This is a genomic window from Rhodococcus sp. SMB37 (assembly GCF_004345605.1).
Lineage (GTDB): Bacteria > Actinomycetota > Actinomycetes > Mycobacteriales > Mycobacteriaceae > Rhodococcus.
In genome coordinates, this window is record NZ_SLVY01000005.1 from 230687 (window position 1) to 286335 (window position 55649).

Sequence of the window (55649 nt, forward strand, 5' to 3'; positions counted from 1 at the left end):
TCGGTCTCGGCGGATCCACCGTGCCGGCTTCCGTTCCGCGCCGGCTGACCGATCTCGGTCTCGTCGTCACCCGCTCGTACGGGAGCACCGAACACCCCTCGATCACTGGATCGGCCATCACCGCACCGGAAGACAAGCGGCTTCTCACCGACGGTTGCCCACGACCGGGAGTCGAGATCCGTCTGACCGAGGACGGTGAGATCGTCAGCCGCGGCCCCGATCTGTGCCTCGGCTACACCGATACATCTCTGACCGCGCGCGCATTCGACGACGAGGGCTGGTACCACACCGGCGATGTCGGAACGCTCGACGACGACGGTTATCTGACCATCACCGACCGCATGTCCGACCTCATCATTCGCGGAGGCGAGAACATCGGCGCGGCAGCGGTCGAGGACACACTACTCACCATGGAACCGATCGCTGAGGCCATCGTCGTCGCCGCGCCGGACACCCGCCTCGGCGAGCGTGTGGCAGCGGTCCTGCGACTCAAGGACGGACAGTCGATGCCCACCCTCGACGAAGTCAAGGAGCACTTCGCGGCCGCCGGCGTGGCGCGGCAGAAGTGGCCGGAAGAACTGCACCAGGTGGACGACTTCCCACGCACCGCATCGGGAAAGGTCCAGAAGAACCGCATTCGGAAGCTGGTCGCGAACGCTGCACCACAAGATATACCGGAGACGACACATGCCTGAAGAACAGTACGTGGTCGAACTCGACCGTGAGATCTGCATGGGGTCGGGCGTCTGCGTGTCCTACGCCGCAGGCACCTTCGCAATGGGCAACGACGCCGCGGCCGAGGTGACGACCCCGATCGTGACGGATATATCGGATGTCGAGGTCGCCGCGTCCGGTTGCCCCACCGGCGCCATCACCGTCATGCGCCGCACGGTAGGAGCCGACAGCAATGACTGAGCAGGAAGCGAACGCCACGCCGCGTGCCTTCGACGGGGTCCGAGTGGTCGAACTCGCACAATGGGTGTTCGTGCCCGTCGCCGCAGCACTGCTCGCCGACTGGGGCGCCGACGTCGTCCGCATCGAGCCACCCGAGGGCGATCCCTACCGCGGCCTCGCGACCCAGGGCATCGGCGCCGATCGTGGTGGCCCCAACCTCTCGATGGCCCTGGCCAACCGTGGTAAACGCTCGATCGCCCTGGACGTCCGGAGCGACGAGGGCATCACTGTGCTGCACGAACTTCTCTCTTCGGCGGACGTATTCATCACCAGCCTCCGCCCAGGCGCTCTCGAGCGGCTCGGCTTGGACGCCGAGACGCTGCGCCTGCGCTATCCGCGCCTGATCTACGCGCGCGGGCACGGGTTCGGTGCCCGCGGCCCCGACTCCGACAAGCCCGGGTACGACAGCTCCGCATTCTGGGCGCGGGGTGGAGTCGGTCACACGCTCACTCCCACGGAACGTGACTACCCCATCAGCCAGCGTGGCGCGATGGGCGATCGCAACGGCGCGATGGCCCTGGCGTTCGGAATCTCGACCGCGCTGCACGAGCGGGAGAAGACCGGTGCGGGCACCGTCGTCGATGTGTCGCTGCTCGCCACGGCGATGTGGATGCTGTCGTCCGACCTGCTCGTCGCGCTCAACGGCGGGGACGTGACCACGGTGACAGGCCGTGGGCCGCAGGTCAATCCGCTCACGGGGACATACCGGACCCGCGATCTTCGGCACATCCAGCTGATGTTCCTCCAAGGAGATCGATACTGGCCGGCCTTCGCTCGCCTCATCGGGCGCGACGACCTCGTCGACGACCCCCGGTTCGTGGACATGGCCGCTCGTCGGGAGAACAGTGCTGCGTGCGTCGAGGAACTCGACGGAATCTTCGCGAAGCACACGCTGGACGAGTGGAAGCAGATACTCGGCGAGCTCGACGCGCCCTGGGCCCCGGTGCAGTCGGTGCACGATGTGATCGATGATCCGCAGATTGCGGCAAACGGGTACGTCGGCGACGTTCGTCTCGATGACGGGCACAGCTACAGGCTGCCCGCGGTGCCGGTCCAATTGGGTCAGGAGCCTCCCATTCTGCGACGGGCACCCGAGCACGGTGAGCACACCGAGGCCGTGCTGCTCGAACTCGGCTACGACTGGGAACGGATCGGGTCGCTCGCAGAAAAGGGCGTGATTCCGTGAGGACACACGAAGCGAAGACCCACCGCCCTCTGCCGGTGCCCGACTCGATCTCGGCTCCGTACTGGACCGCCGCGGCGGAACATCGACTCGAGTTGGCACGCTGCGAACACTGCAGGAACTTCGCCCACCCGCCCGACAGTGTGTGCCCGAACTGCGGATCCACCGATCCCGGTTTCGAATTCGTTCCGGTCAGTGGGCACGGCACCGTGAGGTCGTGGACGATCGTGCGCCAGTCGTTCCTACCTGGGTTCGACGATCTCCTCCCGTTTGTCCTGGTCGACGTCGAACTCGTCGAGCAGCCGGAACTCCGGTTGATCGGCCGGTTGCTCGATAGTCCCGACGCCGACTTCCGGATCGGGACACCGGTCGTCGCAGCGTTCGAGCAGTTGACATCCGAGGTGTTGGTGCCGGCCTTCGAGATCGCGTCATGAGCGGCTTCGCGCGCAACGAGGTCGCGATCGTCGGCTACGCGCAGAGCGACATTCGACGCACTGCCGGTCGCACGCTCGGTGCCCTCACCGTAGACGTCGCCCGCGCAGCCGTCGCAGATGCCGGACTCGAACTCGCACAAGTGGACGGCTATGTCAGTTCGAGTCTGATGCCGAGCGCGAGCGGCCGGGCCGTGGAGGACGGCGTCAGCACCGTGTCGTCCGCGTGGCTGGCCGGACGAATGGGCGGCACCCCGCGCTATGTCGCAGGATTCGACGGAATCGGCCAGCTGACCGGCTCGGTATCGATGGCCGTCAACGCGATCGCCAGTGGCGCCGCCGACTACGTCATCGTGCACCGCGCGCTGCACAATCCCACGGGGAGCTATCACGGCAATCCGATGCAGGAGGTACACGGCCCACAGCAGTGGACCGCGCCACAGGGTTTCTTCGGACCGCTGGCCATGATCGCCCTGCCGTACAACGAGTATCTGCAGCGATACGATGCCGAACCGGAGTCCATGGCCGCTGTGGTGACCGAGGCCCGCAAGAACGGTGCGCGGATCCCGTGGTCGTTCTGGCACGACCGTCCGCTCGACCGGGACGAATATCTTTCCGCGCCAACTCTGTTCGATCCAGTGTGCAGGTATGACTGCGACATCCCGGTCGACGGCGTCGCCGCATTTGTGCTCACGAGCGCCGAGCGCGCGAAAGACCTCCCCCACCCGCCGGTGTACATCGCCGGATACGCGAACGGGACACCGGCGCGACGGCGACTTCCCCTCCACTGGCCGCTCGACGACATCCTCGGCGCCGGCACCGAGTTGGTGCGCCGCCTCGAGGAGTCCTCGGGGATCGGCATGACAGAGATCGATCTACCTCAGGTCTATGACGGTTTCTCTCCGTTCGTGTGGTTCTGGCTCGAATCCCTGGGCCTGTGCCCACCGGGCGAGGCCCACCGATTCGTCGAGGAAGGCGGAATCGACAGCGACAGGCCCGGTGCGATTCCCGCCCTGTCCGGGGGCGGCGCGCTCGGCAACGGCCGAATGCACGGCGTCCCTCAGATGCTCGAGTGCTATCTCCAACTCTCCGGACGCGCAGGGGTTCGGGCGCTCGACGGTATGACAACCGCTGTCGCCTGCCATTCATCGCCGCACTACGGCGGTGCCGTGGTGTACTCCGCCGAACGCTTCTGACACATCATTTTTCAGCAAATCGCAATCTTGCTGTTGTCCTAACAAGAACTATGTTCTACTACTAACAGGGAAAAGGGGGACGACTTGAGTATCCTCACCGAACGTCGTACCTATGTGGCCGGTGAATGGGTCATCGGCGACCAGGTCATCGCAGTCGAGAATCCGGCCGACGAAACCCACGTCGCCGATGTCAGCGCGACACCCGTCGCCGAAGTCGAACGCGCTATCCTCGCCGCCCGGACCGCCTTCGACGACGGAGTGTGGGCGCAGCGCGCACCCCGCGACCGAGCCCAGGTGCTGCACACGCTGATCGACCACCTCGAGACGAACCACGAAACGCTGGTCGACACCCTGGTCGCCGAGGCCGGACAACCCGCGCAGTTCGCCGACCAAACCCAGTGCCGCACCGGCATATCCATCGCCCGACAGACGATCGACCTCTACCTGTCGATGCGACACGAAGAGGCCACCCCAGTCCCGGTCGACGATCTGACCCGCGGACGCGTCGCACTCAGCATCCTCCGGCACGAACCGGTCGGGGTGGTCACCGCGATCACTCCGTACAACGCAGCACTGATCATGGCCCTGCAGAAGCTGATTCCCGCACTCATGGCGGGCAACTCGGTGATCCTGCGACCGAGTCCGCTCACACCGCTCTCGTCGCTGATCTTCGGGCACGCAGCCGACGCCGCCGGACTGCCGGCCGGCGTGCTGAGCGTGGTTGCCGAGGAGGGCACCGAGGGCGCACAGCTGCTCACGACACATCCCGCGGTCGACATGGTCTCGTTCACCGGATCCACCGTGGCCGGACGCAACATCATCGCGCAGGCCGCCCCGACGGTGAAACGACTGTCTCTCGAACTCGGCGGCAAATCCGCACAGATCTACCTGCCCGACGCCCTCGCACGTGTCGGCATCGGCGCGATGGGCGTCGTGGCACGCACCGCAGGACAGGCATGCGTCGCCGCGACACGCATGCTCGTCCCGGAGGAGCACAAAGAGGAGGTACTCGAACGCGTTGCCGCCGCGTACAACTCGATCAAAGTGGGGTCCCCCACCGATCCGACCGCACTGATGGGTCCGGTGATCAGCGCGGCACAGCGCTCCAAGTGCGAGCGGTTCGTGCAACTCGCAGAGCAGCAGGGCGCCAAGGTCCGGGCCGGCGGCAAGCGACCGGAAGGCCTCGACCGGGGTTACTACTTCGAGCCGACCGTCCTCGATCTGCCGAACAATGCCAACCCGGCAGCGCAGGAGGAGATCTTCGGACCTGTTCTCGGGGTGATCGGCTACCGCGACGTCGACGATGCGGTGCGGATCGCCAACGACAGCGTCTACGGGCTGTCCGGTCAGGTCTACGGCGCCGATACCGCCGCCGCAGTCGCGGTCGCCCGGCGGATCCGTTCAGGTGCCGTCAACGTCAACACCACTGTGTTCAGCGCACTCGCACCCAGCGGGGGCTACAAGCAGAGCGGACTCGGACGCGAACGTGGCCCCGAGGGCATCCGCGAATTCCAGGAAGTCAAGCACATGTCGATTGGAGAGCTCGCACCATGACCGCATCGAACGGCACCACGAACCTCAACCTGGACTGGCTCGTCTCGGTCGACGACCACATCCTCGAACCGCCCAACCTGTGGGTCGATCGCGTCGCGAAGAAGGACCGCGATCGTGCACCCCACATGATCAAGGACGACAAGACCGGGATGGACGTCTGGGTCTACGACGGCAAGAAGTTCCCGAGCAGCGGGCTGAGCGCCGTCGCCGGCAAGTCCAAGGAGGAGTTCAGCCCCGAACCCCTCAACTACGACGAGATGCGTCCCGGCTGCTACGACCCACTCGCCCGGGTGGAGGACATGAACCAGGCGGGCATCCTCGCGTCACTGTCGTTCCCGACGGTCACTCGCTTCTGCGGCCAGATGTTCATGGAGGCCAGCGACCGCGAGTTCGGATTCACCTGTCTGCAGGCCTACAACGACTGGCATCTCGAAGAGTGGGCGGGCGCCGCTCCGGGTCGCTTCATTCCGCTGATCCTCATCCCACTGTGGGATCCCGCCCTCGCGGCGAAGGAGATGGAGCGCTGCGCAGCCAAGGGCGCCACGACCTTCGCCTTCTCGGAGAATCCCGAACCGCTGGGTCTGCCGACCATTCACGACAAGGATCGCTACTGGGATCCGGTCATGGCTGCAGCGAACGATCTCGAGATGGTGGTCTCGATGCACGTCGGCTCCTCGTCGACGGTGCCGCGGATCTCGAAGGATTCGCCGTTCCTGGCCAACTTGGCGTGGGGCGCGACACGGACGTCGGGTGCGATGCTGACGTGGCTGTTCAGCAGCATGTTCCAGCGCTACCCCAACCTCAAGATCGCCTTGTCCGAGGGTGAGATCGGCTGGGTTCCGTACTTCCTCGAGCGCGCCGAGCAGGTGCTCGACAAGCAGCGCTACTGGATCCAGCGCGGTGCGCAGTGGAGCGACCACGGCAACAACGACCTGGATCTCAATGAACTGGATGTTCGGGAAGTGTTCCGCAAGCACATCTTCGGTTGCTTCATCGAGGACCACCACGGGATCGCCAGCATCGACGAGATCGGCGAGGACAACATCATGTGCGAGACCGACTACCCGCACTCCGACTCGACCTGGCCCAACTGCATCTCGGTGGTCAAGAAGCAGATCGAGCACCTGACGCCCGAACAGCAGTACAAGATTCTGCGCGGCAACGCCGAGCGCCTGTACCGCTTCACTCCGGCACAGCCCCCGGTCCTGGCCGGTGTCTGACGTTGCTGCGGCCGAACAGGAATATGTCATGAAACGATTGCTCGAGAACAAGTCCGCCATCGTGACGGGCGCGGGCTCAGGAGTGGGCCGCGCGACCGCCCTGCGCCTCGCCGACGAAGGCGCACAGGTAGTGTGCGCCGACATAGATGTGGATCAGGCGAAGGAGACCGTCCGCCTCGTCGAGGCCGCCGGTGGCGCCGCGACGGCTGTCGCAACGGATGTGTCCGACGAAGACCAGGTCGAAGTGATGGTGACCGCGGCGGTCGAGCAGTACGGCCGCCTCGACATCCTCGTCAACAATGTCGGAGTCCCCACGCCACGATTGGGAGCAACCTTCGAAGAACACACCCGCGAGGACTTCGAACGACTCGTGTCGGTGAACCTGGGTGGCGTCTTCTTCGGGAGCAAGCATGCCGTCCTGCAGTTCAAGAAGCAGGGTTCGGGCGGTGCGATCGTCAATACCGGGTCGGTCGCCGGGCTCGTCGCGTGGGGCGGCTCGGTGTACGGCGCCACCAAGGGCGCCGTACACCAGTTGACGCGCGCGGTGGCGATCGAGGGCGCACCGCACGGCATCCGGGTCAACGCCATCGCCCCCGCGGGGATGCCGCTGACCGGGTTCATGACCGCGGGCGGGCTGGATCCGGAGATGGGTTCACGACCCGAGGTCACCGATCGCATCGCCACCCAGCATCCACTCGGGCGGTTCATCACCGCCGAGGACTGCGCGGAGGCGATCCTGTACCTGGCATCCGACATGTCGAAGAACGTGACCGGTGTCGTCTTGCCCGTCGATGGAGGATACGTCGCACGATGAAAACCACATCGCTCGACCGCGACCGGGTACGCGAGTTGTTCGACCTACAGGGTTCGTACAACGAGGCCACCGGCGGGAAATTCTCCGAGGATCCGTATCCGATCTGGCATCGGCTCCGCAGCGAGAAGCCGGTCCACCGAGGTACCGTCCACGAGCTCACCGGGATATCGGATCCACTGATGTTCCAGGGACTCCCGTTTCCCGACCGAGAGCACTTCTCGGTCTTCAGTTTCGAAGCCTGCAACGAAGCATTCCGGAATCCGAAGGTGTTCGCGTCCTCTCCCGAGGCCGTGGACGTCGATCCCGAGTCCGGTTCACTCCTGCACAAGAGCATGCTGTCGATGGGCGGGCGCCAGCACCGGCAGTATCGCAGTCTCGTCCAGCCGTCGTTCCTCCCGTCGAATGCCGAGTGGTGGATCCGGAACTGGATCGAGGAAGCGGTCCACCTGCTCATCGACGGCTTCGTCGACGATGGACACGCCGAGCTCAACGTCGATTTCTGTGCTGCCATACCGGTTCTCACCATCACGGGAAGCTTCGGTGTGCCGATCGAGCAGGCACTCGACATACGCGAGGCCTTGACCCGCGACCGGCAGCGGATCATCGACATCCTCGATCCGATCATCGCCGCCCGGCGGGCTGAACCTCAGGACGACCTGATCAGTGTTCTGGTCCAGGCCGAGCGCACCGACGAATCCGGTACCACACAACGTCTCTCGGACGAAGAGATCCACACTTTCTCGCAACTGCTGCTTGCGGCAGGCTCGGGCACCACGTGGAAGCAGATGGGCACCACGATCACGGCGCTGGTGCAACGTCCGGATGTGCTCGAGGCTGTGCGCGACGATCGTGGCCGGTTGCGCGCAGCGATCGAGGAGACCCTGCGGTGGATGCCCACCGACCCGATGTTCTCGCGGTGGGTTACCGAGGACATCGAGTTCTACGGGCAGGACATCCCGAAGGGCTCGGTCGTCCACCTGTGCGTCGGTGCCGCGAACCGCGACCCCGAGCGATGGGAAAGGCCGGACGAATACGACATCACCCGGCCGACGAGGTCGACGCTCGCGTTCGGTCAGGGCGCCCACATCTGCCTGGGAATGCACGTGGCCCGCGGGGAGATGACCGTGGGCATCAACGCCTTGCTCGACCGACTCCCCGGGCTACGGCTCGACCCGGGTGCCGAACCACCGCGACTCGTCGGGATGTACGAGCGCGGAGCCACCGCGATCCCCGTCCTCTTCGATACGAAGTGAGGTGACCATGGCAGAAACCGACTACACACAGACGGACATCAGCCTCCGAGGCGACGAGCACATCCGCGTCTATCGCGAAAGCGGCGGAAAGGAGGGATACATCTGGAACGGAGTACCGACGCTTCTCCTCACCGTGACGGGCCGGCGTTCGGGCGAGCCGAAGACGTCCGCGCTGATCTTCGCCCGGGACGGCGACGACTACCTCGTCGTCGCTTCGAAGGGCGGGGCACCGCAGCACCCCCTCTGGTACGTGAACCTGCAGGCCGATCCACACGCCGAGGTGCAGGTACAGGACAGGACGATGTCGGTGGTGGCGCGGACCGCCACCCCCGAGGAGAAGCCCCGACTCTGGAGGATCGTCACGGAAGCGTGGCCGAATTACGACCTCTACCAGTCCCGAACCGACCGGGATATCCCGGTCGTGGTCCTATCACCTACGTGACGACGTCTAGAATCAGACACCATGTCCCGGGCTGAGGAACGAGCGGTCGAACGATCGGTGGCCGTGCAACGGTCACGTTCGCGCGTCGAGAATCAGATCCGTGCGATTCTCGACGCGGCGCACCGCCTCGTCGAGGCGAAGGGCGACGCGTTCACCACCCAGGAACTCGCGAAGGAAGCCGGAGTGGCCCTCCAGACCTTCTATCGCTATTTCGCGAGCAAGGACGAGTTGCTCCTCGCTGTCATCAGCGACGGGCTCAGCGACGCATGCCGGCAGATGACCGCCGCTGCCGACGGTCTCACCGACCCACTGCAGAGACTGAGGTTCTTCATCACCGCTTCGTTGGGTGGCCGGTCGAGGGACCCGGAACGCCACACCCTGGCCCAGTTCATCGTGGCGACCCATTGGCGGTTGCATCGTGTCTTTCCGAAGGAGCTCGCCGAGGCCGACCGCCCCCTTGTCGACCTCATCCACACCGAGATCCGGGCAGCTGCGGATGCCGGTCTGGTGACGTCCACGGACACCGAGCAGGACGCCTGGTTCATCGTCGAGCTCACTCGCTCGGTGTACCACCACTATGCGTACGCGGCAGGCACCGTCGCGGAGGTCCAGGAGCAGATGTGGCATTTCTGCCTCCGTGCCCTCGGTGGCACGGTGCGCTGATTCGTCCCTCTCGACCTGCTCGACCGATAGAGCTGATACTCAAACGAATTCGATGCTTGCCACACCACCACAACCGTAGATATGGTGCAGGTCATTCCTCTACGGCGAGCAGCCCTCGACGTGGAACCTGACGGAAAGTTTCTTTGCCGTTCACGTTTCGGAGACAACCGCACTCGCTCGGACCGTCTCGTCGCGCACGCCCACAGCCGACTGCCGCGGCGTCGCGAGAATCATCGAGTATCGCTCGCCGAAATCTACCAACCACAACCTGATCGAGAGGTCGTCGATGATCCGCCGCAGACGAATACGAAAGCTACCGGCCGCATTACTGTCCCTCACGTTGTTCACGTTCGTCGCCGCGTGCGGCGGTACCGACTCCTCCGGCTCGGGTTCCTCCGCTGACGATGGCGAACCGGTCGCCGGCGGCTCCGCCACGATCCTGGAGATCGCAGAACCACCGACCCTCGATCCCGCAAAGCTGTCGAACACGTGGGCCCACATGGCGCCCTTGGGGAATGCACTCTACGGCACCCTCATGATCAACAGCACCGAAGACTTCGAGATCGAATACAAGATGGCCACCGATTTCTCCACCACGGACGGCGGGACCAATTTCGATCTGAAGCTGCAGCCCGGCCTGACCTTCACCGACGGCACACCCCTCGATGCCGCGGCCGTGAAGTACAACTGGGACCGCCTGAAGGATCCGGCGACCGGTTCCACCGCGATCCGCGTCGCCAGTTCGATCGCGAACACCGAGGTGGTCGACCCCGAGACGCTCCGCGTCACCCTGGCTGCACCGAACCTCCAATTCGCACAAGGTATCGCTGCGACGTCGCTGAACTGGATCGCCTCCCCCACCGCACTGGAGAAGGGCGCCACTGCATTCGACGAGGACCCGGCGGGGGCCGGACCGTTCAAGCTGGTGCGCTGGACGCGACAGGGTGAGATCGACATGGAGAAGAACCCCGACTACTGGGACGCACCCAAGCCCTATCTCGACACCCTCACCATCCGCACGGCGCACGAGGCCACCCAGCGTATGAACGCAATGATCACCGGCGCAGCGGATCTCGCGTCCGAGTCCAGCGCCAACAACATCATCGCCGCCGAATCGCAGGGACTGAACACCGAGGTTGTCCCCACCGGCGGAGGCCAGATCATCGCAATGAACAATCGTCGGGCGCCGTTCGACGACATCCGCGCCCGACAGGCCGTCCAGCTCGCGTTGGACACCGACAATCTGAACCTCATCGTCTACAACGGCGAGGGTGAGGTGCCGGAAACCCTGTTCGCCGAGGAATCCCCGTACTACCAGGACAAGCCCTTCCCCGACACGAACTCCGAGGAAGCGCAGAAGCTGTTCGACGAGCTCGCCGCCGAGGGCAAACCCTTGTCGTTCACGTTCATGTCCTATCCGTCCAGTGAGAGCAAGACACTCGCCGAAGCCGTCCAAGCGCAGCTCAGCGCCTACGACAACGTCGATGTGAAGGTCGAGATCCACGACATCGCCAACGCACATGCGCGCACCGCGGCACGCGACTTCGACATGTCGATCACGTCGGCGATCATTCAGGATCCCGACTACGGACTCTGGTCGGCCTTCCACTCCACCTCACCCGGCAACTTCATGGGCGTCGACGACCCGGCACTCGACGAGGCACTCGACCGCGGGCGCGAGTCCGCGTCACAGGACGAACGTATCGAAGCCTACAACGCAGTCGAGGATCGACTCGCGGATCTGACCGTCGGCGTCTTCTACACGAAGGCGACACCCGCGGTCATCTACGGCGAGAATGTCCACGGCGTCGAGCTCTACACTCTCGGTTCACCTCTGGTGGAAGAGATCTGGATCGGCTGACCCCGGAGTCACTCCGCGAGCCCATCCAGCACTGCGCGGCTCCCCGACAATCCGAGCCGCGTCGCGCCGGCTTCGAGCATCCGCACCGCGGCCTCCGCGGTGCGGATGCCGCCGCTCGCCTTGATCCCGAGCCTGCCACCGACGGTCTCCGCCATGATCCGCACCGCGTGCTCCGAGGCACCGCCGGCGGGATGAAACCCGGTGGAGGTCTTGACGAAGTTCGCGCCGGCCTTCTCCGCCACTCGGCACACCTCGACGATCGCCTCGTCCGACAGCGCAGCCGACTCGATGATCACCTTGAGTACCACGTCGAACCCGATCGCTTCGCGGACGGTGAGGATATCGGCGAGCACGGCGTTGTAATCGGCCGCGACCGCAGCTCCGACGTCGATGACCATGTCCACCTCGCGGGCACCCTGCTCGACGGCGAGGCGCGCCTCGGCCCCCTTGATGAGCGAATGATGCTTACCCGACGGGAAGCCCACCACCGTCGCGACGACCACGCCGTCCGCGCGCACCGGGAGCATCGACGGTGAGACACACACCGCGTACACACCGAGATCCCGGGCTTCGTCGACGAGGGCCTGCACATCCGCCGCGGACGCTTCGGGCTCGAGCAGGGTGTGGTCGATCATCGAGGCGACATGTGAGCGGGAGAACGTGGTATCCGGCATGCCGTCAGCTTTCCACATGTGAAATTCGTTTGCCGGGCCCGACGGTGCCGGCGCACACTGCGGGCGTGCTGATCCGCAGAGAACTCCCGTCCGACGCCGACACCATCGCGGCGATACACCACGACGCGTTCCGGGCGTCCACACCCGCGGGACACGAGCCTGTCGAGCCCGGCCTGGTCGCGGAACTGCGCGCCGATCCCGCCTGGATTCCACAGCTGTCGCTCGTCGCCGAAGACGCCGACGGAACCGTCATCGGGCACGTCTGTGTCACACGCGGGCACATCGGCGATGCCGCAGCGCTCGCGCTCGGCCCGATCGGGGTCCCCCCCCGACCAGCAGGGCGCCGGCGCCGGCGCCGCGTTGATGCACGCGGTTCTCGGCGCGGCCGATGCACTCGGCGAGAGCGTCGTGGTCCTGCTCGGCCACCTCGACTTCTACCCTCGATTCGGCTTCGTCCCGGCGGCCGAGCTGGGGATCATGCCCGATGTCGAGGCGTGGGCTACAACGCATTTCCAGGCCCGCACGCTGAGCTGCTACGACGCGGACACGAAGGGGATGTTCCGGTACGCCCCACCGTTCTACGAGCTCGGCTAGATTCACCGCATGGGCGACGATACGGCGGACACGGCCCGTACGTTCGACGACGCGAGCTACACCTTCGATCTCCTCACCGAGACGGTGTGGGGTCCTGCCGGGAGGGCGTTGGCGTTCCAGCTCGGGCTCGGCCCCGGTGACACGGTGCTGGACGCGTGCTGCGGCGCGGGTGCGTCCGCACTTCCGTCCGCGGCGGCGGTGGGCCCGTCCGGTCGCGTGCACGGCGTCGACATCTCCTCCGACCTCCTCGAGAAAGCGCGGCTGATCGCCGAAGCACGGGCACTACAGAACGTCGACTTCGTGTGTGCGGACGTGACGACGTGGGAGGCGCCGTCGGACATTCCCGCCGAGGGGTACGACGCGCTCGCGATCTCCTACGGCGTGTTCTTCCTTCCCGACATGCATCGCGCATTCGCACGTCTCGTCGGTCTCGTCCGCCACGGCGGCCGGGTGGGCGTGACGGTGTGGCGGGAGGGGGCCATGTCGGAGTACGCCCAGGTCGTGTTCGACGTCGCATCACGATTCAGCCCCGAGCTCGCCGAACGCGGGTCGCTGCGTGCACGGACTCCCCTCGGCGAGATCGACACTCCCCGCACGTTCGAGGCGTGGATGGCCGACGCCGGTACCCACTCCGTCGACGTGCGTGTCCTGTCGAACCTTCTGCCCGCTACCGACGAACTGTGCTGGAATCTGGTCACGGGCAGCGGGTATCGGGCGGCGCTGAACGGTCTCGACGACGAGGAGATCGCGGCGGTCCGCCGCGGCATCGCCGACGAGGTGACAGCGCGCGGGATCCACACGATCGACTTCACCACGCTCGTGGGCACCGCTACCGTGCGACGTCCCCCGACCGCCGCTTCGGCACACCTGACACAATCGCGAGCATGACTCGTTCCACCTCGACCGACGACCGCCGTTACGTGTTGACCCTGGGCTGCCCCGACAGCACCGGGATCGTCGCGAAGATCTCCACCTTCCTCGCGGAGGTCGGAGGGTCGATCGTCGAGGCCGCTTACCACGCCGATCAGGACAACGGCTGGTTCTTCACCCGCCAGGCGGTGCGGGCCTCATCCATCCCGTTCGGCATCGACGAGTTGCGGGAGCAGTTCGCCGTGGTGGCGGACGGGATCGGCCCGGACACCGAGTGGACGCTGTCCGACACCGGCCAGCGCAAGCGCGTAGTGCTGCTCGTCAGCAAGGAAGCACACTGTCTGCACGACCTGCTCGGCCGGGTCGCGGCCGGTGAGCTCCAGGCCGAGGTGTGCGCTGTGGTGGGCAACCACCGCGACCTCGAGAAGGTCGCGCGCCGCCACGGCATCGACTACCACTACGTCTCGTTCCCGTCCGATCCCGCCGAGCGCGGCCCGGCCTTCGAACAGGTTCGTAAGATCGTCGACGCGCACGATCCGCACGCTGTCGTCCTCGCACGGTTCATGCAGGTCCTGCCTGCCGACCTGTGCGACCACTGGGCCGGACGCGCCATCAACATCCACCACAGCTTTCTGCCGTCGTTCGTGGGTGCCCGGCCGTACCATCAGGCCTTCACCCGCGGCGTGAAGCTCATCGGCGCGACGTGCCACTACGTGACGGCAGAACTCGACGCAGGTCCGATCATCGAGCAGGACGTCATCCGAGTGAGCCACCATGACAGCGTGGCCGACATGGTGCGACAGGGACGCGATGTGGAGAAGCTCGTCCTCTCCCGCGGTCTGCGCTGGCACCTCGAGGATCGGGTACTCGTGCACGGCCGGAAGACCGTGATCTTCAACTGAGCATGAAACCACGCAGACCGCTGCCAGACTGGATGCATGGCAGCCCCTGCACGAGTGCCGACAGACCTGCTCCGGCACCTGCGCCGCGCGCGCGATCTCGCTGACCGCGATTACGCCGAGCCACTGGACATCGGTGAACTCGCCGCCACAGCAGGAGTATCGAAGTACCACTTCCTTCGCTGTTTCGCGGTGGTGTACGGCAAGACTCCGGGTGCATATCTCGCGGAGCGCCGCGTGGAACGCGCCCAGGACCTGCTCCGTGCGACGAACCTGACGGTCACCGAGATCTGCCACCTCGTGGGGTACACCAGCGTCGGGTCGTTCAGCGCCAAGTTCCGTCAGTCGGTCGGCACGTCCCCGTCTGTGTACCAGGCGAAGTTCGCCGACCGCGAGGCGCCGCGCATCCCCGGCTGCTACGTGTTCATGCACGGGTTGAGCGACCGGCGTTGAACGCCGCAATTTCCGAGAAGCACGGTCCGTTGCACGGACATAGGTTGGTCACATGATCACCAACGTTTCGCTTGTCACGCTGTGGGTTACCGACCAGGACGACGCCAAGAAGTTCTATCTCGAGACCTTGGGTTTCGTCGAGGGCACCGATGCAGCCCTGGGCGACGGGTTCCGATGGGTGACGATCCTGCATCCCGACCACCCGGAACTCGAAATCACCCTCATGACACCGGGTCCGCCGCTCGACTCCGCCATGGCGGAGTCGATCCGTCGGTCTCTGGCCGCCGGGACGATGGGTGGATTCGGCCTTGCCACCACCGACTGTCACAAGACCTACAGAGATCTGGTTGCCAAAGGAGTGGAGTTCACGCAGCCGCCCGCCGAGAGGCCCTACGGCATCGAGGCGGTGATGCGGGACAACTCCGGCAACTGGCTGGTGCTCGTCGAGAAGCGGGAGTACAACGGAGAAGACTTCCCGCACTGACGACTGTGCTCGAAGGGACTCCTGTCAAGAGGGGCTCCGGTACAGGCCTTCTGCTCAGGACACAGTCACTCCGGCGCGCTCCACGAGATGCAGCATCTCGTCGTCGAACGCATCGATGGCCTCGACGGAACTCATGTGGCCTACACCGTCCAGAACGACCAGCCGCTCGAGATTTCCGGCCTGCTCGAGGCCTGCCGCGAGCCGGCGCGCATGCACCGGAGGTGTGAGCCGGTCGGCAGTTCCGACCAGCACGGTCGTGGGGACGTCGAGGTTCTCGAGGCCTTCATGGATGTCGAGGGTGCTCAGCGCGAAGCCCCAGCCACCACGTGTGTGCGGTGGGCACCCGAGCACGATCTTCTCGCAGAAGTCGACCTCGGCCACGCTCGCCGATGGTGAAAGTGCCACGTATTTGAGAGCCCGCGTGGTGAACTTCGATTCCACCAGTGGCACCCGCGCACCCATCAGCGGACGCGCCATCTTCACCGGTACCCGAGGGAAGCGTTCGGGCAGTGCGATCAATGCGGCGTCCGCGACGAGGTTGTCCATCCCGGTGCTGGCCAGGAGCACACCCGCGGCCTTCTCGGAGACCTGCTCGGGGAATCGCTCGGCCCACGCGATGATGCTCATCCCGCCCATGCTGTGCCCGGCAAGCACCGCTTTGCGTCCGGCCGGGACCACCGCAGCGAGGACCGCTGCGAGGTCGTCGGCGAGGACGTCCGGGCCGAGTCGGCGCGTTCCGGCTTCGCTGGCGCCGTGTCCGCGCTGGTCGTACACGACTACCCGGTATCTGTCGGCGAAGGCGTTGATCTGCGGGGTCCAGTACATCCCGTTGCACGTCCACCCGTGGCTGAACACGAGGGGCTGTGCATCCGGATCGCCATAGGCGAGCACGCGGAGCCGGGCGCCGTCGTCCGTCCGGACCTCGATCTCCTCGGCTTCCAGGCTCGGAGTGGCGAGCAATGCGTGGGGAGCCACATCCGTCGTCCGCACCACCGTGGAGCGGGGGCGACGAGCCGCAACCATGCCTGCCGCGGCACCGGCGAGTGCGCTCGCTCCGATCGCGAGCAGCGTGGCCTGACGACGGGTGGGCTTCTTCACGTGTGTTCTCCTGAGTGCGCGCCGGTGGACTTGGCGATCGGGTGTCGGTGTGGTGTCGAGTCGGTGTCGGGTGGGCACGCGGCTCACAGCACGTGCGCATTGCGGAGCAGGTGGGCCGACGGACCACCGATCAGACCCACCGAGTCGAGGAACTCGACCGTCCGTCGCGCGCCCTGCCGCAGTTTGTCGTGGTAGTGCGTATTTGCGCGGGCCGCGGCCTTGGCTTCGGCAATGTCGAGGCCCGCCGCCGCGTAGACCTGGTCGTTGATCAGGTTGGTCACGATCAGGTAGCCGGACACGCCCAGATGCATGCGCACGTACGCGCGCTGTGCCCGCGTGGCCTTACGCATCCTGCGTTCGGTTTCCTCGCGCGCGTAGCGAATGTGCCGTGACTCTTCGACAACGTGGATGTGGCTGACCGTGCGGGTGAGCGGCTGGACGCGCTCGTCGCGCATGAAATCGCGCTGCATCATGTCCAGGATCTCTTCGGCGAACAGCGTGGCGCCGAACGCGAGCGCACCCGATGCGACGGCTTTGAACCCTCGTCCGCTCACGCGGATCCATTTCTTCGGCCGGTACGACGGCACGCCGAGTCGCTTCGCCGAGCGCGCGAACATGATGGAGTGACGGCATTCGTCGGCGATCTCGGTGAGACCGAACTGGACGTACTCGCTGGAAGGATCTTGCTGGTAGAGGTCCCGGATGAGCATCTGCATCAGGATCATCTCGAACCAGATGCCCGTCCCGGCGATACTCGCCGCTTCATGCGTGGTGAGGGTGATCCGCTGCTGCTCCGGCATCCGCTCCCACAGGTCGGTGCCGTACAGACTGGACCATTCGGGAGTCATGCCGTATTTGTCGTCCGGGATCGGGGCGTCCCAGTCGATTTCGAAAGCAGGATCATACGACTTACGTGCCGACGAGTCGAGAAGTCGTTGCGCTGTGCCCTGCTTTCCGTCGGTTGCGGACGACCCGCGTACCCGACCGGGCGCACTCTCGATCGACCCGTTGGTTCGAGTGATGGACATCGCGAACCACCTCGCCTCGATTAATATCCGTTACTCGAAGTGTCATTATCTGGATCACACTTGTCAAGTAAGCCGGCCGAGACGATCGCCGATCAGTGCTGACAGGCACTACCAGCGCGGTTTTTGGACCTCCTCCACACGCGGGCGCACGTCCACCAGGTATACGCAGACCGCGACCACCGCGATGATGCCGAGTATCCCGACTGCACCGAAGAGCAACAGGACGATCAGCGCGGCCGCGAGAATTCCGAGCCATACGGGTTTGGTGAGCTTGTCTACCGCGGGAAACGCCTCGGTAGGTTGACGAACTGCATGGAACAACGCGAAGCCGGCTCCGACAAGTGCAATGACCTGTAGGGCGAGCATTATCAGACCGGCAAGAGAATCGATATTCGGCACAGTACCCAGTCTACGAGAATCGGCTCCCGCGCAACTTCATGCGCGGGAGCCGATCGAGATCGACCCGGTCGGGGCCGGGTCACTGCAGTCAGGCGCCGGTGGTCTTGCGCGGCGCAGCCTTCTTCGCGGGAGCCTTCGCAACGGTCTTGGCCGGGGCCTTCTTCGCGGGAGCCTTGGCCGGAGCCGACTTCGCGACGGGCTTCGAAGCAGCCTGCTCGGCCTTCTCCGTCACGGTCTCCGCAGCCTCGTCCACGTCGTCCTTGACGGATTCGACGCGAGTTGCAGCCTCACCGCTCGCCTCCTCGGCCTGATCGCCGAGCTCGAGGACGCGAAGGGCAGCGTCGTCGCCGGCGTCGGCGATCGCGTCGCCGACCTCGGTGGCCGTCTCGGAGATGCGGTCCGCAGTGAGTCCGGCGAACTTGGCGGCCTGCTCACCGACCGTGCGCGTCTGCCGAGCGACGGTGCCCAGGGCATCTTCGGTGAGGTCGACGACGTCGCCGAAGGCGGCCTCGGCGCGGCCGAGACGCTCTTCGACGGCAGGCTGCTGACGCAGCCGCTCGATGGTCTCCTCGCCACGCTCGGCGAATGCGGTGTAGAGGTCGGATGCGACCTTCAGGTAAGCCTCGGCGACCTTGCGCAGCTCCTCGGCACTGAAGCGTTCACGCAGGTCCGCGAGCTCTTCGGGAAGCTCTGCGGGCAGCTCGCCCAGGCGGGACCGCAGAGACTCGATGGTCTCGGTCAGATCGGCCGGGACCGAAGCGATGCGCTCGCGTGCCGTCTCGACGCGGTCGTTCACGTCGACCTGAGTATTCTCGGCGCGCTCCCGCACCTGGGCGACGACATCGGCGACGGCCTGGACGACGGCATCGCCGGCACCGACCGCGGCGTAGAGGGATGTTCGGAGTGCAACGTTGGGATCGGTCATGTCAGTTCTCCTCGTCGAGGTCTGTAGGATTCACGCGATCTGCTGGAACCACGCGGTCGCCGACGTTCGCCGGCGCCGGTTCCGCCGGTACTGCCTCGTTCTCGCGACAGAACGAGTCGTAGATGTCGAGCAGGACCTGCTTCTGCCGCTCCGACAATGTGGTGTCGGCAAGGAGCGCGTCGCGTACCGCGCTGTGAGGTCGCTCCTCGAGGATTCCGGCTCGCACGTAGAGAACTTCGGCGGACAGCCGCAGTCCTTTCGCGATCTGTGCAAGCACTTCCGCGGACGGTTTGCGCAGCCCACGCTCGATCTGACTGAGGTACGGGTTGCTCACCCCGGCCAGCTGCGACAGCTGCCGCAACGACACCTGGGCGGCTTCACGTTGGGAGCGAATGAAGCTTCCGATGTCCTGGGCAGCGTTGCCCACCACCCGTGCAGCGATATCGGTGGGTCCTGCAGCCTCCACGGACTCCGCGTTCCCGTCCTGGTCGTCGCCGGCCTTCTGGGCCGAGTCTCGATTCGTGGACATGCCACCCAGCGTACGGAGAGGTGCTAGCTACAGCAAGCACTCTGCTAGCACGTGACGTAGATCATGCGAACAAGAACTCGGAGACGGTGTAGATGGCCAGCCCGGCCAGCGAACCCACGACGGTGCCGTTGATGCGAATGAACTGCAGATCGCGCCCCACAGCGAGTTCGATCTTGCGACTTGCTTCCTCCGCATCCCAGCGTTCGACGGTCTCCCGGATCACCGACGTGATCTCGTCCGCATAGTTCGCGGCGATGAACCGGACACCGGCGAGTAGCCATCCATCGACCTTGCTGCGCAGCTCGGTGTCCTCGCACAGCCGGACACCGAAGCGCTCGACGTTCTCGGCCACCTTCCTACGCAACGTGCTGTCGGGGTCGTCGACCGACTCGAGGATCATGCGTTTGGCGACCTTCCAGGTCGCAGACGCAAGTTGTGTGATCTCTTCGCGCCCCATGATCTCGGCCTTGAGTTTCTCGGCCTTCGCGATGGTCACCGGGTCGTACTGCAGATCCCGGGCGTAGTCGACGAGGAATTTCTCGGCCGCGAGCCGTACCTCGTGTTCGGGGTTGGAACGGACCTTCCAGGTGAAGTCGACCAGCTCCCGATGGATCTTCTCGCCCAGCATCAGGTCGACGAACTTCGGGGACCATGCCGGCGAATCCTTCGTGATGATGCGGTCGATCGTTTCCTGACTTCCCAGCGCCCACTGGTGCGCTCGTTCGGCGAGCATGTCGATCAGTGGACGTTGCCGCCCCTCGGCGAGGAGCTCACCGAGAATGCGTCCGAGGGGCGGTCCCCACTCCGGCTCGGCGATCCGCTTCACGATGGTCTGGTCGATGATCTGGGCGACGTCGTCCTCGCGGAGGATGCCCACCACCCCGCGCAGGATCGTCGAGGTTTCCTTCGCAACCCGCTCGGCGTGCTGCGGCTGCGCCATCCAACCACCCAGCCTCAGCGGAATCTGTGCGGATTCGACCTTCGCCGAGACCACGTCGGGTGCGAGGAAGTTGGTTCCGACGAAGGAACTCAGACTCGCGCCGAGCTGGTCCTTCTTCCGCTTGATGATCGCGGTGTGAGGCACCGGAATCCCCAGCGGATGACGGAAGAGTGCAGTCACGGCGAACCAGTCGGCGAGGGCGCCGACCATGCCCGCCTCGGACGCCGCGCGAACGTATCCGACCCATGCACCGGCCCCCCGGGTCTCCTGCCACCGGCAGAACAGGTACACCATGGCGGCCACAATCAGAAAGCCGGTCGCGACCGCCTTCATCCGGCGCAGATCCCGGCGCTTGGTGTCGTCCTCGAATGTCATGTACTGCACCGGACCATTGTGCCGAAATTCGATCGCCGCCACCGCGCCCCGCGCGCGGAACGCGCCCCCGACTCCACACGGACACGCCAGGTACACCACCGGATCACTCGAGGAGCAGGCGGCCGTAGACTGAGCGGACGATCGAGACCGAATGGATGTACCGAAACAGATGCCTACTTCTCCCCCCGATGCGACCGATACCCAGCCCACGAAGCAGGACGGCCGCAAGCGTCGTTGGCACGAGCACAAGATCGCCCGCCGCGAAGAACTCGTCGAGGGCACCATCAAGGCCATTCGCACCCGCGGACACGAGATCGGGATGGACGAGATCGCGGCCGAGATCGGCGTTTCCAAGACGGTGTTGTACCGGTACTTCACCGACAAGAACGATCTGACGACGGCGACCATGATGCGGTACGTCGAGACCGTTCTCGCGCCGCGCATCTACGCAGCGGTGTCCGAGGACCTCGACGAGTACGACCTCACCCGGGTCGCGATCGCGACGTACGTCGAGACCGTCGCCGAGGATCCCGAGGTCTACCTCTACATCATGTCGAACAGCTCGTCGGCGAGCCGCGACGTCGTCGCCGACTCCGAGCGGATGATCGCAGAACTGGTGGCGGCGGTACTCGGTGAGCGACTGCGACTGCTCGAGATGGATTCGGGCGGATCGGTGCCGTGGGCGTACGGCATCGTCGGCGCAATCCAGCTGGCCACGCACTGGTGGATCTCGAACAAGTCCATGACCGAGGAAGACCTCGTCGACTACCTGACGATGATGGTGTGGGGCGGAATCACCGGGATCGCCCAGGTCTCGGGGTCGCCCGGGCGTTTCAAGTCGCGCCCGCACCCGCTGCTCCCCGGCGACGAATCCTGACACAGTTCACGTAACTTCCAGTTACGTGTAACCTTGGGGCATGTCCGATTCGATGCCGCCGCACCACGACGAAGACGAGGATCCCGAAGGCTATCGGGGGCCGGCGGACGTCGCGGTCGGAGCGCAACACGCCACCGTCGACGTCGAACTGTCCGGACACTTCGATCCGATCGTAGGGCGACACCTGTGGCGAGGCCGCCTACGCCGGCTCGGCGCCACCCTCACGCCCGAGACCCCGTTGAGTGCGGGCACAGAAGTGACGCTCCGGATCCCACTGAGCGACGGAAACACAGCCACGGCCACCGGACGCATCACCGAGGTCGATCTGTGGGGAAGCCACATGATCGACGGCACCTCCCCACCGCCCTACCGGACACAGACCCGAGAAACGGACTGAACGGGCGTCCGTGTGGCACGCTCGTCGCCATGGGAAACAAGGGCGACGGATGGCACACCTCCGCAGTGGAGGTCCTGCGGGCAGGACCACGCAACCAGATCGCCGACCTCGACACCAACGGCACACCTGGCTTCGAGGGCGACAAGGAGTTCGGGACGAAGCTGATCGAGGAGCGCGGCTCCGTGCTCTCCGACCTGCAGGAAATGCTCTTCGCGAACGGTCGCCTCGGCGACGAACGTTCCGTGCTGCTCGTACTTCAGGGCATGGACACCGCTGGTAAGGGCGGAATGGTCCGCAATGTGATCGGACACGTAGATCCGCAGGGTGTCGATCACGCGGCGTTCGGCGTGCCGACACCGGAAGAGAAACGCCACCACTACCTGTGGCGCATTCACAAGGCACTGCCGCGCGATGGCCAGCTCGGCGTGTTCGATCGATCCCACTACGAGGACGTCCTTGTCGCCCGCGTACGCCAACTCGTCCCCGCGTCCGTCTGGCGTCGCCGCTACGACGAGATCAACCGATTCGAACGCGACATCGCCGACAGCGGCACGACCATCGTCAAGGTCGCGATGTTCGTCTCCCTCGACGAACAGAAGGAACGTCTCGCCGAGCGGCTCGAGCGCCGTGACAAGCACTGGAAGTACAACCCGAGCGACGTCGACGAGCGCGCCCTGTGGCCCGAATACCAGCAGGCGTACCAGGACATGCTCGACAAGACGAACACGGACCACGCGCCGTGGTACGTGGTGCCGTGCGATCGCAAGTGGTACAGCCGTCTCGCCGTGATGGAACTACTCATCGACGCCTTCGAACGTCTCGACCTCGACTGGCCGGAGGCGAATTTCGACATCGAGGCCGAGAAGAAACGGCTGGCGGAATCCTGACCGTCAGAACAAGTGCGGCGTCTCGATATGACGATGGTGATCGCGCCTGACGGTACCCGCCACCATGCCGACCGCAAGCATTACGGCCACTGCTGCGGCGACCCCGCTGGCCAGCGCGAATCCGCTATGCCCGGACCCGGCCGCAACCAGGGTGAATGCAATCGTGATCACTCCGATGAGCGCGAGTGCGAATGCCGACCACGCGACGAAGAGGTTGAGCTTCATAGCCTTGACTCCTTCCCCGAGGACTGCGTTTCGGTTGATCCCGACGGTACCCCCAGGTGATGCCGGTCACAAGCTCAGTGGTCGGGCGTCGCCGACGGTTTCACGGAATAGGTTGCGATCGCGAATTCCCCGTTCCGCCCCAGATCGGTGAGTTCGAGCTCGACGTGTCGGGGCAGTAGCGGCTTGCCCGCACCGATCGTCACCGGAGCGAACGACACGATCATCTCGTCGAGCAGGCCCGCATCGGCGAACTGCCCGGCGAGGTCTCCCCCGCCGATCATCCACAGGTCGCGATCACCTGCGGCGGCCGCCATCTCGTCGTAGACCGCGCGCACGTCGTCCTGTGTGAACCGGATGTCGCCGGGTCCGTCGGAGCCCTGCGCAACGGGCATCCCCTCCCGGTGTGTGAAGACCCAGCAGGGGAATTCGTACTCCCATTTGTCGACCCCCGCGTAGTCCAGCACCCACTGATATGTCGAGGCACCCATCGCGGCCGCACCCACGCGCGACATGAATGCTGCTCCGCCGCCGGGTCCGTCGTGATCGATGTCGCGCGACAGCAACCAGTCCAGGCTGTGGTCCTCCGTCGCGATGAAACCGTCGAGCGTGCTCGCGGTGAAGAAGATCATCCGGGTCATGTCGAGCTTCCTTCCGGCTCGTCTCCGAGCATGTGCGATGAGGCGCCGCGCTGCCATTCGAGCGGGTCCCCGTTGTCGACACTGCGGCCGGCGGCGCGCAGCATATGACGCACGAGCTGTCGCCGGTGCGCCGAGAATGTGAGTACGTGTGAGACGACGCCTCCGAGCACGAAGCTCTCGGGCGGGTCGCACAACGCGTCGATCAGGCGATCACCCCAGGCGTTGCGTCGATCGATGTCGCGTACGGCTTCCGCCCACTGCGGCGCGATCACGTCGAACTGCTCGAGCAGAGAGGCCGTATCGTTGCCCGACCGCACGGGTTCGTCGGCGCCGATCATCGACGCGAGCCAGATCTGTTTCGACCACACGAGATTGCCGAGTACCTGTGCGATCGACTCTTCGGGACCGTCCCACGCGAGCACTACGAGCCCCGGGAATCTCACACGCTCGTAGTCGTCCGTGGCCAGATCGGATGCGACATCCAGCAGTGCCCAGGTGTCGTCGAGATCGTGGTGGACCATCTGCGCGGTCACCTGACCGGCCGCACCGCTACGGCTGTATCCGCCGGCACTGTCCTCCACCCACAGGTGCATGGGCGGATGGAAGTGGACTCCGTTGGGAGCGGGTAGCCAGTGCGAGTATCCGGATGGTGCGAGGGCTCGACCCCCCGTCGCGCTCGGTGGATAGCCGTATGCCCGGGAGAACGCGCGGCTGAATCCTTCCACCGAGTTGTACCCCGCGGCGAAGGCCGTCTCCGTGACACCTCGACCATCGCGCAACTGCCACGCTGCACGCTCGAGCATCACCCTGCGCCGCAGCGCGACCGGGGATTCCCCTGTGCCGAGCGAGAATTGACGACTGAAATGCCACGGCGACGTGAATGCGCCTCGTGCCATGTCGTCGAGGTTCGCGTGGTCCTCGTCGAGGACGGCATCGAGCAGTTCGCGCAGTCGGTCGCGTCCGGATCCGGTCATGAATCCAGTGTCGCGCAGCGGACGAGAAACATGCTTGACCGTTCTTGCTCAGCTCCTGCTGACGCGCCGGTTCTCCTTCTCCAGGGCCTCGATCAATTCCTGCATAGTCATCGTCGACCGCCCGTGGATGTCGAGCCGACGGGCGACGTCCAGAAGGTGCTCCTTCGTCGCGTTCGCGTTCGCCCCCTCGTAAGTTTCACCGCGGGCGTCGGGACCACCACTTTTCGCGCGTTGGTCGGAGGGTGCTGCCTTGTCCTTCGCCTCCCAGTGGTCGCCCACCTTCTCGTGGCTGTGTTCGAGGGCCGCCTACGCGACTCGGTGTGCGCGCTCCTCACTGTCGTATTGTTCGAGGCTGCATCGTGAGCTTCCGCGAAGGTCCGCTGAGCTGTCGCGGCGGAACGCCTCAATATGCTGGGCAATTCACTCTGCTTCGCTGCTCCGGATTTCGTGGTCTGGGGCATCTCGGCTCAAAGATGGCGAATCTTCGCAGGGCTGCCCTACGACCTAACGGTTCCCCAGACGGGTCGAGTATCTCCGCGCCGGGTTCACCGCTCCAGGGTGGAGCCCCATCTCATTCGATCTGGCTTTCACCCCGGCGAGAACGAGCCGTAGGACTGAGCGGGTGGGTCGCCTACTCCGTGCGTGCGACCCCGCCCGGTGAGGAGTGGGCCACGGGCGCGGAAGCAGCCGTCAGCTGACGCCGGACGCTACTCCCGACCCGACAGGACCTGCGAAGTCGCTCACACCGTTGAGGCCGGACGAAGGACCCGCATGCCCTGGTCACACGACGATGATTGTCCCGGCCTGCGCGACGGTAATCATCCCGTCGCACTTCTCGCTCATCCCGCTGACGAGCAGCTTCCGCGTGACGACGTTGTCGACGTACGGGATGAGATGGGTCAGGACCAGGTGATCGACCCCGGCCTGCTTGGGCCTGCTCGGCGAGAGCGATGGTGTCGGCGTGGTAGTGGCCAGGGCCCTCGGCGATGTCGGCATCGGAGTCGAGTCAGAGGTCACGCATGATCGGGATTGTCCGGTCAACCATGTGGGTGGCATACGCCTCGTGGACGACGACGGCGGCGTACTGCATTGCCGGGAGGGTCGTCGACGTGACGATGGTGTCGCCGCTGATGAACAACTTCTTCCCCTGGTACCTCAGGACATAGCCGTACGCGGGGTCGACAGGCTCGTGGTCGACAGGCTCGTGGTCGACGGCGACGGCATCGATGGTCACCCCTCCCTCGTCGTAGACCCGGACGGAATCCTGGCCGAATGGAAATGGGTGTCGGCACCGGCTCCGCGGTCGCAGCAGCGACCTCACCGGCCAGGTTGGCCATGTCGCCGGTGCGGTAGTCGATGTCGAGCGTGTAGGCGCTGTTGATTCCGTCGACGACCTGCTCCACGCCGGGAGGTCCGGAAACCTCGAGAGCAGTGGTGGCTCCCCGGTTCCAGCGCTGGTTGACGAAAGCTCCTAGTCCGTTGAAGTGGTCGGAGTGAAAGTGCGTCAGGAACACGTGGTCGATGCGCGCGAGGTCGACCTTCGAGTTGTTCAATGACCGGGTGGATCCCTCGCCGACGTCGATGAGGAACATCCGGCCACCGGCGGCGACCATCGTGCACGCCCGCGCGGCCTGGCTCAGTTCGGGACTTTCGGTACCGCACGTAAGGATTCGGACGCGGCCGTCGTCCGCCGTGTAGGCCGGGTCGGGCTCTGATCCGGTCAGCTGTTTCCGCATGGCGAAATCGACGATCCGATCACGCGCGAGGTACGCGCGGGCGCCCACGACGGTCACCATCGTCAGGAGGAAGGCCGCTGCGATCAGCAGGCGCCTCCGTGCTCGTGCCCATCGGGATCGTTTCGGAGGCGAACCCTGCGAACCGGAGGCGCTGTCGTCGGCGGTCGCCGTACTCCCTGCGGAACGGCCTGGGGTGGAATGACGGGATCCGGTACGCCAGGGCGCACGCCGACCGTCCTGCGACCAGCACGGTGCCGTCTGGGCGGACAAGCGCGGCGCGGACATTGCCCACCTTCAACCACCCGTGCAGTGGCGTGCCCGGGACGACATCGACGATGACGCCGCCGCGTTCAGCGACGAGCGACCTGGTGTGACAGCTGACAGGGGCAGCTGTCACAAGCGCGAACCGTCCTGCGGCGGGCCCGTCGTCGAAACGCGTGCAGGCACCCGCCCCGTGCTCCGGGAAATTGGGACACAGGGTGCCGGCAAGTCCGTGGCGCCCACGATCCAACGCGACAGTGCGTCCTCGTAGTGGCGGTGTCGTGCTGTCTGTTACCCGGTGACTCAGACCGGGCACCCGGCCCAGGCGAGGCGCAAGCACCCCGCGGGCGATGTCACCGATCCGGCCCCCTCCCGTCATCGCACGTCCCATCCAGACCGCGAGGGCGATCAAGCCTTTCGCATGTGGGCGGCGCTCGGTTTCGTAGGTGTCGAGCCACCGCTCGTCGAGACCGCCCCCGAGCACCCCCGCCACCTTCCACGACAGGTTGAGAGCGTCGCGCAAGCCCACCCCCATACCTTGACCGATGAACGGCGGCGTCAGGTGCGCGGCGTCGCCGAGGAGGAAGATCCGACGGTCCCGCCACCGATCCGCGATCTGTGCGCGGAAGGTGTAGTCGGTGATCCGGTGCAGAACCAGATCTTCGGCAGGAATGGATCCGGTCCAGGGGGCAACGAGCGGTGCGAGCGCGCCGGCTGTCTCGAAGTCCGCAGCGCTCTCGCCGTCGAGGAGACGAAATTCCCAGCGGTGCCGTCGGTCGCCGATGCGCATGTACGTCGCCGCGCGCTGGGTGTCACACACCTGGTGCACCCCCTCCCAGGCACCGAGTTCGTGATCGGTCTCGATGTCGACGACCAGCCAGCGCTGCTCGAAACCGAGGTCGATCATGGTCGCGCCGATACTGTTGCGCACCAGACTGTTCGCGCCGTCGCACCCGAGTACGAACGCGGCCTGGGCCACTCCGACGGTGCCGGTCTCGCGGTCCTCGAAGACGACCCGCACCCGGTCGTGTGCGACCTGGTCGACTGCAGTCACCTCCACGTCGCCGCGGAAGGTGACGGTGGGCAGCGTCGCGAGATGTGCCCGGAGAACCCCCTCCAACGCCGGCTGGTCGAACATGTTCGCCTGCGGGTAGCCGTGGACACCGACTTGACGGTCACGTGTGAACTCGGCGAGGACGTGGTGATCGCTGTCGAGGAGCCGCAGTCCGAGCGCGGGTCGGGAAACGGCGGCGAATGAGTCGGCCACGCCGAGCCGGCCGAGGATCCGATACACCTCGTCGTCGAGGTGAACCGCTCGGGGCATCGGATAGACGTCCGACCAGCGGTCGAGGACCAGACAACGTATGCCGTACCGGGCGAGCAGTGCCGCCGCGGTGACCCCAGTCGGACCCGCCCCGACCACGATCACGTCAACAGGTTCCGGCGTCGTCATGCATTCACCCCCACCACGCCGTAGAGCACGACCAACGTGGCGGCGACCAGCGCCGGCGCTGCCCCCCCTTCGGACCGTCGCCGCTCCTCAGGTGAAGCACCGCACCTGAAACAACCAACACCAGAAGGCATCCCCCTTGCGGCGGCCCCGATCACGGGTAATGGCATGCCTACGAGGCGCCCACCCGCGCCCCGGATCTCGAAGACGCCGATCCGTCGATAGGCCGCCTCGGTGACACCGAGGTGTGCGGCTGTCTCCGGCATTACGAGTCGGCCCCTGATCTTGTCGAGCCCGAAGACGGTGAAGGGCAAGGCCGCGAGCACCGCGAGGACCACTGTCCGCGCGGTCACCGGGTGGTCACCCGCCATGTCAGTGCGAAGGCGTCGAGAATCTGGGCCAGCGCGGTCTCGTCAGTGCCGGGTTCAGCGACCACTGTGACCGTCACACTGCCGTCCTCCGCGTCGGCCGTCACCTCGACGATGCCGGTGCCGCCGTCGTGCTCTGCGAGGGCCGCGGTGACGGCTCGGCGGGCGGCGTCGGCCCGCAACGGCAGCTTGTACGGCTTGCCGACCGCCGTCACAGGCAGCATGTCGACAACCTGCACCGACTTGGGTGCGGCGGCGGATTCGGCAACGTGTTCTTTCGCCCACGCAACGAGGCCGGCTTCGGGGGTGGGAGCGCTGAGGGTGACGTAGGCGACGGGGACTTCACCTGCATGTACGTCGGGCATTCCGACTGCGGCCGCACCCGTGACGGCTGGATGGGACAACAGGGAGTCCTCGACCTGGGCCGGGTCGATGTTGTGGCCGCCGCGGATGATCAGATCCTTCGCCCGGCCGGTGAGGTACACGAACCCGTCCGCGTCGACGGCGCCGAGGTCGCCCGTGTCGAGCCATCCGTCTACCAGCTTGCCCAGCCCATCGAGAATGAGTCCGCCGTCTGCATCGCGGCCGACGACATACCCCGGGAAGACGGTCGGGCCGCTGATTGCGAGCACACCGGCGTCACCGGTGGGCATATCGGTCCAGGTGCCGTCCTCGTCGATGCGGACCGCCTTGATCCGTTGGTACGGCAGCCGCTGCCCGACTGATCCGGGTCGTGGGTGGTCGAGGAAGCTGCGGGCGCTCGCGCACGTGGCCTCGGTCAGGCCGTAGCCCTCGAGCAACGTGATCCCGGTGTGCTCCTCGAACGCACGACGGACGGCGGGCGGCAGCATCGATGCACCGACGACCGCCATCCGCAGCGAGGAGATGTCGGCGTCGACGGGCACGTTGGCGAGGACGGCGTAGACGGTGGGCACCGCGCTCATCGTGGTGATGCCATAGTGCGACACAACTTTCCAGAAGCAGCCGTACAACGGGAGGTCGCGGTAGCCGAGCGGTCCCGCCCATACGGCATGCTGACCGCGCAACGTCGGAGCCAGCAATGTGACCACCAGTGCGTTGACGTGGAACAGTGGCAGCGCGGCGAAGATCGTCGAGTCCCCGCCCAGTTCCGAGGCCGCGGAGATCGACCAGGCGTCGACGATCTCGTTGCGATGGGTGTGCGCCGCGAGCTTCGGTGCGCCGGTGGTGCCACCGGTGTGGAACAGTGCCGCCACGTTGTCCGCGGCCGGCAGGTCACCGACGAACCGGTCACCGTCGGCTTCTGCGGCGAGTGCGGCGAACGAGAGCACGGCCGCTCCTTCCAATGCCGCTGCGGCATCGGTTGTCTCGCCTGTCGGCGCGACCAGCAGCACCGTGTCCAGTACACCGGCGAGTGCCAGCGCCCGCACCTGCTCCCAACCCGCCGGGTCCAGCGTGGAGTCGGCAGCGATCAGTACGTGGGCACCCGACTGTTCGAGCAGGTGCCGGATGTGGTTGCCGGCCAGGGATCCGTTGACGGGCATCGCGATACCAGCCAGCTCGGCGGCCAGGGTGGCGGTGATCAACTCGTCGCAGTTCGGCGACATGATCGCGACGACATCGGAGCGGCGGACGCCGAGCCCATGCAGTGCGTTGGCGTAGCGGTGCACGCTTACCAACAGTTCGCGGTACGTGCGGCGCGTCGGCGACTGCCAGCGTTCGGCATCGGGAAGGACGGTAATCGCGGTCTGGTCGGGCCAGAGGCTGCCGGCCCGGGAGAGGGCCTCGTAGGTCGTCTCGGGTAGACCCCGGTCGCCCAACGGCACCGTTTCGACATCGGCAAGGTCGCCGGGGTGGTCGAGGGTCGCAGGCCAGAGGACAGTGTCCTCGGTGTCGACAGTCATCGGGTGAACCTCACGATGGTCCGCTGGGTGCCGAGGTCGATCTTGCCGTCGGGGGTGTCGATCGTGATCTCGACGACGTCCCCATCCTTGAGATAACGAGGGTTCTTCGCCTGGGACTTGAAGAACGCTTTCCACTTCATCGAGGGAGGAAGCAGGGCGCCGATCTTCTCCACCGCGCGCGGCGGCGCCTTCAGCGCGGTTCCTCCCGGGGTCCCGGTGAGGACGAGATCACCCGGTGCGAGTCGCTGGAAACGAGCCAGCGCCGCCAGTGCCTGGGCCGGGGCGTAGATCATGTCGGCGCCGGCGCTGTCCTGGCGGGTCTCGCCGCTGACCTTGAGCCGCAAACGGAACTCGCGGAATCGTTCCAGCTCGGACGCGTCCAGGAGAACCAGCACAGGTCCGGTGGGGGTGAAGGTCGGGTATGACTTCGCTTCGTAAAACTGGGTTTTGGGCAGTTGGACGTCGCGCGCGGAGACGTCGTTGGTGATCACCACCCCGGCCACGAAATCGGTCCAGTTGTCCGAGGTGATCGCGGTGCCGACATCGAGCGGGCGTCCGATCACGAGTCCGAGTTCCACCTCGTAGTCGAGGAACTTCACGTGCGCAGGGCGGACGATGTCGTCGTGGGGGCCACTGATCGAGCCGGACGCCTTGCGGAAGAACGTCAACGGAATCGTCTCCGGATCCAGGCCAGATTCTGTGACGTGGCTGACGAAGTTCGTCATCTGCGCGACCACACGGCACGGGTTCGTGACGGGGGCGAGCAGATCGAGGTCGGCGACCGCAGTGCCGCCGGACGACGCGGCGGCCGTCTCGATGGCCGCGCGGTCGGCGAGCAACTCGGCGGTCGTGGCGGCGGCTGTTTCGACGCGGGCAGCGGTCCCGTCGGGCGTCAGGGCCCACCAGGCGTCGGCGGTGCGAAGAACAGAAGTGCTCATGTTGCAGCTACTTTCATCAGTCCGCGGAGGCGTTCGAGGTCCCACTCGTTGTCTTCGCGCAGTGAATGGATCATGGATCGGAATTCGGAGACCGACTTTTTTCCCGGAACGATGCCGAGGAAGTCCTTGGTCGCGGGCGGACCCCACTGGGCCAGGCCAGAGGCGGTCATCGGTGCCCAACCGGGAGCGAGGGAGGAATCGAACATGTCGCCGTCGCTGAAGTGCTCTACGAGGAAACCATCGGGGTCGCGCCAGTAGTCGAAGATCTGGCTGCCCTGAATGTGTCGGCCGATGCCCCAGGAGCGCCGGTACCCCTCGTCACGCAGGTACTCCCCGCCTGCGGCGATCGCGTCCAAGTCGACCACCTGATAGGCGGAGTGGACGTATCGATTGGCCGGACCGAGCGTAATCGCCAGGGTGTGATGGTCGGCGGGCTCCGATCCCCGGTCACAGCGGATGAAGCTCATCGTCGGTCCGCGGTGACGCTGGCCGTCGAAGTAGAGGAAGTCGCTGACGATCAGTCCGAAATGCTCCAGGTACCAGTCGAGGGTTCGGCGGTAGCGGGTGGACTGCAGAACGACGTGGCCGAGTCGCTGCACCTGGGCCGGGACGCGGAGCGGCCGCTGTGTGCGGTTGACGCGGTGCAGTTCACCACCGAAATTGTGGGTGAGTGCAGTCTGCACGGGCAGCTCGTCGAGTTCGCGTGTGTCGGCCACGACGCGGACCGGGATCCCGCTCGGGTCAACGAGTTCGACGCCGAGGCCGCCGATGGACTCCGGAAGGGGCAGCACTTTGCGTCCAGTTGCGTCGGCCAGGCGCAGCAGGTCGGCCGGGTCCGCAGCATGGAACGTCAATCCAACGAACCTCGACCGCGCACCGGCACGGATGATCACGCACGGCGCAGCCCGCTCTGTTCCCCGCAGCTGCAGCTCGCCAGCCGTCTTCGCTGCCGTGACGAACCCGAACGCGTGCGCGAAGCGTTCAGCTCCATGCAAATCCGGCTTCTCGAACTCGAGCCATGCCAGATCCCGGACCTTGATTACCGGGTTCCGCGCCCGGCCCGGGTGCTCGCCCGGAAGCCCCGCCTGGCCGCCGTGTATGCCGACATGAGCGTCGTGGCCCACCGCAAGGCCGTCGTCGTGTGATCTGCATTCGGACACCGTTCACCTCCTAGGTTGACGAAATCGTCACATGTGACCAGCGCATCAGTCAAGGGTTTCTGACGAAATCGTCAGTAATGAAGATGAGAGGATGGTGTGGTGCCGACACAGACCCGTTCCGATCAACGCCGCGCCCGCACCCGTGCAGCACTGATCGCCGCCGCGCAGAATCTGCTCGCCGAACGGCGGACCAACGTTCCGATCCTCGAGATAACCCAACTGGCCGACGTGGGGCTTGGAAGCTTCTACAACCACTTCGCCGACAAGGAGGAGCTGTTCGAGACAGCAGTCGACGACGCTCTTGAACGCTTCGGCGGGATCCTCGACATGCTGTCCGACCATGAGGATCCCGCGGTGGTGTTCGCGCAGAGCCTCCGGCTGACGGTACGACTCTGCCGCCGAGAACCTGCTCTGACACGAGTACTGATCCACCGCGGCCTGGACATCACAGTCGCTGACCGAGGACTCGTCCCGCGAGCACGTCGCGACATCGACGCCGGCATCGCCGCGGGAAGATTCCGAAACACCGACAGCCGCATTGCCGTGTCCATCGTCGGTGGCGGCGCACTCGCGCTCGCAGCGCTACTCGACGCCGACCCGAAACGGGACGCAGATAGGGCAGCCGACGATTTCGCCGTCGACATACTGTGCATGCTCGGACTCCCCGACTCGGACGCCGTCGAGATATGCCAAATGGACCTGCCGAACGTCGACGACCTGCTCGTACCCGCTGCAACTACTTGACAGCCTTGGTCGCGGCGAGGACCGGGAACCTGCCGGACGTATTCGTCACAGTTGAATACGTCTCATTACCGGTTCCTTCGCTCGGGCCGGGTCCGGCATTCGGGGGCCCGATGTCCGCGAGTTTCCCGCTGTGTACGGCCGCGTACCCGGTCAGAGGCGAGGCACACGCGTAGCCGACGGATTGGAAGAGCACATGAGGGGTATCCGATCCGGCATGACATCCTTGACTGCACTCGACCTGATCGCCGACCAGGTCCTCACCGAACTCCGCGCCCATGACGTTACCGGCGACAAGATTCGCCTCGTCGACTTCGACATCCGTCCCGGAGTTGAATCCCGATATGGGTGGCGGCGACCAATGGCCACAGATCCGTGAGCGCATCCGGGCCGCCGACATCCTCCTGATCTCGACCCGACCTGGCTCGGCCAGATGTCCAGTGTCGCCAAAGGCGCCCTCGAACGACTCGATGCTGAGCTGCCCGAAACCGACGAGGACGGCGCTCACGCCATCGTTGCCTCCCTGTTCCAGGCGCTCAACGACTGCGGATTCACCATTCCCGCGCAGGGCTGCACCTATTGGAACGGCGAGGCGATGACACCGGGTGATTACAACGATCTCGACTGCATACCCGATGCCGTCGCCTCCACCAACGCCACCGCTGCCCGCACTGCCGCACACCTGGCCCGCACACTTCGAACGCAGCCGTATCCCGCTGAGGAGGATTAACGTCACGCCGGCCCTGTTGGCAGGAGATTCCCAGCTCAGACAGCACCCGAACCACCACCCGAAGAAAGCGGACCCCAGTGACCTACGTCGTCGACACCGGGGTGGCCACGCTCCGCTCCGCCACAGCCAGAATCACTCCGGCAACGTTCCGATCCCGGCGCGCGGTGTGCCCGCATGCCCAGCATCGGCGATGCACGCTTGCGCCCCGAGTCCTTCAAGAAGGCAGTCCGACAAGAACATTCGTTTCCGGGTGCGTACCCTGTGGTCGCCGTGGCAGCCGAGAGCCTGTGAAGCGCACTCGTCACCACCCTCGATACCTACGAGGAACACACGCGCGACGATTCGACTCGGGCCGGAACGGGTACTCGCGCTCCATGACTTCACACATCCGTACCTGTGACGTGCATTCAGCACCTCTACCCAGACCGCGTGGGCCGATATCCGGCGAGGTCATCTCACGGCTACGCTCGCCCGCCGACATCGGGCCGTGGCCGATCCACGTAACGGCCGGCGAACCGTACGGCGAGGACGTACAGCTCGCGCTCGCGGTGTTGTACGAAATGCACTACCGCGGATTCGACGGCGTCGACGCCGAATGGGAATGGATGCCCGGTCCACTCGGCGTGCGCGCACAACTGGAACAGCTCTTCCTGCACGCGCTGCGTCACGATGTCCCGGAATGTGACGACCCGAATGCGGTCCTCGACGCTCTGTGCCACGAGCCTCACGACGCATGGGGTCTCTCGCACCAGTTGGCTGCCTACGGAACGTGGGAGCAGGTCCGCGAGTTCTTCGTGCACCGTTCCATCTACCACCTCAAGGAAGCCGATCCGAACGCGTGGGCAATTCCACGACTCACAGGACGTTCGAAAGCCGCACTCGTCGCGGTCGAGTTCGACGAGTACGGCGGCGGGCGTGCCGAACGAGTACACTCTCGGCTGTTCGCGGACCTGCTGGTTGCGGCCGGACTGAGCGACGACTATCTCGGCTATCTCGAGCGTGTTCCTGCAGAGACCCTCGCGACCGTGAACTTCATGTCACTGTGTGGACTGCACAGGGTACGGACCCCGATGCTGGTCGGCATGTTCGCAGCAACCGAGGTCACCTCGACACCGGGCTCCCGACGGATGGTCTCTGCCCTGGAGCGTCTCGAGGCCCCGCCTGCATGCATCACCTTCTATTCGGAGCACGTCGAGGCGGACGTCGTACATGAATTGGTCCTGCGCTTCGATGTGGTCGGTGATCTGGTCGCCAAGGATCCGGGGTGTGCTGCAGACATCGCGTTCGGCGCTGACGCCACCGAATTTCTGGAGGGTCGGCTCGCGCAACGTCTACTGGCCGCGTGGGCGGAGGATCGGTCGTCGCTGACTTCGCCGGCGTTCGGGTGACTTCGCCATACCTGCGTTCACACCCATTGCACCGTCGCGCACCGGAAGTGTCCGGTGCGCGACGGCAGCAATATCAGGGGGCGTCACCTGAGATGCCATGCGGCGGAGCACCACGGTACCCACATTCCCGCTCGCTCCTGTGACGACGACTCGCTTCAGCGACTTCGGCGTCGTCGGCCATGCCGATTTCGGCTCGGTTCCGTTGGGCGGTCACGTGTGCGCATTCATACCTGCCGGTTCCCTCGGTCTCGTCGTCCACGGGAACGTCTGCCTCGAGGTTCGTAGATCGTCGTCGAGCCGAGCTGCAACGAAGTCGCGCTTGCTTTCACACATCGTTCCTTGCCTGGCCCTGTCAGCATCAGCGCGCCGATCGTGCGGCATCCTTCTCGGTATCCGCTTCGGCGTTGGCGAGAGTGCCCGATGCGCTTTCGAGATGCGCACGGACGAACCACTGGAACTTCTCCAGCTGACCCGTCTGTCCGATCAGGAGGTCCTCGGTGATGGGGTCGATCTTGCCGACCTTCGAGATCGCCTTGCGATTGTCGGTGATGAGGCCGTCGTACACGAGGTCGAGTGCGGCAAGGTGCGCCTGTGCGGTGTCTCGGGCAACCGAATAGTCGTCCCACGTCCTGTACTTCGCGATAGCACTTGGGGTCCCGAGTGGGGATTCGCCCAGGGCTGCGATGCGCTCTGCCGCCTCGTCGGCGTAGCCACGTACGAGTTCCACCTGCGGATCTATCATCTCGTGCACACCTATGAAGTTCGGCCCCACGACGTTCCAATGGATGTGCTTCAACGTCAGATGCAGATCGTTGTAGGCACTGAGCCGCTCCTGCAGAACACTGCTCCGAAACCTCTCGCTGGTACACCACCGGGGAGGAGGGAACCCCTCAATCCTCAGGGGCGGAGTCGTCGTCCTCATCGAATCGGTGCACAGCCGCTTCCTCTGCGGTTGCCGCGCCACCGTCGACACCGACGTCGGTGCCGATGAGATCCTTCTCTGTGTCCGCGGCGACTCCCTCGTCGGGTGCCACGAGCCGACCGGAGCGCTCTTCGCCGGCTTCGTCGTCCCGAGACGGATAGTCGGCACGTTCGCGGCCCTCTGGGTCGTCGAGCGCAGGGTCGGGCACTTCCTCCCCGAGACGGGACTCGAGGCTGTCGTGAGGTTCCATCGCGAGCGGTCGTTCCGGTGGCGAATATCCCTCGTCCAGAATGTCGTCCTGACCGCGATCGATGAGCGTGTCCTCGGATTGCAGTTGGTCCTCGTCGTCGACGCTGTACTCGCCGGGAACACTCGCGCCTGGGTTTTCGGATGTAGGCATATCTCCGACCATGCCACTCCGCGCGGGTCGCCGCCATAGTTTCGCGGCGTGAAGAGATTCCCGACGCCTTCGGGAGACCGGCCGTGCTCACCGCCGAGGAGGTCGTGTTCTGCGATGGCTGGTGTCGCACAACGGATATGACGCGCTCCGTCGGCATCGACACACTGCCACCAGGAACCGGTCGGATTCGGTCTCGGTGCCGTCTTCCGCCACGATACGCACAGGCCCTTCGACGAGGGCCGGGCCGCCCTTCACCAGCCGCACCTCACGTATCTCACGACTACCGGCATCCCTCGCGGGGGGCACAGTCGACGTTGTCACTGGGCCGGGTTCTGTCTGCACGGATCACCACCACTTCCTCGTTCGTCGCATCCTGGCCCGCCAACTGCGCGTGCCGGAGATATCGAACCCTGCTCTGAAGCACAGGGCCCAACGGGATCTTCTGCCGAGCAACGACTGCTGCTTTCAACCCTCCACGGCGCAGCCGGTCGAGGGTTGCATCGACTCCATTGAAGCCGGAGTGAACAACCAGGGCAAAACCGTTGACCGACAAAAGGTTCGACATCTCGTCGCACAACGGATCGAGAACGCACCGGCCATCCGGCCCGGCGTCCCATCTCGGATCGGCCGGGCCACCTTCGTGCGGTACGTAAGGCGGGTTGGACAGCACCACGTCGAAAGGCCCGGTACGGGTGGCAACGTCCAAACCACCACGCAGCACGCGCACGGGCAATCCCCGTGTGCGGGCATTGAACCGGGCAGTCAGTACGGCGCGCGTCGCGATATCGACCGCTGTCACCGACCCAGCTCCGAGTTGGGCGGCGGTGACAGCAAGAAACCCTGTGCCGGTGCAGAAATCGAGCACCCGAGCATCACGGGATCCACCGGCCTCTCGTAACGCCTGCGCGAGCAGGAACGAGTCCTCCTGCGGCCGGTAGACCCCGGGCATTCGCCACACGCGGGCCTTCTTCGTACTGACAAGCATCGGCGGAGCTGTCACGGCGTCATCACCTCGGATCGTTGGGGTGCAGGAGGATTACCCCGAGCCGTGGAGATCAAACCGAATGCCACAGCGATGTCGGAATTCGTGGGTCACGACTACGTCAAGATCCGCCGCGTCAGGCCGTGCAAGCCACGTCGCAGCGTCCCGGACGGTTTCTCGTCCCCGAGCGCGGCCCGCGCGGCATTCCACCCACACATTCCGTGCACGCCACCTCCCGGGTGGGCTCCGGCACTTGCGAGAAACAGACCGTCGATCGGCGTGCGCGGACCGCCGAATCCAGGAAGAGGCCGGAAGAACAGCTGCTGCTGGATTTGCGCGGTACCCCCGTTCACAGCGCCACCGACCAGATTGGCGTCGGCGGCCTGCAGGTCGTGTGGTCGCTGCACCGTGCGGCCGAGGATCGATTTCCCGAATCCCGGCGCATACGCCTCGAGCTGTGTGTCCACACGCTCGGCGAGTTGGTCTGCCGAGTCGTCGTCGGTGGTTCCCCGGGGCAGGTGGGTATAGGCCCAGCAGCTTTCCGTACCGGCGGGGGAACGGGACGGATCGGTGGCGGTCATCTGTCCCACCAGCATGAACGGCGACTCGGGCACCACACCGGTCTCGAGATCTGCCGCCCATCGCACCATCGCTCCCGTATCAGCACCGACGTGCACCGTCCCGGCCCCGCTCAATGACGGTGATCGCCAGGGTATCGGTCGGTCGAGTGCATAGTTGACCTTCACGACGGGGGTGTCCCATTGGAAACCGCGGAGGTCCGAGCGGATCCGATCGCTCACCGCGTGGTAGGGCAGCAACTGCTCATAGAGTGCAGGCGCCGAGACGTCGGCGAGCACTGCCCGCCGGACGCGGATCCGCTCACCTACGGCAGTCCGAACGGCCGTGGCGCGCCCCCTCTCGACCTCGATATGAGTGACCTTCTGTCCGCACAGCACCCGAGCGCCTCCGGCCTCACTGCGACGCACGAGCGCGTCGGTCAGCTCACCTGCACCTCCCGTGGGAGCCGGAAATCCGACATCCTGCGCGAGCATCGTCAGGACATACCCCATCACTCCGCTTCCCGGTGCGTTCGGCGGCACATCCGCATGCATGGCGTTTCCGAGCATCAGCAGACGCGCCGACGACCCACCGAAGAATTCCTCGGACATGCGCAGTACCGGCAGGGTGAGCATCCTCGCGAAGCGCAGCGCCTCTCCGCTTCCCAAGACCCGGACCAATGAGGCCGCCCCACTGACGGGAGGAAACGGGCGAAGAAGCAGCCGAAGAAACGGCTCACGAATCTGCTCCCACTGCTCGACCAAGGCCAGCCAGGACTTCCCGTCGCCGGCACAGCGGCGTTCGAGATCGGCAGCCGTGTCGGCAGGGTCCGGCCACACCACCACGGCATCGTCGTCCTCCGGCCCCAGCGGATGGCCGAACGCCGCAGCAGACCGACTCCAGCGCAGGCCATGGGATTCGAGATCGAGAGCACGAAAAGCGGGTGACGCGGCCGCGAGAGGATGAAAGGCACTGAACAGATCGGCCGTGAACCCCGGATACAACTCAGCGCTGCGGACAGCTCCGCCGGGAGTCTGCTGCTCCTCGAGAACCACGACATCCCATCCCTCGTCGGCCAGGGCTGCGGCCGCAGCCAGCCCGTTCGGTCCCGCGCCGACCACGACCGCATCCACGGTGCCCAGTCCCGCGGCAGCGGATTGCCCGGTTTCGGAACTCATTCACCGGCCTCCCCGTGTGTTCCACGTTCCGCGATCATCGCTAATCGGCGTAAGCACTCCTGGTTGCGCGGACGAACCAGCTCGCCCTGTACGACTTCCGGGAGCACGCATCCTACGCCGCCCGTGATGTGTTCGGACATCGTGATGTGCGAGCCGGTCTCGGTCTGATCGATCGTCAACCGGATACCCGCCCGACCGAAAGGCCGTACCCTTGCGCCGAGGACCAGCTCCCGTTCGGAGGTTCGCCCGAGCACCTCCGTGTAATCGTCGAACAATACAGGCCACATCCCCACGGAGTGGCAGATCCTGCTTCCCACGTCCGGCCATGCGGCGTCCACCCGGCGGATGCGCGAAGCGCCGACCACCCACGCCGCATAGCGCCATCCGTCGGAAAGCACGTTCCAGACCTCGCGAGGCGAAGCCGCAGTGTCCTGCCGGGCGATTCGAGTCATTCTGTCCTCCCTCATCCAGTGGATGCGTGGGTGGTACCCATTCGAGCTCGATCCACACGGCGCGCTCGGGTGTGGCACCGCACCGATCGGGGTACAGAGACGTCATGAATCCTCTCCCCGACGATACGGCCGAGCCCGTCAGCGGTGGGGCATCTCCGTGTGCTTTCGTATTCGCCCCGTCACCGTTGTTGACGGTGACGATCGAGGAGGCTCCCGATCAGGGACACGGGCTGCACATCCACGCGGACTTCACGAGGAAGGCGCGGAGACGGTGATCGTCTCCCGCGCGGGAGACCCTGCGATCGCGCTGTGCGAGGGGGAGGTGTGGGAGGTCGAGACGCCACCCGTCCAGATCGTCGACCATCGCGGTGCCGGCGACTCCATGACCGCCGGATTCGCGGCAGCCTTCTCGACCGGAGCGTCCCTCCTCGAAGCATTGCGGCTGGGAGCCGCGGCCGGTGCTGTCAATGTGACCCGTCGAGGTCTGGCCACCGGACACAGTCTGGCGGTCGCGCGCATGACGGAGAAGATACAGATACGCCGGATGCAAGGAGTGCGGAAGTGAAGGCGCTCATCGTCAACGACGACGGCATCGACAGTGCCGGCCTCGCATCGCTGCCACGGGTCGCAGTCGACGCCGGGCTCGACGTGAGTGTGGCTGCGCCCCACCTCGAGCGCAGCGGCGCAAGCGCCTCGTTGTCCGCGCTCGAGGAAGACGGCACGTTGTCGATGTCGCGTCGGGAGCTTCCTGGTCCCCCGGATCTCGAGTTCTTCTCTGTCGAATGCTCCCCCGCGCTGATTTCACTCCTTGCCGCGGAAGGCGTATTCGGCCGGCCGCCGGACATCGTGCTTTCCGGCGTCGATCTCGGCCCCAACACCGGCCATGCCATCCTGTACTCGGGCACGGTGGGCGCCGCACTGACCGCGGCCGGCCACGGAGCCCGCGCTGTCGCACTGTCGTTGGACGGAACAGCGCCATCCCTATGGGAGACAGCGGAATCGGTTGCCTCTCGTGCTGCGCGCCGGGCAACCGTGCATGCTCCTCCGGGACGAGTACTCAACGTGAATATTCCGGATGTCCCTCTCGCAGAACTGCGTGGACTCCGGACTGCTCCCCTTGCGGAATTCGGTGCCGTGCAAGCCGAAATCGGTGAAATGGAGGAGGACGGTCTCGAGACCCGCAGTGTATCGGTGACCTTCCGAAGCATTGACATCGACGAGACCGGATAGAGCGATGCTGCACTGCTGCATCGCGGCTGGGCGACCGCAAGGATGTCGACGATGCCGTTCGAAGTATCCGGGACGGATCTCAGCGCGTTGACCTTCTCGACGTGACCGACCTTCTCGAGCTGACCGTCGCGTGCCCCGCAACGCCCTCGATACCCGTTCACATGACATCGGATTCGGGTCAGGCCTCGGCCAGGACCCGAATCCGAATCACATGCGGGTCAGACGATTTCTCGGAGCCGTGCCGCAAGTAGCGCCTTGCCCTGCTCGGCACCCTTGCGCGATTCCGCCTGGGCACGCCGGAAGAACTCCGCAAGTTCGGTGTCGCCGTCGCGTTCTGCGTCACCGACGTACCGCTCCATGCGCAGCGCGTTGCTCAGCGAGGCTTCGGTGAACCAGATGAGGTTGTAATCCTTGTCTTTCGTGCCGGTGACCGTGCCGGCCTCGGTGTTGTGTTCAGTCATGTCCTTCCTCTCCGTTCGATCCTCTCCGTTCGATGGGTCCGGTGCCAGTCGCATACCCACTCGCTGTGGGATGGCGTCGGAGGACGGCCTCCGCAATGTGGGTCGTCAGCGCGCTCATGCGTTCGAGGTCAGCAGCGAGGTCGAGTACCCCGAGCCGCTTGAACCTTGCCCATACCACTTTTCATCCGATGAAAAACGGGTACTCGCATGGACATGGAACTCATCGCTATCGCCGCCCTCGTCGCAATGGTGGCGTTCGTCGTGGCACGCCGCAAAATCAACAGACGTCGGTAGCACCGTCGGACATACAGGGTCTCGGGGAATCACAGAGCAGCCTCCTCTGCCGCAGGTTGAGGGTCGCCGTAGCCGGCGGTTTCGGCGCTGGACGCCTTGTGCACCGGATACTCGCCGCGCTCGACGGTTCCGGAACGGACGAGGTGCCCTCGGTGTCACGTACCGAATGTCTGCTCCTTCATGATCGACAGCGACCAGCAAGTACGGTGTGGCGGTGGCGTGTTCGATCACGGGCACGAGGTACGGCATCGCGGAACAGCAGGTTTCCGGCTGCGCAGGTGGGCGCAGCAAGTGTTCGTCGAGGACCACGTGATCCGACGCTGCGACCACACCTCGTCCGCTACGGCCGACCGCCGGCGGACTGTCGAGCACCGCCTTCTCGAGCACGGCCAGGACTGCGTCGGGGGCACCGTCCCCTTCCAGAGGCTCTCGGAGGGACCGCCAGGTCAATTCCCACTGCTTGGCAGCGTCCTCGGTGTCGTGGCTGTCGTCGAAGTACACCGACGCGAAAGGTCCCTCGGCGTCCACCACCTGACGGAAGCGTTCAGCAGGCACGGCTCAACACCCTTCCTGTGATAACTATCGGGCTGTGAAACTCTGGAGCCCGATCCTCTCGGATGCCCGAATCGGCATTCACCCAGGCAACAAGGTGTCACCGGATTCTCGACGACTCCGCCACCGTGTTCTTCGCGTCGGGACCAACCTCGGAACCAATGTCATCGAGCCACTCGGTCACCCATGGTCGGTCGCTGAGATCGTCGGCGCGGACGTCGACGGGCCGACCCAGCCTGCCCGGGGTAACGTGGCCCTACGGTGACGCGCACGGGAGGTTTCCGCCGTGCACAACGTGGTGCATCTCGTGTCCGGCGCAGCCGGTCTGCTGGCGGCCCACCGACTGGTCCGGTCCCGCATCTACCTCCTCCTGGCCCGGGACTGCGCCCCACAGGAGGTGGCCTCGTCCCGACGGAGTAACAGACAGGATCAGGCTTTCTTCTGTGCGCTGCTCCGCGCGGGGTTTGCTTGTTGCCCTGCCTTCGGGTCCTTCTCCGATTTCTTGTCGGAGACACCGCTGACGATCCGGTCACCGAGCGGCTTGTCGATGTTGCGCCAGTACTCGAACGCCCGCTCGAGAACGGGCTCGGTGACACCATTGAGAAGATGCCCGACCACGTTGTCCACCAACCGATCCCGGGCTTCATCGTCGAGAACTTCCCGAACCATCGTTCCGGCCTGCCCCCAGTCGTCGTCCTCACTGTGCAGTGCGTAGGGTGCGCGCACCATGTCGCCCGAGCTCTGCCAGGTGGCAGTCTCTCCGACCTGTGACGGATCCGCGTGGGGCCCGCCCTTGGAATTCGGAACGTAGACCGGGTCACCGGGGTTGTGATGCCGCATGTTTCCGTCCTTCGAATAGGACCGGACGGGGACATGCGGTTTGTTGACCGGAAGTTCCTTGTAGTTGGCGCCGATACGATACCGGTGAGCATCGGGATACGAGAACAACCGGCCGAGGAGCATCTTGTCCGGACTCGGGCCGATGCCGGGAACGAGGTTGCTCGGCTCGAATGCGGCCTGCTCGATCTCGCAGTGGTAGTCGGTGGGATTGCGATCGAGCGTCATCGTGCCGACCGGGATCAATGGGTAGTCGCCGTGTGGCCACACCTTCGTCAGGTCGAACGGGTTGAAGCGGTAGTTGTCCGCATCCTCGAACGGCATGATCTGCATGTTCAAAGTCCAACTCGGGTACTCGCCCGCTTCGATGTGTTCCCACAGATCACGCGTGTGATAGTCCGTGTCCATCGATGCCATCTGGTCGGCCTCGTGCTGCGTGAAGAACTCGATTCCCTGGTCGGTCTTGAAGTGGTACTTCACCCAGAATTTCTTGCCTTCGGCGTTCACCCACATGTAGGTGTGGCTCGAGTACCCGTTCATATGTCGCCACGTGCGCGGGATACCGCGGTCGCCCATGAGCCAGGTGACCTGGTGCGCCGACTCAGGAGACAACGTCCAGAAGTCCCATTGCATGTCGTGGTCGCGCAGATTGTTGTCGGCGCGGCGTTTCTGGGACCGGATGAAATCCTGGAACTTCATCGGGTCACGCATGAAGAAGATCGGTGTGTTGTTGCCGACCATGTCGTAGTTGCCCTGGTCGGTGTAGAACTTGATCGCGAAACCGCGCGGGTCGCGCCACGTGTCGGGGCTTCCGCGTTCCCCGGCAACGGTCGAGAACCTGATCAGCAGGTCGGTCTTCTTGCCGGGCTGGAACAGGTCTGCCTTCGTATAGGCGGAGACGTCCTCGGTGACTTCGAATCGCCCGTAGGCGCCGCCACCTTTCGCGTGGGGCTGGCGCTCCGCGACGCGCTCGCGGTTGAACTGGGCCATCTTCTCGATCAGGTAGTGGTCCTGGAGCAGAATGGGCCCATCGGTGCCGATAGTGAGTGAATGCTCGTCACTCGGAACCGGGATCCCGGCGTCGTCGGTCGTGAAGTTCGGATCCGTCATTGTGGCCTCCTTCAGCAGACAGTGTCCGATTGCGGGTACCCACGCGCGCCACGGCCAAACGGACGCCCGCCCTACCGTCAAATGATGTCCGGTTGTGCAGGCTCGTCCGCTCCACCGTCGGCCCGCGTGAAAAACGATACGCGCCCATTGGTCTCGAGGACAGCGAGTTCGATCTCGTCGAAACGGCGAATACCCTTCTGACGCGCACTGCTCATCAGATCGTCGAGCGACATCCGTTCGGTACGCAGTCGGTGCAGGTCGGGAACTCCGTCGCGGACGACGATGACAGGAACTCCGTGCGTGACACCCCGCATGCGAGGGAAACGGGAATTGATCCATGTCAACCCCATGGTGAGCAGAGCGAACACTCCGATCGCCAATACTGCCGCAGTGACGGAGTAGTCCTGCTGCGTGACCCCTTGCTGGATGAGGTCACCCATCGCAATGTAGAGGATCAGCTGGAAGGTACTCAGCTCACCGACCGTCGACCGGCCGACGATCCGGGTAATCACCCACAGGAACAGGAAAAGAACAGCCGCTCGGATGACGATTTCCATCAGGGCGCCACCCATGTCATGAAATCCACAGTGACCACATCGATTCCGTTCTCATATACGGATACCGAGCCCGATGCTCCGGTCTGGCTCGACGGCTGGATATACGCATCGAACCTGAAGGTGAGGGTATCGCCGGGCGGTGGGTCGAGAGTCATGTAGGTGCGGGCGGCGTCAGAGGTTTCCGCCGACGGCTCGGGCGTCCGACCTTGACTCTCGAACATGTCGAAATAGTCGGAGTCGACGACGATCACCACCGGCTCCGTGAGGCCGCCGGGCTTCCGGACCGTCAGATTCCAAGGGACATCCAGTCCGGGTCGCGTGACCCTCGGATATTCGAGGTGGAGTTCGTATCCACCGCCGGATGCGTGAGTGGTCGCGCTGTACACACCTAATCGGCCGGTGAGACCAACCAGGACGATCACGGCAAGGAGAGCGACCGCACCTCGTCGAATCCAGGCGACGGTCGGCGTACGTGCAAAAGTCCCAACATCGTCCAGTACCGAGTCGGGGACTCGATCGGCAGCGCCCACCGTCCGAATCTCCCACGATCAGGACGCACGCGCCGAGATTCGTGCGAAATGCCGAGCCGGGTTTTGCGGTGAACCCGCCGGGTATGTGTGGAGGTGACCATCGAGGAGGACTGCCATGCCGAAGAAGGGCTCTGATCCGCACCTGAAGGATCAGGAGTTGTACGAGGAACTGCGCGACGAAGGCGACTCGAAGGAGAAGGCCGCACGTATCTCCAATGCCGCGGCGAATGAGGGACGCTCGTCGGTCGGACACAAGGGCGGCAAGGCCACCGATTACGAGGAACGGACGGTGCCCGAGTTGAAGGAACGGGCCAAGGAAATCGGTGTCACCGGATACTCGAAGATGACGAAGGACGAACTCATCGACGCTCTGAGGAATCACTGACGGAGGGCGGCCGACGGGCAGGGTCCTTCGAGTGCTCCGCCCCCTGGCGTCGTCGGAAGACTCATTCTGCTGTTGTATGCCGCAGCCGCGCATCGAGCAGGCGGTCCAGCAGAGCCAGTGCTTCGAGCAGGATATCGGCGCGGAGCGAGGTAGATGTGTGGCCGGCATCGTCGAGGGCCGCCCCTACGGAGTCGCTGTCGTCAAGTTCTGCTGCCACTGCCCGGACAACGTACTGGACCGCAGGTGGGGCTTCGGCGAAATCGACGGCATGGCCGTCGAGAGTGCGGAAGCCGACCTTGTATGCCGCCGGCTCCTGAGGTCCCCACTCCAGCGGTTCGATGATGATTTCTGCGATCCTCTCGACCACCCAGGCGAGTACGCGGTCGTAGCGGACTTCGCCTGGCTCCGATGCGTATCTGTCCGCGGCCGCGAGTTCACACACCGCTCGGACCAGAGTCGAGTTGTCACGCTCGTCCAGGACGGCAAGCAGGTGTCCTGCTGCTCGTGCTTCCGGCTGGGCGAGGCCGCCGCTGTGTGTCATGACTTTCGGATTCCCACTTTTCCGGGATGCACACGTGATGACGGAATCCAGGGTTCGGTCGTGCGCGCCGCGGGTACGCGACATTCATGAACACACGACACACCACCTTGATCGCGGCGGTGTCATTGGCCGCTCTCGTCGCCGCCGGTTGCAGCGACGACGAAGCGACAACCGACGACGCCACCGTCGAAACACCACCTCTCACCACCGCTGAAACGACCACCGATGACCTACCCACACCGGCACCCGGGATGGCCGGCGCCTTCCAGGTACCCGAGGAGCCCGTCGGCGACGACAATGCCTTCACCTACGACGAAGCCGCGGTGCCAGTGGGCTCGGTGGTGACGGTCGACTCCGAGGACCAGGACGGCCGCACGACGATCACCCTCGACGCGACGGGTCTGGCACCGAGCCGCGACTTCGGCGTGCACGTGCACACCCTGCCGTGCGGGCCGCAACCGTCGGACTCGGGACCTCACTACCAGAACGACCTCGACCCCGCGGCCACCCCGGACGCACCGTCGACGGACCCGGCCTACGCGAATCCCCAGAACGAGATCTGGCTCGACATCACGACCGACGAGACCGGCGCTGCCCAAGCGTCGACGACCGTCGACTGGGAGTTCCGCGACGATGAGGCCAACTCTGTGGTGCTCCACGCACAGCACACCATGACAGGACCGGGTGAGGCCGGAATGGCAGGTGACCGCCTGGCGTGCATCGACTACGATTTCTAGAAATCGTAGGTACACCGACGATGCCGACGAGGGACACCGACTGAAGCCGGCACATCTCGATCCGTGCGTCGGCACAGTTCAGGGCATATTCCACCCGAACACGTGGGGCACCTGAGCACAGGATATATTCCGGGCATGAACGACCGACCGTGGCCCTCACCCGCCGCTGCCACTGCTGCCGTGGTAGTCGGCGGGGCGGCTTCCTGCTGACCACTGCCTTCGCTCCGGGGCACCCTGCGTGGTGGATCCCGTTGTGGGTGGTGATCGCCCTCGTGATTGCGTACCGCCTGCGCTGACCTGCGGTTGCTCGGCCTCCAGCCTTCGATCGGATCGTGGCTCGAAGATCGAGAAACATCGCGCGGCAGTAGTCAGCGATGGAATGAGGTGACACCGGGATCGTGCACGTCGAATACTCGGTCAGTCGTCGTTATGCGGGAGAAATTCCTGCGCCTTGGTCTTGACACCGGTCTTGATGAACCCCCAGGCGTCCTCGTCTCCGTGCAGGACCGCAGAAGTGGCCGACTTGAACTGTTCCCAGGTCGCGTGCGGCGGGATCGGCGGCATGTTCGGGTCGGTGTGCACGTCCAGCACGGTGGGCCGATCCGCCGAGAGCGCTTTGTCCCACGCGCCGGCGAGTTGGCCGGGTTCGGTGACCGTCTCGGCGCGCAAGCCGAGACTCTCGGCGAACGCCGCGTAGTCGACATCCGGAATGATTTGTGAGGGAACAAATTTGGGCGCACCGGACATCGCTCGCATCTCCCAGGTCACCTGATTCAGGTCATTGTTGTGCAGAATCGCGACTATGAGCCGGGGATCATCCCACTCCTGCCAGTAATGTTCGACAGTGATCAGTTCGGCGAGCCCGTTCATCTGCATCGCACCGTCGCCGGCAAACGCGATCACGGGACGATCCGGGTGAGCGAACTTCGCTCCGATTCCGTAGGGGACGCCGGGCCCCATGGTCGCCAATGTCCCCGAGAGGGAGCCTCGCATCCGACCGCGGAACCGCAATTGGCGCGCGTACCAGTTGGCCGCCGAGCCTGAATCTGCGGTGACGATCGCGTCATCGGGTAAGCGAGGCGACAGTTCGGAGAACAAGCGCAGCGGGTTGACGGGATCGGCGTCCACCTGCGCTTGCATCTCCATGGTCTCCCACCAGCGTGCCATGTTCGCCTCGATCTCCTCCCGCCAGGATCGGTCCTCCTTCCGGGACAAATGCGGAATCAATGCCTGCAAAGCTGTTTTCGCATCGGCAACCAGGTTGACCTCGTTCGGATAGCGCATCCCGATCATGTGACCGTCGATGTCGATCTGTACACCGCGGGCCTGGTCGTATTCGGGTAGGAACTGGGCGTAGGGGAAGGACGAGCCGATGGTCAGAAGGGTGTCGCAGCCGGCCATCATCTCGTAGCTCGGGCGCGTGCCGAGCAGCCCGATCGCTCCGGTGACCCACCCCAGTTCATCGGAGAGCACATCCTTGCCCAACAGCGCTTTGGCTGCGCCGGCGCCGAGCAGATCCGCGACGTGTGCGATCTCCTCGTGCGCGCCGCGCGCGCCCTGCCCGACCAGGAGAGCGACCTTGCTGCCGGAGTTGAGGATCTCCGCGGCCCGCACCACCGCGGCGTCGTCGGGGGCGAACGTCGGGATATCGAAGCCCACACTCGAGGGCACCATTTTGAACTCGTGCGTCGGTGGGGAGTAGGCGAGTTCCTGCACGTCCGCCGGAATTATCAGCGCGGTGGGGGCGTGCCGGGTCATCGCTGTCCGGATGGCCCGGTCGAGGGCGTTGGGCAATTGCTCGGGGACCGTGACCACCTGTACGTAATCGCTGGCGACGTCCTTGTACAGGCTGAGCAGGTCCACCTCCTGCTGGTACGAGCCGCCCATGGCGGAGCGGTCGGTCTGTCCGACGATTGCGACTACCGGTACGTGGTCGAGTTTGGCGTCGTAGAGGCCGTTGAGAAGATGTATCGCACCGGGTCCGGAGGTGGCGATACACACCCCGAGACGTCCCGAGAATTTTGCGTACCCGACGGCTTCGAATGCACACATCTCCTCGTGCCGAGCCTGAACGAACCGCGGATTGTTCCCAGCCCGCTCCCAGGCCGCGAGAATACCGTTGATCCCGTCTCCTGCGTATCCGAATACGTGCTCGACTCCCCAGGTACGCAACCGTTCGAGCAGGTAGTCTGCGACATTCTGACCGGCCATCGAATCCTCCTCAGCGCATGAGACGCGTGCGCGAGATTGTCAGCGGAACACAGCACATGCAGCGACTGCACTCTCCAGCTACCCGGCTTACAGTGACCGAAACCGGATCGGACGAACAATCGCCACTGTCGAGTGTTTCGAACCTTCGATCCGAGGTACTCGCGACCCATGACGGGATTGTTCTCGACACTGGAATCCGCGACAGCACTCGATCGACCGTCGACGGCCGTACGAGATGTTGTCCGACGTATTACCTCAGGCGTACCGGGCGACCTGTTGCGCGGTGACGTGGCTCCGGGCCATCCACTGCACCCCGCACTGGTTGCGATTCCGATCGGTGCCTGGTCGTGTGCGTCGCTGTTCGACTTCGTCTTCCGCAAACCGGAGACCGCACGGCAGCTGATCGGGGTCGGGTTGGTCGCGGCTCTGCCGTCCGCGCTCACCGGCTGGGCCGACTTCGCCGAATGCGACACACAGCAACGACGGGTCGGGCTGGTCCATGCTGCGGTCAACGGAACAGCCATCGCCCTGATGGGTCTGTCCTACCTGGGACGACGGCGAGGCGCCCGTCCCGCTGCGGTAGCAGCGAGCACGGTCGCGATCTCACTGATCGGCTTCAGCGGCGCACTCGGCGGACACCTGGCGTTCGCGATGGGGGCGCGGGTGGAGGGCAACCGAAACCGGCCGCCGGCGGCCGGGCCGGCGCTCGATCCCGTGCTTGCGTGAATCCTCCCGCGACCTCCTCCCGAACATCAAGGAGTGAAGACGATCTTCACCGCGCCGTCCTGCTTTCGTTGGAAGATGTCGTACGCATGCGGCGCATCCGACAACGGCAGCCGGTGCGTCGCGAACGTATCCACCCCCAGGGGATCGTCGTCCGTGAGAAGCGGCAGGATCATCGGAGCCGGCGTCCCCGAGGTCGATGACCTCCATCCCTCTCGCCGAGGCCCGCGCGAGCCGCTCCGGAACCAGGTCGACAGCGATGACCCGCGCTCCACGATGGCCGGCGATGCGGCCGGCCATGTCGCCGATCGGGCCGAGCCCGAGAACCGTGACCGTGCCACCGTCCGGGATCTCGGCGTACTCGACCGCTTGCCACGCGGTCGGGAGCACGTCCGACAGGTACACGAATCGATCGTCGGCCGGCCCTTGCGGGACCTTGATGTGGGTCGAGTCTGCATGGGGAACACGCAGGTACTGCGCCTGCCCGCCGGGCACACTGCCGTACAGCTGCGAGTAGCCGAACAGCGCAGCGCCGCTTCCCTGCTCACGCACTTGGGTGGTCTCGCACTGGGTTTGCAGTCCACGATCACACATGAAGCACTGTCCACACGAGATCTGGAACGGGATGACCACGCCGTGCACATCGGCGTACCCGCCGTCTCGGAAGACAAACGGGTCTCCGCAGGCAAACGGAGTGAGCAGCAGAACATCCCGCAGCATGAAATCACACGTGACGGGTATGCGGGGGTCAGCGCTACTTCGAAGAAGGGTTGATCATCATGAGCACAGCACACAGCGGACGCCTGTCGGGCCGAACCATTGCCATCCTTGCAACCGATGGCGTCGAGGAGGTGGAGCTCGTCGAGCCCCGGCGTGCGGTGGAGCAGGAGGGCGCCACCGTGCGGTTGCTGTCGCTGGAGGGCGGAGAGATCCAGGCGATGCAGAAGGACGTGCATGCCGCGGGCAAGTACTCGGTCGACCAGGCAGTGGCGGACGCGTCTGTGGACGACTACGACGGTCTCCTCCTGCCGGGCGGGACAACCAATCCCGACCATCTCCGCCAGGACGAGAAGGCGGTCGCATTCGTCCGAGACTTCGTCACGTCGGGACGACCCGTCGGCGTCATCTGTCACGGACCGTGGACGCTCGTCGAAGCCGACGTGGTGCGCGATCGGACGCTGACCTCGTATCCGAGCGTCCGCACCGACATCCGGAATGCCGGTGGCACGGTGGTGGACAAGGAAGTGGTCATCGACCAGAACCTGGTCTCGAGCCGCAACCCCGACGACCTGCCCGCGTTCTGTTCGGCAGTGGTCGACGTGTTCGCGGACGTGCAGCGAGCGGAGTGAATGCGAGCAGCTGGAGCAGGAAGGATGCAAGGAGCAAGGCCCCGCGATTTCGTCGTGGTGGCGAACCGTCTTCCCGTCGATCTCGTCGAGCAGCCCGACAACGGACCCGCGAGATGGCAGCGCAGTCCCGGGGGACTCGTCACAGCGCTCGAACCGGTTCTTCGATCCGTGGACGGCTCGTGGGTGGGATGGACCGGTACCGCCGATGCCGCCCTCGATCCGTTCGTCGAGGACGGACTGACCCTCCACCCGGTGCACCTGGATGAACACGAGGTCGCCGAATACTACGAGGGCTTCGCCAACTCGACAATCTGGCCGCTCTACCACGACGCGGTCGTGGCACCCACCTTCCGCCGGGAATGGTGGCACGCCTACCAGCAGGTCAACCGCCGCTTCGCGGAAGCGGCTTCTCTGGCCGCCGCGCCGGGCGCCACCGTGTGGGTCCACGACTATCAACTCCAACTCGTACCGCACATGCTCCGCGAGTTGCGACCGGACGTCAGAATAGGCTTCTTCTTGCACATTCCGTTCCCACCGCCGGAACTGTTCCTGCAGTTGCCGTGGCGAAAGGCGACCATCGAGAGTCTGCTCGGCGCCGATCTCATCGGGTTCCACCTTCCGGGTGGCGCCGAGAATTTCCGGTACCTGACCCGACGGCTTCTCGGCTTGCCCAGTACGCATCGAGCCGAGGGTGGCCTGATCGAGTTCGGCACACGGCGTGTGCGCGTGGGCACCTACCCGATCTCCATCGACGCAGCTCGGCTGCGCGACTCTTCGGTGGAGCCGAGCACCGTACTACGCGCCGAGCAGATCCGGGCCGAGCTCGGTGATCCCGAGATCTTCCTGCTCGGCGTGGATCGACTCGACTACACCAAGGGCATCGAGCTGCGTATCGAAGCTCTCCGGGAGTTGTTCCAGGAGGGAGCACTCGATCCCGACAAGACCGTGATGGTGCAGCTCGCCACCCCCAGCCGCGAGCGTCTGGCTGCCTATGCCTCGTTGCGGGACGTCGTCGAACGGGTAGTAGGCGGGATCAACGGCGAGTTCGGTCGTCTGCGCGGCCCTGTCGTGCACTACCTGCATCGTCCGGTCGAACGCGACGAGCTCGTCGCGATGTACGCCGGCGCCGACGTCATGCTCGTGACACCGTTGCGCGACGGAATGAACCTTGTCGCAAAAGAGTACGTAGCCTGCCACGGCGATGGCACGGGCGCGCTTGTTCTCAGTGAATTTGCCGGGGCCGCCGCAGAATTCCGTCGCGCACTGCTGGTGAATCCACACGATCTCGACGCGGTGAAGAACGCGATACTCAGCGCCGTCCGACTCGGCGATCCGGGCCTGACCCGACGGATGCGTTCGATGCACGACCAGGTCATGACTCACGACATCGACCGGTGGAGGCGCAGTTTCCTCGACGATCTGCGCACGGCGTAGTCCGTGCATGCCGCGTCGTTCGAGCCACGACCCTTCCGGCGAACCCAGCCGATGGGAAGTGGCGCATAATCGGACCTATGAAGGATCGTGCTCTTCCCGACGCGGCTGCCGCCCGCCTCCTCGACGGCAACTCGTCCCCACATGTCGGAAGCTTCCGATATCTGCTTGCCGATGACACGTGGGAGTGGTCCGACGCGGTGGCGGCCATACACGGATACGCGCCGGGCACGGTGCATCCGACCACCGAGTTGCTGCTGCAGCACAAGCACCCCGACGACAAGAAGAAACTTGCCGAACTACTCGAGGCGGTCCGCACCACGGGAGAACCGTTCAGTAGTAAACATCGCATCATCGATACCGCCGGCAACATCAAGAGCGTGGCGGTGATCGGCGACCGCCTGGTCGACAGGAACGGCACCGTGCTGGGCACAAGCGGGTTCTATCTCGACCTGTCCGAAGCAATCGAGGAAGACATCCGGGAAGGCGTGGACGAAGCCGTTTCCGCTCTCGCCGGAGCACGCGCCGTGATCGAACAGGCCAAAGGCATCCTGATGGCGGTGTACGCGATTTCCGCCCAACACGCCTTCGAGGTCCTCACCTGGCGTTCCCAGGAGACCAATGTCAAAGTGCGGGCGCTCTCGGAACAACTCGTCGCAGAGGCTACAGCCGGTGCCGGCGCGCAACCTGTCTCGCGCAGGGAATTCGACCACCTGCTGATGACACTGCACGAGCGAGTGCCCGAGGCCTGATCCAGGCCTCGGGCCCCCGACATCGAGCGCGATGGCTACTGCTGTGAACGCTGACGTGCTTCGTCCACTTCGGCTTCACGGCGAGCCTTCTCGGCCTCGGCTTCCTTCTTCGCAACTTCCCGCTGGCTCTCGGCCTTGTCCTGTTGGGCACGCCCCTCGCGGGTGAGGTCGTCATTTCCGACCAACGCTCCCGCGGCTTCCTTTGCCTTACCCTTCACTCCTTCGACGGCCCCCTTGATACCTTCGCTGGGGCCGCTCTTCTCATCTGCCATTCCGACAATCCCTTCTCTGTGGGTTCACATGTTTCGGGCGGGTCGGCCGTCCGTCCTCTCGAGGCGTTCCGTTCCTCAGAGCAGCAAGCCGATGGCCACGGCCCCGAAGATCAGAACGATCACCACGACGGCACCGATCGTCATCCACCCGGTCGGAGGGAATCTGAAACTCGTGCGCGGCTCCGGCGCAGACAGACCCGAGGTACCCGATGACTCGGGTGGTGTCGATCCGGGGCGCACACCACCGCCGGCATCCAGATCCGGAGTCCTGTCAGGACTCGGATCGGTGTTGCCGTGCGGCTCAGGGTCGGAGACGCTCATGTGCCCTCCTCGGTTCGTTTCCGCATCGCGTCTCGGTCGAGTACCCGAATTCGCCGACCACAACACTCCTCTCGGGCGGATATCGGGCGGACCTGTAACGGATGCCCATTCGCCCGCCATCGAAACCCGATCGCCCGGAACGATCCCGGGCCCGCTCCGAATCTCCCTCGCGAACCGCACGTTTGCCCCGCGAGCCGCACGTTTGCGCAGCCACGAGGCGGGGCACCCAATAGGCACGGCAGTTCACACGAAAGGAGCTTCGGCATGCCCACGTGCGACACATGCGGAAACGACTACGACAAGACCTTCACCGTCACTCGCGAGAGCATCACGGGTACATACGACAGTTTCGAGTGTGCAGTCAGTGCGATGGCGCCGGAGTGCGCCCACTGCCACTGCAGGATTCTCGGTCACGGAGTCGAGGCGAACGGCGTGATGTTCTGCTGTGCCCACTGCGCACGCCGAGTAGGCCAGGACCAGCTCACCGACCGCGTCGAGAGCTGACGACCGGCCATGACCCAAGATGTGGAGAAACGCTGGCGCGACCCCAAGGCGTTCCGCAGCGCCGTCCGGTATGCAGCCATCGTCATCGCGATCGCACTGCTGATCATGGTCGGAGTGGTCGTGTGGTCGGCTATGTCCGGTGACAGTTGCGCGGACGCAGAGTTCGCCGTCTGCACCGATCCTGCCCGTCAGATTCTCATGTTCGGACCGGTGCTCGTTCTTCTTCTGGGAGGGCTCGGGGCGTTCATCCGCACCTATCTGGTGTGGAAGGAGGGTGGCCGGTGGCCGATCTGGCACGGAACCGGGTGGGCCCTCTTCGTTCTGATGGTGATGTACGCCGGCATTTCGGCGACGGCCGCGACGTAGTCCGATTCTTCGAAGAAGCCGCCGCGTGTTGTCCAGGAAGGAAGCCGATGCACATCGCGATGGTGTCCGAAGGCGCGAGTCCGCTCGATGCTCTCGGTGATTCCCACGCCGACTCGCGGAGTGTTCATATCGCTGAGCTCTCCGCAGCCCTCACTCGCGCAGGGCACCGCGTTGTCGTCTACACACGTTGCAACCGGCCCGGCCTTCCCGAACGAGTGCGCACCGAGGCCGATTACGAGGTGGTGCACGTCCCGGCCGGCCCGCCCGAGCAGCTACCGGAAGATGAACTGCTCATCTTCACAGGAGAGTTCGGCTCTTTCCTCCGCGGCGAATGGTCACGCGAACGTCCGGACATCGCACACGCCCATTTCTGGATGTCGGGAATCGCGACCCAATTGGCAGCACGAGAGCTGAGTATTCCGACTGTGCAGACCTTCCATACGTTGGGAGCGGTCGAGCATCGACATCAGAGCACGACGGATGCCGCCCGATCGGACCGGAC

At 65.1% G+C, this 55649-nt stretch carries 63 protein-coding genes and 5 pseudogenes (2 of these 68 running past the window's edge); 34 read left to right on the forward strand and 34 right to left on the reverse strand.

The genetic code is table 11. The annotated features are described in order from the left end of the window. The 11 genes from EV641_RS10630 to EV641_RS10680 all read left to right on the forward strand — a co-directional run. Positions 1-695, forward strand: the end of a protein-coding gene (locus EV641_RS10630; RefSeq protein ID WP_241997041.1) for an AMP-binding protein. Its footprint begins 892 nt before the window's first position; 695 of the gene's 1587 nt are visible here — the last part of the coding sequence; the start codon falls outside the window, past its left edge; it ends in the stop codon at positions 693-695. Then, on the forward strand, positions 688-915 hold the full coding sequence (locus EV641_RS10635) for a ferredoxin (RefSeq protein ID WP_054713622.1): 228 nt from the start codon (positions 688-690) through the stop codon (positions 913-915). Before EV641_RS10630 ends, EV641_RS10635 begins: the two co-directional genes overlap by 8 nt. Continuing rightward, positions 908-2140, forward strand: a complete 1233-nt coding sequence (locus tag EV641_RS10640) for a CoA transferase (protein ID WP_054713623.1) — start codon at positions 908-910, stop codon at positions 2138-2140. The genes EV641_RS10635 and EV641_RS10640 overlap by 8 nt, the downstream gene beginning before the upstream one ends. After that, complete coding sequence (locus EV641_RS10645) at positions 2137-2571, forward strand: OB-fold domain-containing protein (RefSeq protein WP_241997042.1); 435 nt, start codon at positions 2137-2139, stop codon at positions 2569-2571. Before EV641_RS10640 ends, EV641_RS10645 begins: the two co-directional genes overlap by 4 nt. Continuing rightward, positions 2568-3764 carry a hypothetical protein gene (locus EV641_RS10650; protein WP_054713625.1) on the forward strand — a complete coding sequence of 399 codons (1197 nt, stop codon included), beginning with the start codon at positions 2568-2570 and terminating at the stop codon, positions 3762-3764. Before EV641_RS10645 ends, EV641_RS10650 begins: the two co-directional genes overlap by 4 nt. A gap of 84 nt (positions 3765-3848) precedes the next feature. After that, positions 3849-5318 carry an aldehyde dehydrogenase family protein gene (locus EV641_RS10655; RefSeq protein ID WP_132471768.1) on the forward strand — a complete coding sequence of 490 codons (1470 nt, stop codon included), beginning with the start codon at positions 3849-3851 and terminating at the stop codon, positions 5316-5318. Beyond that, the gene (locus tag EV641_RS10660) at positions 5315-6538 is read left to right on the forward strand and encodes an amidohydrolase family protein (RefSeq protein ID WP_132471769.1); all 1224 of its coding nucleotides are present in this window, start codon (positions 5315-5317) and stop codon (positions 6536-6538) included. Before EV641_RS10655 ends, EV641_RS10660 begins: the two co-directional genes overlap by 4 nt. Before the next feature lie 28 nt (positions 6539-6566). Beyond that, positions 6567-7352, forward strand: a complete 786-nt coding sequence (locus EV641_RS10665) for an SDR family oxidoreductase (protein ID WP_054713628.1) — start codon at positions 6567-6569, stop codon at positions 7350-7352. Next, on the forward strand, positions 7349-8605 hold the full coding sequence (locus tag EV641_RS10670; RefSeq protein ID WP_132471770.1) for a cytochrome P450: 1257 nt from the start codon (positions 7349-7351) through the stop codon (positions 8603-8605). The genes EV641_RS10665 and EV641_RS10670 overlap by 4 nt, the downstream gene beginning before the upstream one ends. A 7-nt stretch (positions 8606-8612) precedes the next feature. Further along, complete coding sequence (locus EV641_RS10675) at positions 8613-9047, forward strand: nitroreductase family deazaflavin-dependent oxidoreductase (RefSeq protein WP_054713629.1); 435 nt, start codon at positions 8613-8615, stop codon at positions 9045-9047. Between the two features lie 63 nt (positions 9048-9110). Further along, positions 9111-9710: a TetR/AcrR family transcriptional regulator gene (locus EV641_RS10680; protein WP_054713630.1), complete on the forward strand. Its 600-nt coding sequence runs from the start codon at positions 9111-9113 to the stop codon at positions 9708-9710. Positions 9711-9860: 150 nt separating this feature from the next. Here EV641_RS10680 and EV641_RS29440 read toward each other — a convergent pair whose 3' ends face one another. Beyond that, positions 9861-10049 carry a hypothetical protein gene (locus EV641_RS29440; RefSeq protein ID WP_199233215.1) on the reverse strand — a complete coding sequence of 63 codons (189 nt, stop codon included), beginning with the start codon at positions 10047-10049 and terminating at the stop codon, positions 9861-9863. Between the two features lies 1 nt (position 10050). On the opposite strand from EV641_RS29440, the gene EV641_RS10685 reads away from it, so the two are divergent. After that, positions 10051-11571 (forward strand): ABC transporter substrate-binding protein, encoded by a 1521-nt coding sequence (locus EV641_RS10685; protein WP_347238230.1) that lies wholly within the window; start codon positions 10051-10053, stop codon positions 11569-11571. 8 nt (positions 11572-11579) lie between these two features. Here EV641_RS10685 and deoC read toward each other — a convergent pair whose 3' ends face one another. Beyond that, complete coding sequence (gene deoC, locus EV641_RS10690; RefSeq protein ID WP_132471772.1) at positions 11580-12245, reverse strand: deoxyribose-phosphate aldolase; 666 nt, start codon at positions 12243-12245, stop codon at positions 11580-11582. A 65-nt stretch (positions 12246-12310) separates the two neighbouring features. Between deoC and EV641_RS10695 the strand changes: the two are divergent. The 5 genes and pseudogenes from EV641_RS10695 to EV641_RS10715 all read left to right on the forward strand — a co-directional run bounded on the left by EV641_RS10695 (position 12311) and on the right by EV641_RS10715 (position 15545). After that, a pseudogene (locus EV641_RS10695) lies at positions 12311-12839 on the forward strand (N-acetyltransferase). A gap of 9 nt (positions 12840-12848) precedes the next feature. Then, positions 12849-13727, forward strand: coding sequence for a class I SAM-dependent methyltransferase (locus tag EV641_RS10700; protein WP_132471773.1), 879 nt, complete (start codon positions 12849-12851; stop codon positions 13725-13727). After that, a complete protein-coding gene (gene purU, locus EV641_RS10705) occupies positions 13724-14611 on the forward strand; it encodes a formyltetrahydrofolate deformylase (RefSeq protein WP_132471774.1) in 888 nt (295 codons plus the stop codon). Before EV641_RS10700 ends, purU begins: the two co-directional genes overlap by 4 nt. A gap of 36 nt (positions 14612-14647) precedes the next feature. Then, positions 14648-15117: pseudogene (locus EV641_RS10710) on the forward strand (AraC family transcriptional regulator). Further along, positions 15114-15545 (forward strand): VOC family protein, encoded by a 432-nt coding sequence (locus EV641_RS10715; protein WP_054713376.1) that lies wholly within the window; start codon positions 15114-15116, stop codon positions 15543-15545. The pseudogene EV641_RS10710 and the gene EV641_RS10715 overlap by 4 nt, the downstream one beginning before the upstream one ends. Before the next feature lie 54 nt (positions 15546-15599). On the opposite strand, the gene EV641_RS10720 is transcribed toward EV641_RS10715, so the two are convergent. The 6 genes from EV641_RS10720 to EV641_RS10745 form a co-directional block, all read right to left on the reverse strand. After that, entirely contained in the window at positions 15600-16643 is a 1044-nt protein-coding gene (locus EV641_RS10720; protein WP_054713375.1) for an alpha/beta hydrolase, read from the reverse strand. 83 nt (positions 16644-16726) lie between these two features. Continuing rightward, positions 16727-17671, reverse strand: coding sequence for a diiron oxygenase (locus EV641_RS10725; protein ID WP_054713374.1), 945 nt, complete (start codon positions 17669-17671; stop codon positions 16727-16729). 108 nt (positions 17672-17779) lie between these two features. Beyond that, positions 17780-18070 carry a DUF2516 family protein gene (locus EV641_RS10730; protein WP_199233204.1) on the reverse strand — a complete coding sequence of 97 codons (291 nt, stop codon included), beginning with the start codon at positions 18068-18070 and terminating at the stop codon, positions 17780-17782. 88 nt (positions 18071-18158) lie between these two features. Next, positions 18159-18995, reverse strand: coding sequence for a heparin-binding hemagglutinin (locus tag EV641_RS10735; protein WP_132471776.1), 837 nt, complete (start codon positions 18993-18995; stop codon positions 18159-18161). Between the two features lies 1 nt (position 18996). Then, positions 18997-19524, reverse strand: a complete 528-nt coding sequence (locus EV641_RS10740; RefSeq protein WP_132471777.1) for a helix-turn-helix transcriptional regulator — start codon at positions 19522-19524, stop codon at positions 18997-18999. 61 nt (positions 19525-19585) lie between these two features. After that, the gene (locus tag EV641_RS10745) at positions 19586-20839 is read right to left on the reverse strand and encodes a DUF445 family protein (protein ID WP_132471870.1); all 1254 of its coding nucleotides are present in this window, start codon (positions 20837-20839) and stop codon (positions 19586-19588) included. A 169-nt stretch (positions 20840-21008) separates the two neighbouring features. On the opposite strand from EV641_RS10745, the gene EV641_RS10750 reads away from it, so the two are divergent. From EV641_RS10750 to EV641_RS10760, 3 genes are read left to right on the forward strand one after another with little or no spacing between them, the layout of a single operon-like run. Next, the gene (locus EV641_RS10750) at positions 21009-21716 is read left to right on the forward strand and encodes a TetR/AcrR family transcriptional regulator (protein WP_241997043.1); all 708 of its coding nucleotides are present in this window, start codon (positions 21009-21011) and stop codon (positions 21714-21716) included. 40 nt (positions 21717-21756) lie between these two features. Further along, positions 21757-22113: a DUF4873 domain-containing protein gene (locus EV641_RS10755; RefSeq protein ID WP_054713371.1), complete on the forward strand. Its 357-nt coding sequence runs from the start codon at positions 21757-21759 to the stop codon at positions 22111-22113. Positions 22114-22142: 29 nt separating this feature from the next. Further along, positions 22143-23000, forward strand: a complete 858-nt coding sequence (locus EV641_RS10760; protein WP_132471779.1) for a polyphosphate kinase 2 family protein — start codon at positions 22143-22145, stop codon at positions 22998-23000. 3 nt (positions 23001-23003) lie between these two features. On the opposite strand, the gene EV641_RS10765 is transcribed toward EV641_RS10760, so the two are convergent. From EV641_RS10765 to EV641_RS10815, 11 genes and pseudogenes are all read right to left on the reverse strand, one after another. Next, positions 23004-23225, reverse strand: coding sequence for a hypothetical protein (locus EV641_RS10765; RefSeq protein WP_054713370.1), 222 nt, complete (start codon positions 23223-23225; stop codon positions 23004-23006). A 74-nt stretch (positions 23226-23299) separates the two neighbouring features. Further along, positions 23300-23863 (reverse strand): dihydrofolate reductase family protein, encoded by a 564-nt coding sequence (locus tag EV641_RS10770; RefSeq protein ID WP_054713369.1) that lies wholly within the window; start codon positions 23861-23863, stop codon positions 23300-23302. Next, positions 23860-24837, reverse strand: a complete 978-nt coding sequence (locus EV641_RS10775) for a helix-turn-helix domain-containing protein (RefSeq protein WP_054713368.1) — start codon at positions 24835-24837, stop codon at positions 23860-23862. The genes EV641_RS10770 and EV641_RS10775 overlap by 4 nt, the downstream gene beginning before the upstream one ends. Before the next feature lie 48 nt (positions 24838-24885). Next, a pseudogene (locus tag EV641_RS10780) lies at positions 24886-25298 on the reverse strand (ChaB family protein). A 319-nt stretch (positions 25299-25617) separates the two neighbouring features. After that, positions 25618-25833, reverse strand: a complete 216-nt coding sequence (locus EV641_RS10785; RefSeq protein WP_054713367.1) for a hypothetical protein — start codon at positions 25831-25833, stop codon at positions 25618-25620. A gap of 10 nt (positions 25834-25843) precedes the next feature. Next, complete coding sequence (locus EV641_RS29710) at positions 25844-26071, reverse strand: hypothetical protein (RefSeq protein WP_241997044.1); 228 nt, start codon at positions 26069-26071, stop codon at positions 25844-25846. Between the two features lie 521 nt (positions 26072-26592). Next, positions 26593-28287, reverse strand: coding sequence for a bifunctional 3-(3-hydroxy-phenyl)propionate/3-hydroxycinnamic acid hydroxylase (locus EV641_RS10795; protein ID WP_132471782.1), 1695 nt, complete (start codon positions 28285-28287; stop codon positions 26593-26595). Beyond that, on the reverse strand, positions 28284-28637 hold the full coding sequence (locus EV641_RS10800; protein WP_132471783.1) for an invasion protein: 354 nt from the start codon (positions 28635-28637) through the stop codon (positions 28284-28286). The genes EV641_RS10795 and EV641_RS10800 overlap by 4 nt, the downstream gene beginning before the upstream one ends. Further along, positions 28634-30535 (reverse strand): acyl-CoA synthetase, encoded by a 1902-nt coding sequence (locus EV641_RS10805; RefSeq protein ID WP_054713365.1) that lies wholly within the window; start codon positions 30533-30535, stop codon positions 28634-28636. Before EV641_RS10805 ends, EV641_RS10800 begins: the two co-directional genes overlap by 4 nt. Then, on the reverse strand, positions 30532-31473 hold the full coding sequence (locus tag EV641_RS10810) for a fumarylacetoacetate hydrolase family protein (protein ID WP_132471784.1): 942 nt from the start codon (positions 31471-31473) through the stop codon (positions 30532-30534). The genes EV641_RS10805 and EV641_RS10810 overlap by 4 nt, the downstream gene beginning before the upstream one ends. Next, positions 31470-32597 carry a VOC family protein gene (locus tag EV641_RS10815; protein WP_132471872.1) on the reverse strand — a complete coding sequence of 376 codons (1128 nt, stop codon included), beginning with the start codon at positions 32595-32597 and terminating at the stop codon, positions 31470-31472. Before EV641_RS10815 ends, EV641_RS10810 begins: the two co-directional genes overlap by 4 nt. Before the next feature lie 132 nt (positions 32598-32729). On the opposite strand from EV641_RS10815, the gene EV641_RS10820 reads away from it, so the two are divergent. The 3 genes and pseudogenes from EV641_RS10820 (at position 32730) to EV641_RS10835 (ending at position 35492) form a co-directional block, all read left to right on the forward strand. Beyond that, entirely contained in the window at positions 32730-33377 is a 648-nt protein-coding gene (locus tag EV641_RS10820; RefSeq protein WP_054716466.1) for a TetR/AcrR family transcriptional regulator, read from the forward strand. A gap of 214 nt (positions 33378-33591) precedes the next feature. Next, positions 33592-34104, forward strand: a pseudogene (locus EV641_RS10825) (NAD(P)H-dependent oxidoreductase). 374 nt (positions 34105-34478) lie between these two features. Next, positions 34479-35492 (forward strand): iron-containing redox enzyme family protein, encoded by a 1014-nt coding sequence (locus EV641_RS10835; RefSeq protein WP_132471785.1) that lies wholly within the window; start codon positions 34479-34481, stop codon positions 35490-35492. A 358-nt stretch (positions 35493-35850) separates the two neighbouring features. Here the strand turns inward: EV641_RS10835 and EV641_RS10840 are convergent, their stop codons facing one another. The 6 genes from EV641_RS10840 to EV641_RS10865 form a co-directional block, all read right to left on the reverse strand. Next, entirely contained in the window at positions 35851-36387 is a 537-nt protein-coding gene (locus EV641_RS10840; protein ID WP_241997077.1) for a DNA starvation/stationary phase protection protein, read from the reverse strand. Next, positions 36383-36814, reverse strand: a complete 432-nt coding sequence (locus EV641_RS10845; RefSeq protein ID WP_132471786.1) for a DUF5709 domain-containing protein — start codon at positions 36812-36814, stop codon at positions 36383-36385. The genes EV641_RS10840 and EV641_RS10845 overlap by 5 nt, the downstream gene beginning before the upstream one ends. 87 nt (positions 36815-36901) lie before the next feature. Then, positions 36902-37120: a CDGSH iron-sulfur domain-containing protein gene (locus EV641_RS10850; RefSeq protein WP_132471787.1), complete on the reverse strand. Its 219-nt coding sequence runs from the start codon at positions 37118-37120 to the stop codon at positions 36902-36904. Continuing rightward, complete coding sequence (locus tag EV641_RS10855) at positions 37095-37763, reverse strand: HemK2/MTQ2 family protein methyltransferase (RefSeq protein WP_132471873.1); 669 nt, start codon at positions 37761-37763, stop codon at positions 37095-37097. The genes EV641_RS10850 and EV641_RS10855 overlap by 26 nt, the downstream gene beginning before the upstream one ends. 149 nt (positions 37764-37912) lie before the next feature. Next, positions 37913-39532, reverse strand: a complete 1620-nt coding sequence (locus EV641_RS10860) for an NAD(P)/FAD-dependent oxidoreductase (protein WP_132471788.1) — start codon at positions 39530-39532, stop codon at positions 37913-37915. Further along, positions 39529-39984 (reverse strand): SRPBCC family protein, encoded by a 456-nt coding sequence (locus EV641_RS10865; protein WP_054713282.1) that lies wholly within the window; start codon positions 39982-39984, stop codon positions 39529-39531. Before EV641_RS10865 ends, EV641_RS10860 begins: the two co-directional genes overlap by 4 nt. 22 nt (positions 39985-40006) lie before the next feature. Here EV641_RS10865 and EV641_RS30100 point away from each other — a divergent pair, with 22 nt between their 5' ends. Both EV641_RS30100 and EV641_RS10875 read left to right on the forward strand, forming a co-directional pair. Continuing rightward, positions 40007-40549: a PfkB family carbohydrate kinase gene (locus tag EV641_RS30100; protein ID WP_132471789.1), complete on the forward strand. Its 543-nt coding sequence runs from the start codon at positions 40007-40009 to the stop codon at positions 40547-40549. Next, complete coding sequence (locus EV641_RS10875) at positions 40546-41214, forward strand: 5'/3'-nucleotidase SurE (RefSeq protein WP_241997045.1); 669 nt, start codon at positions 40546-40548, stop codon at positions 41212-41214. The genes EV641_RS30100 and EV641_RS10875 overlap by 4 nt, the downstream gene beginning before the upstream one ends. A gap of 218 nt (positions 41215-41432) precedes the next feature. Here EV641_RS10875 and EV641_RS10880 read toward each other — a convergent pair whose 3' ends face one another. The 4 genes from EV641_RS10880 to EV641_RS10895 form a co-directional block, all read right to left on the reverse strand. Then, positions 41433-41675, reverse strand: coding sequence for a hypothetical protein (locus tag EV641_RS10880; protein WP_132471790.1), 243 nt, complete (start codon positions 41673-41675; stop codon positions 41433-41435). Between the two features lie 1275 nt (positions 41676-42950). Then, complete coding sequence (locus tag EV641_RS10885) at positions 42951-44468, reverse strand: catalase (protein ID WP_132471791.1); 1518 nt, start codon at positions 44466-44468, stop codon at positions 42951-42953. Positions 44469-44545: 77 nt separating this feature from the next. Further along, positions 44546-45025: a YetF domain-containing protein gene (locus EV641_RS10890; RefSeq protein ID WP_241997079.1), complete on the reverse strand. Its 480-nt coding sequence runs from the start codon at positions 45023-45025 to the stop codon at positions 44546-44548. Then, positions 45025-45447 carry a hypothetical protein gene (locus EV641_RS10895; RefSeq protein WP_199233216.1) on the reverse strand — a complete coding sequence of 141 codons (423 nt, stop codon included), beginning with the start codon at positions 45445-45447 and terminating at the stop codon, positions 45025-45027. The genes EV641_RS10890 and EV641_RS10895 overlap by 1 nt, the downstream gene beginning before the upstream one ends. Positions 45448-45670: 223 nt before the next feature. On the opposite strand from EV641_RS10895, the gene EV641_RS10900 reads away from it, so the two are divergent. Further along, positions 45671-45940, forward strand: a complete 270-nt coding sequence (locus EV641_RS10900; protein ID WP_132471793.1) for a Rho termination factor N-terminal domain-containing protein — start codon at positions 45671-45673, stop codon at positions 45938-45940. Between the two features lie 61 nt (positions 45941-46001). Here EV641_RS10900 and EV641_RS10905 read toward each other — a convergent pair whose 3' ends face one another. Beyond that, the gene (locus tag EV641_RS10905; RefSeq protein WP_132471794.1) at positions 46002-46481 is read right to left on the reverse strand and encodes a hypothetical protein; all 480 of its coding nucleotides are present in this window, start codon (positions 46479-46481) and stop codon (positions 46002-46004) included. 86 nt (positions 46482-46567) lie between these two features. Between EV641_RS10905 and EV641_RS10910 the strand changes: the two genes are divergently transcribed. Continuing rightward, positions 46568-47218, forward strand: coding sequence for a superoxide dismutase family protein (locus tag EV641_RS10910; RefSeq protein WP_132471795.1), 651 nt, complete (start codon positions 46568-46570; stop codon positions 47216-47218). A gap of 417 nt (positions 47219-47635) precedes the next feature. Here EV641_RS10910 and EV641_RS10915 read toward each other — a convergent pair whose 3' ends face one another. Beyond that, positions 47636-49429, reverse strand: a complete 1794-nt coding sequence (locus tag EV641_RS10915) for a thiamine pyrophosphate-requiring protein (RefSeq protein WP_132471796.1) — start codon at positions 49427-49429, stop codon at positions 47636-47638. A gap of 168 nt (positions 49430-49597) precedes the next feature. On the opposite strand from EV641_RS10915, the gene EV641_RS10920 reads away from it, so the two are divergent. Then, positions 49598-50155, forward strand: coding sequence for a DUF2231 domain-containing protein (locus EV641_RS10920; protein ID WP_054713274.1), 558 nt, complete (start codon positions 49598-49600; stop codon positions 50153-50155). 26 nt (positions 50156-50181) lie between these two features. On the opposite strand, the pseudogene EV641_RS10925 reads toward EV641_RS10920, so the two are convergent. Next, positions 50182-50785, reverse strand: a pseudogene (locus tag EV641_RS10925) (alcohol dehydrogenase catalytic domain-containing protein); the annotation flags it as partial. 146 nt (positions 50786-50931) lie between these two features. Here EV641_RS10925 and EV641_RS10930 point away from each other — a divergent pair. From EV641_RS10930 to EV641_RS10940, 3 genes are all read left to right on the forward strand, one after another. After that, positions 50932-51501 carry a type 1 glutamine amidotransferase domain-containing protein gene (locus EV641_RS10930; RefSeq protein ID WP_054713278.1) on the forward strand — a complete coding sequence of 190 codons (570 nt, stop codon included), beginning with the start codon at positions 50932-50934 and terminating at the stop codon, positions 51499-51501. A 24-nt stretch (positions 51502-51525) separates the two neighbouring features. Next, positions 51526-52935 carry a trehalose-6-phosphate synthase gene (locus EV641_RS10935; RefSeq protein ID WP_241997046.1) on the forward strand — a complete coding sequence of 470 codons (1410 nt, stop codon included), beginning with the start codon at positions 51526-51528 and terminating at the stop codon, positions 52933-52935. Positions 52936-53012: 77 nt separating this feature from the next. Further along, complete coding sequence (locus EV641_RS10940; protein WP_054713272.1) at positions 53013-53684, forward strand: PAS and ANTAR domain-containing protein; 672 nt, start codon at positions 53013-53015, stop codon at positions 53682-53684. A gap of 35 nt (positions 53685-53719) precedes the next feature. Here EV641_RS10940 and EV641_RS10945 read toward each other — a convergent pair whose 3' ends face one another. Both EV641_RS10945 and EV641_RS10950 read right to left on the reverse strand, forming a co-directional pair. Further along, a complete protein-coding gene (locus EV641_RS10945; RefSeq protein WP_054713271.1) occupies positions 53720-53956 on the reverse strand; it encodes a CsbD family protein in 237 nt (78 codons plus the stop codon). 75 nt (positions 53957-54031) lie between these two features. Further along, positions 54032-54277 carry a DUF6480 family protein gene (locus EV641_RS10950; protein ID WP_054713270.1) on the reverse strand — a complete coding sequence of 82 codons (246 nt, stop codon included), beginning with the start codon at positions 54275-54277 and terminating at the stop codon, positions 54032-54034. 264 nt (positions 54278-54541) lie between these two features. On the opposite strand from EV641_RS10950, the gene EV641_RS10955 reads away from it, so the two are divergent. The 3 genes in view from EV641_RS10955 to EV641_RS10965 are tightly spaced (at most 47 nt apart) and all read left to right on the forward strand, a layout consistent with a single transcriptional unit that may run on beyond the window. Beyond that, on the forward strand, positions 54542-54781 hold the full coding sequence (locus EV641_RS10955) for a hypothetical protein (RefSeq protein ID WP_054713269.1): 240 nt from the start codon (positions 54542-54544) through the stop codon (positions 54779-54781). 9 nt (positions 54782-54790) lie between these two features. Then, positions 54791-55147 carry a hypothetical protein gene (locus tag EV641_RS10960; protein ID WP_054713268.1) on the forward strand — a complete coding sequence of 119 codons (357 nt, stop codon included), beginning with the start codon at positions 54791-54793 and terminating at the stop codon, positions 55145-55147. 47 nt (positions 55148-55194) lie between these two features. Then, a protein-coding gene (locus tag EV641_RS10965) for a glycosyltransferase (RefSeq protein ID WP_132471798.1) crosses the window boundary here: on the forward strand, positions 55195-55649 show its 5' portion. 784 nt of this gene lie beyond the right edge of the window; 455 of the gene's 1239 nt are visible here — the first part of the coding sequence; it begins with the start codon at positions 55195-55197; its stop codon lies off the right edge, out of view.

Coding starts and splice junctions, on each gene's coding strand:
- EV641_RS10635 (WP_054713622.1), top strand. CDS start 688: ATGCCTGAAGAACAGTACGTGGTCGAACTCGACCGTGAGATCTGCATG.
- EV641_RS10640 (WP_054713623.1), top strand. CDS start 908: ATGACTGAGCAGGAAGCGAACGCCACGCCGCGTGCCTTCGACGGGGTC.
- EV641_RS10650 (WP_054713625.1), top strand. CDS start 2,568: ATGAGCGGCTTCGCGCGCAACGAGGTCGCGATCGTCGGCTACGCGCAG.
- EV641_RS10660 (WP_132471769.1), top strand. CDS start 5,315: ATGACCGCATCGAACGGCACCACGAACCTCAACCTGGACTGGCTCGTC.
- EV641_RS10665 (WP_054713628.1), top strand. CDS start 6,567: ATGAAACGATTGCTCGAGAACAAGTCCGCCATCGTGACGGGCGCGGGC.
- EV641_RS10670 (WP_132471770.1), top strand. CDS start 7,349: ATGAAAACCACATCGCTCGACCGCGACCGGGTACGCGAGTTGTTCGAC.
- EV641_RS10675 (WP_054713629.1), top strand. CDS start 8,613: ATGGCAGAAACCGACTACACACAGACGGACATCAGCCTCCGAGGCGAC.
- deoC (WP_132471772.1), bottom strand. CDS start 12,245: ATGCCGGATACCACGTTCTCCCGCTCACATGTCGCCTCGATGATCGAC.
- EV641_RS10700 (WP_132471773.1), top strand. CDS start 12,849: ATGGGCGACGATACGGCGGACACGGCCCGTACGTTCGACGACGCGAGC.
- purU (WP_132471774.1), top strand. CDS start 13,724: ATGACTCGTTCCACCTCGACCGACGACCGCCGTTACGTGTTGACCCTG.
- EV641_RS10715 (WP_054713376.1), top strand. CDS start 15,114: ATGATCACCAACGTTTCGCTTGTCACGCTGTGGGTTACCGACCAGGAC.
- EV641_RS10725 (WP_054713374.1), bottom strand. CDS start 17,671: ATGTCCATCACTCGAACCAACGGGTCGATCGAGAGTGCGCCCGGTCGG.
- EV641_RS10735 (WP_132471776.1), bottom strand. CDS start 18,995: ATGACCGATCCCAACGTTGCACTCCGAACATCCCTCTACGCCGCGGTC.
- EV641_RS10740 (WP_132471777.1), bottom strand. CDS start 19,524: ATGTCCACGAATCGAGACTCGGCCCAGAAGGCCGGCGACGACCAGGAC.
- EV641_RS10745 (WP_132471870.1), bottom strand. CDS start 20,839: ATGACATTCGAGGACGACACCAAGCGCCGGGATCTGCGCCGGATGAAG.
- EV641_RS10750 (WP_241997043.1), top strand. CDS start 21,009: ATGCCTACTTCTCCCCCCGATGCGACCGATACCCAGCCCACGAAGCAG.
- EV641_RS10755 (WP_054713371.1), top strand. CDS start 21,757: ATGTCCGATTCGATGCCGCCGCACCACGACGAAGACGAGGATCCCGAA.
- EV641_RS10760 (WP_132471779.1), top strand. CDS start 22,143: ATGGGAAACAAGGGCGACGGATGGCACACCTCCGCAGTGGAGGTCCTG.
- EV641_RS10765 (WP_054713370.1), bottom strand. CDS start 23,225: ATGAAGCTCAACCTCTTCGTCGCGTGGTCGGCATTCGCACTCGCGCTC.
- EV641_RS10770 (WP_054713369.1), bottom strand. CDS start 23,863: ATGACCCGGATGATCTTCTTCACCGCGAGCACGCTCGACGGTTTCATC.
- EV641_RS10775 (WP_054713368.1), bottom strand. CDS start 24,837: ATGACCGGATCCGGACGCGACCGACTGCGCGAACTGCTCGATGCCGTC.
- EV641_RS10785 (WP_054713367.1), bottom strand. CDS start 25,833: ATGCCGACATCGCCGAGGGCCCTGGCCACTACCACGCCGACACCATCG.
- EV641_RS10795 (WP_132471782.1), bottom strand. CDS start 28,287: ATGACGACGCCGGAACCTGTTGACGTGATCGTGGTCGGGGCGGGTCCG.
- EV641_RS10805 (WP_054713365.1), bottom strand. CDS start 30,535: ATGACTGTCGACACCGAGGACACTGTCCTCTGGCCTGCGACCCTCGAC.
- EV641_RS10810 (WP_132471784.1), bottom strand. CDS start 31,473: ATGAGCACTTCTGTTCTTCGCACCGCCGACGCCTGGTGGGCCCTGACG.
- EV641_RS10835 (WP_132471785.1), top strand. CDS start 34,479: ATGACTTCACACATCCGTACCTGTGACGTGCATTCAGCACCTCTACCC.
- EV641_RS10845 (WP_132471786.1), bottom strand. CDS start 36,814: ATGCCTACATCCGAAAACCCAGGCGCGAGTGTTCCCGGCGAGTACAGC.
- EV641_RS10855 (WP_132471873.1), bottom strand. CDS start 37,763: ATGCCCGGGGTCTACCGGCCGCAGGAGGACTCGTTCCTGCTCGCGCAG.
- EV641_RS10860 (WP_132471788.1), bottom strand. CDS start 39,532: ATGAGTTCCGAAACCGGGCAATCCGCTGCCGCGGGACTGGGCACCGTG.
- EV641_RS10865 (WP_054713282.1), bottom strand. CDS start 39,984: ATGACTCGAATCGCCCGGCAGGACACTGCGGCTTCGCCTCGCGAGGTC.
- EV641_RS30100 (WP_132471789.1), top strand. CDS start 40,007: ATGCGTGGGTGGTACCCATTCGAGCTCGATCCACACGGCGCGCTCGGG.
- EV641_RS10880 (WP_132471790.1), bottom strand. CDS start 41,675: ATGACTGAACACAACACCGAGGCCGGCACGGTCACCGGCACGAAAGAC.
- EV641_RS10885 (WP_132471791.1), bottom strand. CDS start 44,468: ATGACGGATCCGAACTTCACGACCGACGACGCCGGGATCCCGGTTCCG.
- EV641_RS10890 (WP_241997079.1), bottom strand. CDS start 45,025: ATGGAAATCGTCATCCGAGCGGCTGTTCTTTTCCTGTTCCTGTGGGTG.
- EV641_RS10900 (WP_132471793.1), top strand. CDS start 45,671: ATGCCGAAGAAGGGCTCTGATCCGCACCTGAAGGATCAGGAGTTGTAC.
- EV641_RS10905 (WP_132471794.1), bottom strand. CDS start 46,481: ATGACACACAGCGGCGGCCTCGCCCAGCCGGAAGCACGAGCAGCAGGA.
- EV641_RS10910 (WP_132471795.1), top strand. CDS start 46,568: ATGAACACACGACACACCACCTTGATCGCGGCGGTGTCATTGGCCGCT.
- EV641_RS10915 (WP_132471796.1), bottom strand. CDS start 49,429: ATGGCCGGTCAGAATGTCGCAGACTACCTGCTCGAACGGTTGCGTACC.
- EV641_RS10920 (WP_054713274.1), top strand. CDS start 49,598: ATGACGGGATTGTTCTCGACACTGGAATCCGCGACAGCACTCGATCGA.
- EV641_RS10930 (WP_054713278.1), top strand. CDS start 50,932: ATGAGCACAGCACACAGCGGACGCCTGTCGGGCCGAACCATTGCCATC.
- EV641_RS10935 (WP_241997046.1), top strand. CDS start 51,526: ATGCAAGGAGCAAGGCCCCGCGATTTCGTCGTGGTGGCGAACCGTCTT.
- EV641_RS10940 (WP_054713272.1), top strand. CDS start 53,013: ATGAAGGATCGTGCTCTTCCCGACGCGGCTGCCGCCCGCCTCCTCGAC.
- EV641_RS10945 (WP_054713271.1), bottom strand. CDS start 53,956: ATGGCAGATGAGAAGAGCGGCCCCAGCGAAGGTATCAAGGGGGCCGTC.
- EV641_RS10950 (WP_054713270.1), bottom strand. CDS start 54,277: ATGAGCGTCTCCGACCCTGAGCCGCACGGCAACACCGATCCGAGTCCT.
- EV641_RS10955 (WP_054713269.1), top strand. CDS start 54,542: ATGCCCACGTGCGACACATGCGGAAACGACTACGACAAGACCTTCACC.
- EV641_RS10960 (WP_054713268.1), top strand. CDS start 54,791: ATGACCCAAGATGTGGAGAAACGCTGGCGCGACCCCAAGGCGTTCCGC.